Source organism: Marinobacter sp. DUT-1, from assembly GCF_050379415.1.
GTDB lineage: Bacteria > Pseudomonadota > Gammaproteobacteria > Pseudomonadales > Oleiphilaceae > Marinobacter.
On record NZ_JBNRLS010000005.1, the window covers coordinates 1 to 57,187 of the forward strand.

Sequence of the window (57,187 nt, forward strand, 5' to 3'; positions counted from 1 at the left end):
GAAGAAATCTTGAAACCATTTTCTTCAAAACTTTCAAGCAGTTACTCCCTCGGGCCGCCGCTGCGTCAGTGGCTTGTCCCTCAGAAGTGGTGCGCATTCTACAGCCCTCAGGAAAACTGTCAACGACCAATTTCGGTTTATTTTCCGGTGCTTCGGTTTCCACCTATTCCGCTGTTCAAATATCACCCAAAACGGCCAACCAATCACCTGTTTCAGCTTCTTCTGGGTGCCCTCAGCGGAATCAGGGAATACCATCCGAACCAGTACCCTCTTATACCGAGCAAAAAGACCACCACCAATCCATAAATCACCATCTCGGCAATATCGCTCCGTGCCTGGAACATGAAATGCAGCCACGCCAGGGCGACAGCCGGATAAATCAGACGGTGCAGCGGCTTCCATCGCCGCCCCACCCTGCGCATCATCGATTTGGTGGACGTGACTGCCAGCGGAATCAGCAACAGGAACGCAATACTTCCGAAAATAATATAGGGGCGTTTGGTAAAAGTCGCCCACAAATCGGTCCACCCAAGGATGAACTGAAGGAAAGCCATCAGGTGAAGCGTCGCATAGAAGAATGCAAACAGACCGACCATCCTTCGGACTTTTATCCAGCCGGTCCATTGGGTCCAGCGCGCCAGGGGCGTCATCAAAAGCGTCACAATCAGCAATTGGAGTGCCGACAGGCCGAGCGTCTCGGTTACCGTTTGCCCCGGGTCGGGCCCAAGGGAACCGGTGACAATATTGAAGACCAGTAACGCAAACGGCACACAGGACAGCAGAAAGACCAGTATTCTGAACGGCAACATCGGGATGGTCATGATTGGTCCTGATTTCCGTTCAATAATTCTTGGTCAGGTCCATACCCTTGTACAAGTGGGCAACCTGTTCACCATAACCATTGAACTTCCGGGTTTCCATCCAGTTCGGGCTCAAAAGTCCTGACGGCAGCCGGCGCTCTCGCTTCTGGCTCCAGCGCGGATGGTCCACCTCGGGATTCACGTTGGCGTAGAAGCCGTATTCCTGAGGCGCAATCATTTCCCAGGTGGTTTTCGGCCGCTCCTCCTGGAAACGGATCTTCACGATGGACTTGATACTCTTGAATCCGTATTTCCAGGGCAAAACCAGACGCAAAGGCGCGCCGTTCTGTTTCGGGAGGGTTTTTCCGTAGAGGCCGACGGCCATGAAGCTCAGCTCATTCATGGCCTCATCCATCCTGAGGCCTTCCTGATACGGCCAATCGATGGTACTGAACAACGAGCGTTGCGCGCGCATCTGATCCGGATCGTGGAGGGTTTCAAAATAAACGTACTTAGCCCGGGAGTTCGGTTCGAAACGCTTGAGCATCTCCGCCAGCGGAATCCCGATCCAGGGAATCACCATGGACCAGGCTTCAACACAGCGTAGCCGGTAGATTCGTTCCTGGTAGTCATGGGGGCGGACCAGATCCTCCAGGCCATAAGTTCCTGGCTTGTCGCATTCCCCCTCGACGACCACCGACCAGGGGTCTACAGACATTTCATCTGCGTACTTGGCGGGGTCCCCCTTACCGGTCCCGAACTCGTAGAAGTTGTTGTAACGGGTTACATCTTCATACGGGGTTTTCTCTTCATCGGTGGAGAATCCCGGCATCGCTGTAAATTTGAGGGATTCGCCCTGCACCGGTATGGCTGCGGCGTCCACAAGGCGAGGGACTCCGGCACCGGCCAGCGCGGCAGCAACCATACCACCCATGAAACGGCGACGATCAAGGTAAACCGATTCTGGCGTGATGTCAGATTGGGAAAGGGCCCAGGACGGGCGTTTCTTGATAAGCATCGGGAATCTCCGTTAACCAGAAGCCTGATTGGTTGACCGGAGTATCCCTCGAGAATTCCCCGGGCGCCGGGCCCGGGGAAACGACTGCAGGAGTACTACGCCTTACTGACGGCGCGGTTTGCCGCGAAACAGGGCGCGGGCAGGTCCGGACAACGCATAGAGCAGGAACACGGTAAACAATACGGTTGCCGGATCCAGGGCGATCACCACGAGGATCAGCACCACCAACAATATAGCGGCAAACGGAACCCGGCCGCGCAGGTCAAGATCCTTGAAGCTGCGATAGAAAATATTGCTCACCATGAGCACGCCGGTACCGCCAACCACTACAACAGTCAGCATCGTCAGCCAGGTGGATGGCTCAAACTGGTGGAAACACCAGACCAGGCCGGCAACACAGGCGGCGGCGGACGGACTGGCCAGCCCGACAAAGAACTTCTTGTCCACCGAACCGATCTGGGTATTGAAGCGAGCCAGGCGCAAGGCGGCGCCGGCAACAAAGATGAACGTGATCGCCCAGCCAAACTTGCCAAGACCGTTCAGGGACCAGAAAAAGGCCACCAGCCCCGGCGCCACACCGAAGGCCACCATGTCCGCGAGACTGTCGTACTCCTCGCCGAACTTGCTCTGGGTGTTGGTCATCCGGGCCACTCGGCCATCCAGTCCGTCGAGGATCATCGAGACAAAGATCGCGATCGCGGCATTATCAAAGACACCGTTGGCGGCCGAGACGATGGCATAGAACCCCGAAAACAGGGAGGCCGTCGTCAGCGCGTTGGGAAGCAGGTAAATCCCTTTCCGCCGGACAGGCGCCCCTTCGACCAGCTCTTCTTCCACAACCTCACCGGAATCGATCTCCGGATCCGGGGTCTCTTGCTGCTCATTCTTGAAGGTGGCTTCTTCTGCGTCGACAGATTTTTTCTCGTCAGTCATTCCTGGAACTCCGGAAAGCATTTGGGCGGAGTATATACGAAAAACGCGGCCACCCGGGCCGCGTTTTCAAAACTGTGCCGGGAATCCGGATCAGTTCTTGTCCTTGTCCACGATCTTGTTGGCAGTGATCCACGGCATCATGGAACGCAGCTTCTCACCAACGACTTCGATCTGGTGGGCGGCATTGTCACGACGGCGCGCGGTCATGGACGGGTAGTTCAGGCTGCCTTCGGAGATGAACATCTTGGCGTACTCGCCGCTCTGGATGCGCTTGAGAGCATTGCGCATGGCTTCGCGGGACTGCTCGTTGATGATCTCCGGACCAGTCACGTACTCACCATACTCCGCGTTGTTGGAGATGGAGTAGTTCATGTTGGCGATACCGCCTTCGTACATCAGATCCACGATCAGCTTCAGCTCGTGCAGACACTCGAAGTAGGCCATCTCCGGCGCATAACCGGCTTCAACCAGAGTTTCGAAACCGGCCTTGACCAGCTCAACGGTACCGCCACACAGAACGGCCTGCTCGCCGAACAGGTCGGTTTCAGTTTCGTCCTTGAAGCTGGTTTCGATGATACCGGTACGGCCGCCACCAATGCCGCTCGCGTAGGACAGGGCCAGGTTCTTGGCGTTGCCAGAGGCGTCCTGGAAGATGGCAATCAGGTCAGGAATGCCACCACCGTTGGCGAATTCGGTGCGAACGGTATGGCCCGGAGCCTTCGGAGCCACCATGATCACGTCCAGGTCCTTACGCGGAACGATCTGGTTGTAATGGATGGCGAAACCGTGGGCGAACGCCAAAGTTGCACCTTCTTTCAGGTTCGGCTCGATTTCGGCCTTGTACAACTGGGCCTGGTACTCGTCGGGAGTCAGGACCATGACCACGTCAGCGGCGGCAACGGCAGACGGCACGTCGCTGGTCTTCAGGCCATAGGCTTCGGCCTTGGCGATGGAAGAAGAGCCCGGGCGCAGACCCACGGTCACGTCAACACCGGATTCTTTCAGGTTGCACGCGTGGGCGTGGCCCTGGGAGCCGAAACCGATGATGGCAACTTTCTTGCCCTGGATGATGGAAAGATCACAATCCTTATCGTAGTAAACCTGCATGAGAAACCTCTGTTATTTGTGATGGCCCCGCAGGGCCATGATGTTCGAACTTATTAATTCTGGCCGTTACAGGCTCAGCACCTTTTCGCCGCGGGCAATTCCAGACACCCCGGTACGGACCACTTCCAGCACCCCGGAAGTACCGACTGCCTGGATAAAACCGTCCAGCTTGTCGCTGTCGCCTGCCAGCTGAACCGTGTAGACCGAGCTGGTGACGTCCACGATCTGGCCCCGGAAGATATCCACCGTGCGCTTGATCTCGGCACGCTGGGACCCGGTGGCTTTCAGCTTCACCAGCATCAGTTCGCGCTCGATGTGGGCACCTTCGGTCAAATCCACCAGCTTCACCACTTCAATAAGCTTGTTCAGCTGCTTGGTGATCTGTTCGATGACCTTGTCAGATCCGGTAGTGGTGACCGTCAGACGGGACAAGGTCTCGTCCTCGGTCGGCGCCACGGTCAGTGTTTCAATGTTGTAGTTGCGCTGGGAGAACAGCCCAACAACCCGTGACAGTGCACCCGGCTCGTTTTCCAGCAAAACAGAAATGATTCGACGCATGATCACACCCTCTCCGTCTTGCTGAGCCACATGTCTTTCATGGAACCGCGGGCCACCTGCATCGGGTAGACATGCTCGAAGCGGTCTACATAGATGTCGACAAAAACGAGCTTGTCTTTCATCGCCAGGACTTCCTTGAGCTTGGACTCAAGGTCTTCCTTTCTCTCGATGCGTACACCTACGTGGCCATAGGCTTCCGCCAGCTTGATGAAGTCCGGCAGAGACTCCATGTAGGACTGGGAGTGACGGGACTCGTAGTTCATGTCCTGCCACTGCTTCACCATGCCCAGGGCCTGGTTGTTCAGGTTGATGATCTTCACCGGCAGGTTGTACTGCTTGCAGGTGGACAGCTCCTGGATGTTCATCTGGATACTGCCCTCACCGGTGATGCACAGCACCTCGTCGTCCGGATGGGTGAGCTTGACCCCCATCGCCGCCGGCAGGCCGAAGCCCATGGTGCCCAGACCACCGGAGTTGATCCAGCGATTGGGCTTGTCGAACTTGTAGTACTGGGCAGCAAACATCTGGTGCTGACCCACGTCGGAGGTGACGAACGCCTCGCCGTTAGTCAGCTTGCACAGCAATTCGATCACTTCCTGCGGCTTGATGACATCCGGGTTGGATTCGTAACGCATACCGTGGAACGCACGCCACTCGTCGATCTGCTTCCACCAGGAAGCCAGCGCGTCGGCATCCGGCTTGTCCTTGCTTTCTTTCACCAGGGCAAGCATCTCCTTGAGCACCGCATCCACAGGGCCGACGATGGGCACATCCGCTTCCACGGTCTTGGAGATGGAGGCCGGATCGATGTCGATGTGGATGATGCGTGCACCCGGACAGAACTTCTCGGTGGCGTTGGTTACCCGGTCGTCAAAACGGGCGCCCACACAGAGAATCAGATCCGAATGGTGCATGGCCATGTTGGCTTCGTAGGTGCCATGCATGCCCAGCCAGCCCAGGTGCTGCTTGTCGGAAGCCGGATAGCAGCCGATACCCATGAGGGTGTTGGTGAGCGGGTACCCCAGCATACGCGTAAGCTCGGTCAGCTGGTTCGAAGCCTTACCCAGAATTACGCCGCCGCCGGCATAAATAATCGGGCGCTTGGCCGCCAGCATCATATCAACTGCTTTCTTGATCTGGCCGGCGTGGCCACGAATGGCCGGGTTATAGGAACGCAGCTTGACCTTCTTCGGATAGGAATACTCATAGCGCTCGTTCGGCGTGGTCATATCCTTGGGGATATCCACCACCACCGGGCCGGGACGACCGGTCGCAGCAATGTAGTAGGCCTTGCGAATGATTTCGGGGATTTCCTCGGGGTGCCGCACACTCAGGTTGTGCTTCACCACGGGACGGGACACACCGATCATATCGGTTTCCTGGAAGGCATCCTCACCAATGAGGTGGGAAGCAACCTGACCGCACAGAACCACCATGGGGATGGAATCCATGAAAGCGGTGGCAATGCCGGTAATGGTGTTGGTGGCTCCAGGACCCGAGGTCACCAGTACGGTACCTGGTTTTCCGGTCGCGCGGGCATAACCGTCGGCCATATGGACCGCCGCCTGCTCATGCCGAACCAGAATGTGCTTGACTTTGTCCTGCCTGAACAGCGCGTCATAAATATGAAGGGCTGCACCACCCGGATAGCCGTATATGTACTCGATACCTTCATCCTGAAGGGACCGGATCAGCATATCGGCGCCAGACAATAACTCCACGATTTTCTACCCTCTTCTACGAGTGAATGAGCCGGGTTTCGCCCCGGTTGCCTGGATTCACGGTCTCCCTGCTTCTTGTGAAAGCGGAACCGGCTTGCTCCTCCACACCTGCAAAATAAGAGGTTGTCTCCTGGCCAGCCGCCCTCCTGAGGGTTGCGGAGAACGACCAATCAACGGGTTGCACGTAAGCAACAACCAGCGCACATCGGGACCCGACGTGTTCAGTGTGGTGATTAACGGGGGATACTCGCTCGGGATTGCCTGCCGAATTAACCCCAGTTTCAGGCAATCGCCAATTCTGACAGGGCGAAACTCCCTGTCAATAGGCGCCGACAGTTAATCGCCCCAATATCGCCGAACGTCTGCCATACTTGGTAAATCCGGACCCAGAGATTTGAACCAGACGAAAGAAAATCGGCGTTACGGATGGCATGATAGACTTCACCAATAATTCCAACCGGCAGCGGAATCTGACCGGCAGCAAACCACGGCGAGTAGATCCATGAACAGAAAAATTCTGATGTTGACCCTGTTAGTGGCTTTGGTACCGGGCATTGCCCACAGCGGTTCCGTCTACAAATGGACGGACGAAAATGGCGTCACCCACTTTGGCGACCGCCAGCCCACGGGCAGCAAGGCCGAACAGGTCAGTGTCCGTTCTGGCAAGGGTTCGGCAAACGCATCCAGCAGCACCAGCCCCCAGGAGAAGGTGCAGAACATGGAACAGGAAGCGGAAAAACGCGAACTCACCGAGCGTGAACGGGCCGAGATGGAAGCGATCCGCAAGCAACGCGAGGCCAACTGTGCCACCGCCGAGGCCAACCTGAAGATCATTGACAGCAATGCGCGGATTCAGGTGGAGGAAGACGGCGAGCGGCGGTATTTGTCTCCGGAGGAGATTGCCGAGCAGAGAATGAGGTTTGAGAAGATTGCCGAAGAGAACTGTGGGGCAATGGAAGAGTAAAAGGTGAAGGTGGGGTCAGATGAAAGCGTTCATCTGACCCCGGGTTAATGGCTCGAGCTGTGTTTGAAAATGGGGTCAGATGAAGGCTTTAATCTGACCCCGACCGACTTCACCGATCAGGCTTTCTGAAACACCAGCTGGTGATCCTTCACCGTGCCGAGGATGGTATCCCCCGACACAAACTCTCCCTGCAACAACTTCTGCGCCAGCGGGTTTTCGATGTTGCGCTGAATGGCCCGCTTCAGCGGCCGGGCACCGTAGACAGGGTCGTAGCCGACCTCCGCCAGCAGATCCATAGCCCCATCATCCAGTTCCAGCTTCATGTCCTGTTCCTTGAGGCGCTTGCTCAGACCAGCAATCTGGATCTTCGCAATGCCACGGATCTGGTCCTCCGCCAGCGGATGGAACACCACCACTTCGTCCACGCGGTTGATGAATTCGGGCCGGAAATGGGTGCCGACCACTTCCATCACCGCGCTCTTCATGGCCTCGTAGTTCTCCTCACCCGCTTTCTGCTGGATGATGTCGGAGCCCAGGTTCGAGGTCATCACGATAACGGTGTTGCGGAAGTCCACCGTGCGGCCCTGACCATCGGTGAGGCGACCATCCTCAAGCACCTGCAGGAGAATGTTGAACACATCCGGGTGCGCCTTCTCCACCTCGTCCAGCAACAGCACCGAATAGGGGCGGCGACGCACTGCTTCGGTCAGGTAGCCACCCTCTTCATAGCCGACATAGCCGGGAGGCGCGCCGATCAGGCGGGCCACGGAGTGCTTCTCCATGAACTCGGACATGTCGATGCGCACCATGGCTTCCTCGGTATCAAACAGGAAAGATGCCAGGGACTTGCACAGCTCGGTCTTGCCCACCCCGGTCGGACCAAGGAACAGGAACGAGCCGTTGGGCCGGTTCGGGTCCGACAGCCCCGCGCGGGAACGACGAACCGCATTGGAAACCGCTTCCACCGCCTCATCCTGACCGATCACCCGGTCATGCAGGGCTTCTTCCATGCGCATGAGCTTGTCACGCTCGCCTTCGAGCATCTTCGATACCGGGATGCCGGTCCACTTGGAGACCACTTCGGCGATTTCCTCGTCGGTGACGCGGTTACGCAGTAGCTCCATCTTTTTCATCTCGGCCTGGCCAGCCATTTCCAGCTGGCGTTCCAGCTCGGGAATCTTGCCGTACTGCAGCTCGGACATCCGGCCAAGGTCACCGGCACGGCGGGCGTTTTCCAGATCAATCCGCGCCTGCTCCAGGTCGCTCTTGATCTTCTGGGAGCCGTGCAGCGCAGCCTTCTCGGAATTCCAGATTTCCTCCAGATCGGCGTACTCGCGTTCGACACCGGAAATTACATCCGAGAGTTCCGCAAGCCGCTTCTTGGACGCCTGGTCCTTCTCTTTTTTCAAGGCCTCGCGCTCGATCTTCAGCTGGATCAGCCGGCGCTCGAGACGGTCCAGCGCCTCAGGCTTGGAATCCATCTCCATGCGGATCTGACTGGCGGCTTCGTCCACCAGGTCGATCGCCTTGTCCGGCAGTTGCCGGTCGGTGATGTACCGGTGGGATAGCTTGGCGGCAGCGATGATGGCACCGTCAGTGACTTCAACACCGTGGTGAACCTCGTAACGCTCTTTCAGGCCACGCAGGATGGCGATGGTGTCTTCCTCACTCGGCTCGCTGACCAGGACCTTCTGGAACCGGCGCTCGAGGGCGGCATCTTTCTCGATGTTCTCGCGGTACTCGTCCAGGGTGGTGGCACCCACGCAGTGAAGTTCACCCCGGGCCAGGGCCGGCTTGAGCATGTTGCCGGCGTCCATGGACCCTTCGGCCTTGCCCGCGCCCACCATGGTGTGGATCTCGTCGATGAACAGGATGATCTGCCCTTCCTGCTTGGACAGTTCGTTCAGCAGCGCCTTCAGGCGCTCCTCGAACTCGCCGCGGAATTTGGCGCCAGCGATCAGTGAGCCCATGTCCAGGGACAGCACTTTCTTGTCCTTCAGGCCATCGGGCACTTCGCCGTTGACGATGCGCTGGGCGAGACCTTCCACAATGGCAGTCTTGCCCACACCGGGTTCGCCGATCAGTACCGGGTTGTTCTTACGGCGGCGTTGCAGCACCTGGATGGTGCGTCGGATCTCGTCATCACGGCCGATGACCGGGTCGAGCTTGCCTTCGGAGGCGCGCTCGGTCAGGTCGATGGTGTACTTGGACAGGGCCTGGCGGTTTTCCTCGGCGCCGGGATCGGTAACGGCCTCTCCACCACGAACCTCGTCGATGGCCTTTTCCAGAGCCCCCTTATCGACGCCCTGCTCACGCAACACCCGGCCGAGGGTGCCCCGGTCTTCCAGGGCAGCCAGCAGCATCAGTTCACTGGAAATAAACTGGTCTTTGCGCTTTTGGGACAGTTTGTCAGCCATGTTGAGCAGGCGGCCCATGTCGTTGGACATGGAAACATCGCCGGCAGAGCCTTTCACTTCCGGGAGGTTCTCGATTTCCTGGGCGATGGCCTGGCGAATGCGTGCCGGGTCCGCGCCGGCCTGTTTCAGCAGCGGTTTGATGGAGCTGCCTTCCTGATCCAGCAGAGACTGCATCAGATGCAGCGGCTCAATGAAGTTGTGGTCCTTGCCAACCGCGAGTGACTGCGCGTCCGCCAGCGCGGTCTGCAGTTTGCTGGTGAGCTTGTCGATTCTCATGTTTCCGTTTCCCCAATTCAGTTAGCGGATATCTGGCGAACCCTTTGGCGGTTCGGTTATATCCAAATTGCTTTGCATTTAAATGTAGGGGCGGGTGGTGGGACTTCAAGCTGGGGTGGTTTTATTTTGGCGCTAAATTGACGGTGGTCAGTTAGTTCTTCGGAGGAAGCGAGGAGGTGGTCTACCCCTCCAGAACACGCCGTGAATACATCCCTGTAGGCTTGACTGCAGCATCCATGCTGCAGACAGTTCTGGAGGGGTAGACCACCACCTCGCCCATACTTTCGAGATAGGCCAGACCCGTTATTCCATCCAGATCAGGGTCGCCATCCGTCCAGTCTGACCATCACGCCGATAGGAGAAAAACCAGTCCCGGTCGCGAACGGTGCAGAGGCTGCCGCCGGAAACAGAGCGAACGCCGGCACTGGCCAGGCGTTGTCGGGCCAGTTGGTAGATGTCGGCAAGGTAGTGACCGGGGCGAGCGCCCTCTTGCTTGAATGCGCTGGCGGCACCTGGATCGTGTGAGAGGAACGCATCACGAACCTCGGGGCCGACTTCGAATTGTTTCGGGCCGATGGCGGGCCCCAGCCAGGCGATCAGTTCGTCGCCAGGCACCGCCATGGCCCTGATCAGGTTTTCCAGTACGCCACCGCACAGGCTTCGCCAGCCGGCGTGGGCGGCACCGACCACGCTGCCTGTTCGATCACACAACACCACCGGCAGGCAGTCAGCGGTCAGGATGGCGCAGGCAATTCCCGGTTCCCGCGTGAAGCTGGCATCGGCTTCCGGGACCGTGGCGACGTTGTCGGCGGTGATTTCCACCACCGTGGTTCCGTGAACCTGATTCAGCCAGGCGATGCGGGCGGCGTCCAGGCCGGTGAATTCGGCCAGGCGCTGTCGATTGGCCTGGACATGGTCGGGGTTGTCCCCGACATGACTACCCAGGTTGAGGGTGTCCCACGGCGACTCACTGACACCGCCCTGGCGGGTAGTGCACAACGCCTTGATGTTTCTGGGCACCGACCAGTCGGGGCGTAGGACGGCCTGTTCAGAAATCATGGTTCTCCAGCTCCCGGACGTGTTTACGAAGAACTTCGATCAGATGAACCATATCCTCCGGAAGCGGCACGTCCCAGCTGAGGATTTCACCGGTTTCCGGGTGTTCGAGGGTCAGTTGTCGGGCGTGCAGCGCCTGGCGGTTGAAGCCTGACAGCACTTCCCGCAGCTCCTCGGTGGAGCCTTTGGGCAGGCGCATACGGCCACCGTAGAGCTGATCACCCACCAGGGGGTGTTTCACATGGGCCATGTGCACCCGGATCTGGTGGGTACGGCCGCTTTCCAGCTTGCAGCGGACGTGGGTGTGGGCGGCGAACCGCTCCACCAGCCGGTAGTGGGTGACGGCCGGTTTGCCGCTGGATACCACTGCCATTTTCTTACGCTCGCGAGGGTGTCGGCCAATTGGGGCATCAACTGTGCCGCCGCCTGTGAGGGTGCCGACGACGACGGCGTCGTACTCGCGGCCCATCGTGCGGGTCTGAAGCTGGTCGACCAGTGAAGTGTGGGCAATCAGGCTGCGGGCCACCACCATGATGCCGGAGGTGTCCTTGTCGAGCCGGTGCACGATGCCCGCGCGGGGAAGGTTTTCCACTTCCGGGGCGTAACTCAGGACTGCGTTGACCAGGGTGCCCGCCGCGTGGCCTGCCGCCGGATGCACCACCAGGCCCGCCGGTTTGTTGATCACCAGCAGGTGTTCGTCCTCATAGACGATGTCCAGCTCGATGTCTTCCGCTTCCCAGCTGACCTGTACTTCGGGCTCTGCATCCAGTTCGATGATGTCATCGAGCATGACCTTGTCCCGGGGTTTCCGGGCCTCGCCATTCACGGTCAGGGTGCCGTCCTTGATCCAGCCTTGCAGACGGGAACGGGAATGCTCGGGCATGAGCGCGGCTGCAGCCTGGTCGAGCCTGCGGTCGCTCAGGTCAGGTGGAACGACAAATTGTGCGGTAATTCGGTTTTCAGATGACATCAAGCCCCCGGGGCCGGTGTGTTACGTTTTGATCAGATTCTGGCAATCGGACGAGGGAACCTCTGCACATGGGCCGACTTCCCCGCTACAATGGCCGCTGCTCAAAAACTTTTCGACATTATACGGGATTCCGGCATGAGATCAGTTGTTCGTTTGCTGTTGCTGTCCACCCTGGTGGTGATGATCAGCGCCTGCGCCAGTAACAAGCAGGAGGAAGTCCTGCCGGAACAGACCTATTACGATAATGCCCGCCAGGCGATGGACTCCGGCAACTTCAACGAAGCCGAGGAGAACCTGGATGCCCTGGAGACTTATTACCCGTTCGGCCGCTATGCCGAACAGGCCCAGCTGGACCTGATCTACGCCCGCTACCAGAACCTGGATCTGGAGGGCGCCCGGGCGGCGGCAGACCGCTTCCTGCGACTGAACCCGCAGAGCGAGCATGCGGACTATGCCCTATATATGCGCGGACTGGCGTCCTACAACCTGGATATCGGCCTGGCGGCCCGCTACTTTCCCATCGACGTAGCCGCCCGCAACCCCGGTGAACAGACCCAGGCATTCCGGGATTTCTCGCAACTGCTGAATCGTTACCCGGACAGTCCCTATGCCAGCGACGCCCGCCAGCGGATGATTGCCATCCGTAACCGGATGGCCGAGCTGGAACTGCATGCGGCCCGCTATTACATCAAACGCCAGGCCTACCTGGCTGCCAACACCCGGGCGCGCTATGTGGCGGAAAACTACCCGTCCGCCCCTGCGGTGGAAGAGGCCCTCATCATCATGGCCGAGACCTACCAGTTCCTGGACCTGAAAAAAGGCGCGCGGGACAGCATTGCCCTGCTTAGGGAGAACTTTCCGGACAGTGAGGCGTTCAACGAGGACGGGGAGTTTGTGGCGGACCGGTTGAAGGGGGAGAACCGGTCGTTGATGAATGTGGTGACATTCGGGTTGATTGGCGACGAGTGAAAGTAAAGATGGGGTCAGATGAAGGTTTTCATCAGACCCCGGGGTTGATGGCCGACACAGAGGCGTGCCCTGAAGTTGGGGTCAGATGAAAGCTTTCATCTGACCCCGTTTTCAATCCCGCTACTTCCCACTCTTCCAACCATTGGTAATCGGATACCGCCGGTCCTTCCCGAACCCCCGCTCGGTAATCCGCACGCCAATCGGCGCCTGCCGGCGCTTGTACTCGTTGATATCCACCAACCGAATCACCCTCGCCACATCGGTGGCATCAAAGCCCTCCGCCACAATAGCTTCAGCGCTGAAATCCCGCTCGACATAAAGATTAAGGATCTGGTCCAGCACATCGTACCCGGGCAGGCTGTCCTCATCTTTCTGGTCCGGTGCCAGCTCGGCCGAGGGCGGACGAGTGATGACCCGCTCCGGGATCACCGGGGACACGGTGTTACGATAGCGTGCCAGGCGGAACACCAGAGTCTTGGGCACATCCTTCAGCACATCAAAGCCGCCAGCCATATCACCATAGAGCGTGGAATAGCCCACGGCCATCTCGCTCTTGTTGCCGGTGGTCAGCACCAGAGAACCAAACTTGTTGGACAGGGACATCAGCAATACACCGCGCAGTCGCGCCTGGAGGTTTTCCTCGGTGGTGTCCGGCTTTGTACCCTCGAACGGCTTCGCGAGGGTGGCCATGAAGGCGTCGTACATGGGCTCGATAGAGAACACGTCGTACTGCACGCCCAAAGCATTGGCCTCGGCTTCAGCATCCTCCAGGCTCATGCTGGAGGTGTAGCGGAACGGCATCATCACGGCGCGCACCCGATCCTTGCCGAGGGCATCCACCGCGACGGCCAGGGTGACAGCGGAATCGATACCACCGGACAGGCCCAGCACCACGGACTTGAAGCCGTTCTTGTTCACGTAGTCCCGGACCCCGGTGACCAGCGCGCTGTAGACGTTGGCTTCCAGGGAAGGCTCCTCGGGCAACGGCTGGGACACCGGCTGGCAATGGTGATCGCAGATAAAGTCGACCGGGTACAGGCCTTCACTGAACTGGGACGCTTCCGCCATGAGCCCACCAGAGTGATCGTAGACCATGGAGCCGCCGTCGAACACCAGTTCATCCTGTCCGCCGATCAGGTTCACGTAAACAATGCTGACTGCATTCTCCTGCGCCTTGCGTTCCAGAAGAGCCTTGCGACGCGCCTGCTTGTCGATGTCATAAGGTGACGCATTCAGATTCAGGATCAGCCGGGCTCCGGATGCGGCGCAATCCTCCACCGGCCCGTCCTTCCAGATGTCTTCGCAGACGGTGATACCTACCGGAACGCCCCGGATATCCAGGGTGAGCACATCTCTGCCCTCGGCAAAGTAGCGCTTTTCATCAAACACCTGGTAGTTGGGCGGAAAGCGCTTGAAATAGCGGCCGGTGATCTCCCCATTCTCGATCACCACGGCACCGTTGTAGAGCAGCCCGTGTTGGCGCAGGGGCGCACCGATGACAATCGCTGGCTCAAGTTCTGCGGCCTTGATTTCCTCCAGCGCCTCATCCACGCGCAGGTCCAGGCTCGGGCGCAGCAGCAAATCCTCGGGCGGATACCCGGTCAGGCAGAGTTCCGGAAACACTACGATGTCCGCCTGATGCTCGCTGGCCGCCTTGCGGGTAGCGTCAATCACCAGACGGGCATTGCCGGGAATATCCCCGACCAGAAAATCCAGCTGGGCCATGACCACCCGCAACTTTCGGGCAGGCGATTGGGAGGACGGGGCGTTCCCGGACACGGACATAAATCGGCTCCTGTAACTCATTGCCATGAAAAGGCTATTATAACCCCGCGAGGGCGAGAATTTCTTCCGACCAACAAAGACAAAAGGCAACCATGGCAGGCAGTACGTCACCGACCGGCAGCGCACAGTCACTGCACCCGCCGGGCAACTGGCAGCAAGTGAAGCTGTTCCGGATCTACAACCATTACCGGCTGGTGGTCAGCCTGATGCTGGTGGGGTTGCTGTTTATTGACCCGGTCGCCATGGAGCCCCGTTTCCGCTGGCAGGATTACTACCAGGCCGGCGTGGTGTCCTACCTGGCCCTGAACGCCTTCATCGGCATGACATTGTTCGCAGGCTTCCAGCCCAGCCAGCGGCACATCACCTTGTCCATCCTGCTGGACATCCTGATTATGCACGGCCTGCTGATCAGCAGTACCGGCATTACCAACGGCCTGGCCAATCTGGTCATCATATCCGTCGCCGCGGGCAACATCCTGACCCCCAGCCGCATGGGTACCTTCTATGCCGCCCTCGCCGCTCTTTGCTCCCTCGGCATTTCCAGCTGGGCCGTCCTGGTACTGGATGAAAGCGGCGATGACATCGTACGGGCCGGCTCCCTCGGCATTCTCTATTTTGCCGCGGCATTTATCCTGCAGAACATTTCAAGGCGAATGATGCGCAGCGAAGCCCTGGCCTCGAGCCGCGCCCGTAGCATCGCGGAACTCGAGCAGATCAACCAGCAAATCATCCAGCGCATGCGCACCGGCATCCTGGTACTGGATCGCTCCGGCCAGATCCGCCTGGCGAACGCCGCTGCCGAGGAGCTGCTGTTTGGCACGCCAGGCACCGAGGATTCAGCGCAAGAGCAAAACAGGGTACTGCCCCAGCCCCTGAAGCTGGGCCTGGAAGACTGGCTCCGGGATCCCCGCAAACGCGTTGCTCCGTTCCAGTCCGCACCCACCTCCCCCCTGTTACAGGCCAATTTCACGCAGCTGGACCAGCAACAGGGCGACCAGATCCTGGTGTTCATTGACGATATGAGCAAGGTGACCCAGCAGGCCCAGCAGATGAAACTGGCCTCGCTCGGGCGCCTGACTGCCGGCATCGCCCATGAGATCCGTAATCCCCTGGGCGCTATCAGCCATGCGGCACAACTGATGGAAGAATCCCCGTCACTCGACGAGGGGGACAAGCGCATGCTGGACATCATTCGCCGCCATTCCCGGCGGGTTAATGGCATTATCGAAAATGTCCTGGAATTGTCCCGACGCAAGGCAGCGAATGCCGAATTGGTGGATATTCCCGTGTGGCTCCAGGAGTTCCGGCGAGACTTCCTGCAAACCCAGGATGACCAGTGCAGCCCGTCCCGGATCGATCTCGTTATTGACCCGGACGTACCGGCGGCGCGGTTCGACAAAAGCCAGATCGAACAGGTTCTGGTCAACCTGTGTGACAACGGCCTTCGCTACAGCCAGCAGCAATGCGGCGAGAAACATATAAAGCTGAGCGCAGGCGCCACCGAGGATGGGGAGCGGGCTTATCTGGATGTTCGGGATTACGGCCCCGGCATCTCAAAAGAGCACCGGAGTTCCGTGTTTGAGCCATTCTTCACAACGGACAAAAGTGGCACCGGACTGGGACTTTATCTGGCCAGAGAACTGTGCGAGTCTAACCAGGCGCACCTGTCTCTGGTGGAGGATGACCAGCCAGGGTGCTGTTTCCGCATTACCTTTGCCCCACCCGGGCGCATGATCTGATCAAGTCCTTTTCTGACCCCGGGGTCCGCACAACGAGATGGAATCAACACGAGATAATGACCACGCATACTGCACTGATCGTTGATGACGAACCGGATATCCGGGACCTGCTGGAAATCACCCTCACCCGGATGGGCATTGAAACCCTCACCGCGCCGGACCTGACCACCGCCAGGCAACTACTGGAAAAACACCACCCCCAACTGTGCCTGACCGACATGAATCTGCCGGACGGCAACGGCATTGAACTGGTGCACTGGATCCAGCAGCACGCCCCAGCCACGCCGGTGGCGGTGATTACCGCCTATGGCAATATGGATACCGCTATCGAATCCCTGAAAGCGGGCGCGTTCGATTTTGTCTCCAAGCCAGTGGAACTGCCGAGACTGCGGGAGCTGGTCAGCAGCGCCCTGAAACTGTCCGACGCCAAACCGGACGACGAAGCGGAAACCGATGAGCCGGGCCTTCTGCTGGGCAACTCGCCGCAGATCCGTAAGCTCCGCAACCAGACCCGCAAGCTCGCCCGCAGCCAGGCACCGGTGTTCATAAGTGGCGAATCCGGCAGCGGGAAAGAGCTGGTGGCCCGAATGATCCACCTTCAGGGCCCCCGGCGAGATGGGCCGTTCGTGGCCGTCAACTGCGGCGCTATCCCCTCCGAGCTGATGGAAAGCGAATTTTTCGGCCACAAGAAAGGCAGTTTCACCGGCGCCGTGGAAAACAAGGAAGGCCTGTTCCGCTCCGCCAACGGCGGCACCCTGTTCCTGGACGAAGTGGCCGACCTGCCCCTGGCCATGCAGGTGAAACTGCTGCGGGCCATTCAGGAAAAGGCCGTACGGCCGGTGGGCGATACCAAGGAGGTGCCGGTAGACATCCGGGTACTCAGCGCCACCCACAAGAACTTGCCGGAGCTGGTACAGGAAGGCAACTTCCGTCAGGACCTGTTCTATCGAATCAACGTGATCGAACTGGCAGTACCACCACTGCGGGAGCGGCCCGATGACATTTCCCTGCTCGCCAGTCATATCCTCGGGCGCATTGCCCGGGAATACGAATGTGATCCGGCCACCCTTACCCCGGATGCGATCGAACGGCTCAAGGCCTACGACTTCCCCGGCAACGTGCGGGAGCTGGAGAATATTCTGGAGCGGGCCTTTACCCTGTGCGATGAGGACCGGATCAGTGCCGTCGACCTGCACCTGGGCAACGGCGTGCAGCCTGCCGGGGCAGCTTCCGGTTCGGCGGACCCCGGCACCGATGCGCCTAGCGTGCCGGAGGGGGAAATTGACCTCGAAGGGTTCCTGGAGAACATTGAGCGGCAGGCCATTGAGAAGGCACTTGAGGCCACTCGCTGGAACAAGACGGCAGCGGCCAAAAGGCTGGGGATCAGTTTTCGGGCACTGCGCTATCGTCTGAAGAAGTTGGGGATGGAATGAGCGGCCGGTAAGGACCGCCCCTACCGGCTGATCAGCTCCCGCCAGCCCAACCTTCCACGCAGTGTCTGATCACCGAAATCGACAACATTCTCGTTGGTGAAGTCGTCCAGCTGGCCGGTTCCACCCGCGGTGTTGTCGAACATCACGTTGCCCAGTATCCGGGACATGGACAGTATCCCCCCGGTGTAATAGAAGCCGGACGCCAGCTGGTCCTGATTATTCACGACACCGTCGCCATTGGTGTCGAATACCTGCCGATCCGGATCGGTGCCGTCCAGGTCCACCAGCATGCGGAAGCTCGCGCCATTCGAGGCGCAATCGTTGGTGGGCGGTATGGTGGTGTTGAACAGAATGGTTGAGCCGCGGACCTGGGGCGTCATCACGACGCGTTCACCGGAGCGAATGTCGAAGTCGATATACCAGCCAAGGTGCTCGTTTTTCTTGTCATTCCAGACAATTACGTCATCACTGAGATTGCGAACAATGCCGTCTTCAGTCGAAGTTTCGGTTATTTCCCGCTCCAACAACGCTCCCTTCCAGTTCACTTGCGCAACACCGGAATCCCAGATGGCGTAAAACGATTGGGTAGCCTGCTCGCTGGTGATGTCACTCTGGGTCAGGTAACGGCCCGTTCCGAACAGAACCAACAGATTCGGATAGTTTTGCATGGAAGTGCCAACGTCCGCATTCCTGACAACCATCGGCGCCGAGGTGACTGGCTGACCTGCCGGCGTGGCAAACAAGGGTTCCGGCCCGCCGTTCCCGCCGTAGGCGCTGTTCCACTCGTCATTGCTTGCGTCATAGGCAAGTGCCCAGATCCGGCCGTCCCGATCGCTGCCATAAATACGATCGACCAGATTATCCGCATCCAGATCAATCAGGCGCACATCGGCGTTCATGCCGCCGGACGGACCGGGATCCATTTCCAGGAACCAGTAATCCGAGTTCTCTGTCCAGGTACCATCGAGCCCGCCTTCAAGGCGCAGGATAAACAGACCGGTCCTGCCGCTCGGAGCATCCAGGCCATTGCCGAAAACAGCGACCCACTCGTCGCCGGTCCCCATGTCGGTGAGCATGATATTGACCGGTTCGGTGATATAACCCAGGTCCTCATCCACGAACTCCCACAGGGCGAGTTCTTCCGCAGTGGACTCTGAAACGCCGTCGGGGTCGGTGATATCCAGAGCAAACAGCCCCCGACCGCCGGCCCGCAAACCACCAATCAGAAGCGTCCGCCAGGAATCCCCGGTTCCATCGCCGACATCGATATGGGCGTCCGCCACGGTGGGTGTCAGGTCAACATAGTATCGGTGCAGATATCCCGGTTCCGTCAGATAGTGCAACCCCTCGCCGGGAGAGCTACTGAAAACAAGGTTCGGAACGTAGGCGAACAACTCCTTGCCGCCGGTGGATTCGCGCGTACCCTCAAAGGCATGCAACATGCCATCGTTGGCGCCGACATACACCACCGGTGTGCGGTTGCTGACGGCACTGGAGTTGCGAAAGTCCGAGTAGCGGTCCCCTTCCAGACCGTAGGGAGCCCGATCTGGCCAGCCCATGGACGGGCGATCGACGAAAACCGGAGCACTGTGGACGATATCTCCAAGGCGGCTGTCACGGGGCCGAAAGTCTCCAGAGGGCACCTCCCGGCTCCGATCGCCCCGCAGATACGCCAACCGCTGCTTGGCCATTGTCTCTGCTGCGCTAGTCTCCATCGCTTCCGTTCCAGCCAACAGATCCGCACGTTGATCGGAGGTCAGGTTAGCCCAGGTGAAACCCTCACCCCGCGAATTTACCGGGTCATAGGTGATGATTTGGCGAGGGCTCAGATCCAGGCTTCGATTATCCAGTTCGGCACCGGCCTCCCAGACCACATCACCAATGTAGGAGCCGCTCTCCTGCACCAATCGTCCGTTGCTGCTGTTCAGGCTCCGGGCCGCAAGCTGACCACTCCAGCGGCGGCTGTTGAAAATCGCACTGAAAATCAGCGAGTCTGACTCAACCGTTGCACTGCTAAAAGTCACCGCTGCGGCCGCGCCGGACTGATCGTCGATATCTTCCAGGGCCTTGTTCAAACCATCGGTGATTTCACCCGGGATCCGGGCGTTGTAGATTTCGCCCTTGCCTTCCACCGTGGCCCGGTACGCGTCGTCCAACTGATAACTGAAAATATTCGGATCGGTGCTGTCGTTGGCATCGGGCCATGTGGGCGGCGACTGATAGGCATCCGCAACCGAGTCATAGAGCGTACCATCGACCTCACGACCATAAATTGATCCCTTGGCCCCGAGCAGGACGCCAAAGGTATTCATGTGGAGGTTCGAGTTGCAGTCGAGGGATGAATCTTCGCCGCCATCAATACAGGCACCGGGAACGTTCACCCGGCCCGCAGTCATGTCCGGCCTGAGGTTGCCGGTGTAATAGGTAGATGCGATCTCCCCAAGCGTTTCCTGTCCGGCGCCGTAATCCGAAGCGAAACCGTCGGTATACATCAGCGCGTAGTTGCGCTGGCATTCGTACTGGATCGGGGCGCCGGTATTCTGGCGCTGGTACTGGGTGCCCACATAATCCAGCGCACCTCTCAGGGGCGACTCGTTGGTTGCAGGAACGTCGTCATAGGCGTGGAAGACTTTCTCCAGCAGAGTTTCAAAATCACCGCCGGCACTACGATCATCGGTATCCAGCATGGCAACGGGGGTTGCCTGGTCATTTACGACGGTCAGATCGGCACGAACACCACTGATAGACTGCAGCGACTCAGCCAGGGCGAAGCGTGCAGACTGGTGCCTGCGGCGATGGTACTGGAACCAGTTGGAGAAGTTCTGCATCTCTTCGGCGAAACTTCTCTCGTAGTCGGTTCCCGGGTTATAGGTTTTCTCCTCGTTGACGGTTACTTTTCTGAGGCAGCGGCCGTCAGGAGCAAGGGCCCCGTCGAACGCGTTTCCATTTGCGTCCTTGAACACGAGGTAGTTCTCGACCGACCATTGCTGTACAAGCGCTGCAAAGTCATTGGGGTCCGGTGCAGCGCAGTTGCCATCAACAAACAGGGTCAGCGCGTCCCCTCGCAAGCCGAACGTGCCCTGCTCGACAGGGACGTAGTACGTTGCCGGTGTATAGGCCACGCACTGATAGAACACATCCTGGTTCAGATCACCCAACAGGTCCTGCAGATTACTCGAGATCTGTTCCGCAACGCAGCCGATGCCCTCGCCGGTCAGGTCTATGAGACTCTCGTCGCCGCTGATCGTCTCATCAAGGACCGTGCTTACATTGTTCAATCCCTCATTGGCGATTTTCAGCTGCTCTCCCAGAGAACCGGAGAAGGCAAATGGCAGTAATTTTGTCTCTGCCAGGGGATAGGTCTCATCGCAGTAATCAGGCTGCTCCCAAGGCCATAGCCAATCGCTTATCGTACACAGGCTGTTTTCAATAAAGCTTGTGAAACCATCGAGTAGTTGCTCACCCGCGGTCGTGGATGCCTCGTCATAGGTCAGGCCGTAGTTAGGATCAAGCAAAGGGTTGCCAATATCCGCATCGGCGTAGCTACTCCCTGACCAGGGTTCATAATCCACTGAAGGATCATAGTATTGCGGGTTGTAGGCGCTGGATCTCATGAATCCGTAGGCGCTAATCGGAGGAACAACCAGGTAATCCGCATTCAACCGCTGACCATTGTACTCTCGGGTCCCACCTGACTCCGGAGCCAAAAAGGTTTCGAACAGGTAGCCATAATTGGCATTCCCGATAAGGTTGCTGGTTACGGTTGTCTTCAGGCTCTCAAGGTCTTCATTCCCGAAGGTCGGTACGGTCTCCCTGACGAGGTTGCCAATCCAGGTGGTCAGCGTTTCATCATCCGCTCTCCCATAAGCGGCACCACCAAACAACACCTCCAAGTCCATGTACCGTGAATCGTCCATCACGAACACGACGTTGTGTTTTACGCCCTGGCTGATGAACAAGGGGGTCTGGGACGGATTCAGGTCAGCACTGTAACCGGCGGCCGGCAATACCAGACCAAATGCGACCAGCAGATTGCGGATGGTCCTTGCGTATCGCGTGCTCATAGCTCACCTGCGTAATAGACTTCAACTATCCGGCGGGCGTTACCGCTGAATCCCCGGGACATGGCGACGATCCGGAATCCGAGGGGGCGCGCGGCTCCCGTCACCATATCCTGCCTGCCAGCCATCACGACATCCGTCACCTGGCTCACGCCTGCCACATCACCCACAAGCTCAATAAAATACCGGGGAACCGGCATACTCCGGCCCTCAAACGATTCAAGCCAGTCGTTGTAGGTGGCCGTGGCGGCAAAACTGTTGTTCTCTCCCCAGGCATCCGGATCATCAAAATCCGGCGCCGCGCCTGGTTCATACAGTGGGCCGTTGGTATCAAAATCGGATAACACCACCAGACCGTCATCAATCCGTCGTTCGGCTTCGCGGATAACCTCCTCGGTAAGCTCAAGACTCACATCGCCTTCCCGCTGGGCGTTTACCATAAGCTCCTGCATGGTGACCCGATCCAGATTGCTGGAAGCCAGGAGGGTCAGCACCAGCAGGATCAGAAGGGTCATAACCAGGGCGACGCCCCGTTCCTTCGAATGATGGCCCATCAATTACCCCCGAAAATCCGGTTGCGAATACTGGCGGTGAAGGAGTACTCGCGATACAGGGCACTGTCCACCGGAGTCTGGAGACCCGTCGAAGCGCTGGTGCAAGCCAGCCAGCCCGGGAAACAGACGTCGACCGGATCATCGCTCACGCTGTCGTCCCTGGAGCGGACCAAAAGACTGACTCGAACAGCGAGCGTTTGTGCCAGCACATCCTCCGCATCGGCATCGCTGGGAGCGGGCGGATCACGCCATTCGTCGACAGCCAGATCGTTGTTGGTGTCCACACCGATGAGCGTTCTCATATCGCGGATCTCGGCGACCAGTTCTACGGGATTGGCGTAGCCGGCAGCGTTGCCGGTGTTATTCGCCACCAATCCTCTCTCAACCACCAGTGAACGACGCCCCTGATCGTCTGCCTGAACCGAATAACGCGTCACAGAGGGGCGGTAAATCTTTGCATTTTCCGTGTATTTTTTCGGCATGGTTTTGATGGCATTACCAGGAGAAACTTTGTTTCCCTCGTTATGGTTAATCAGGTCATTCCCTTTGGCATTGACCGTCGTAGCCTGAAAGATATTTGCGTTTTCGCAATCGGTAACCAGCAGGATATCGCCTTCCGTAAAGGAGGAGGCATCGGTCACATGAAGCGATGCAGCGTCCGGTGCCGGAACCTTGTCTACACCAACCTCAGGCGCACCCGAAATACCTCGCAGCAGAATCACATGGGAGCCATCCACAATGGCATTGTTGGTCTCCGTGTCAGGGTAGATTTCCAGCCCGCGGCTGAAATCCAGCAGGTCACCTGCCGAGGCTGAGTTGAGGTTGTTCTGGACTGACGTGGCTGCCGAAATACATCCCCAGTAATCTGCATTGCGAATCTCCCGCCCAAGAATCATCGCTCCCTCACGACCGGACTCCTGAACATTGGCAACTGCACCACTCAGGGTGAATGACTGCTTATTGGTAACGAAGATCTGGACGATGCCGGCCATGAGGATGAGCCCAAGGGTCATGGAGATCATCAGCTCAACGAGCGACAAGCCTCGCTGGGTAACGGGCATGGGTAATAGTACGTCAGACATTGGTAAGCCTCGCTCGCAGAACGAATTCGTGCTCAGCCAACTCGCTCCCTGTCCCACTGCCATTGGCGTCAGTTATCTCACGCCCCTCACGCTCCTGCCAATTCAGGGTTATGGTGACAACACCATTGGTCATCGCGATGGTGCCTTCGCCTTCAGGGAGTTCCCGTTCCAGCTTCTGGCACCAAAGACTGCGATCCAATGCTGCAATATCCGTAGAACTGGGAGAATCCGAAACAGCGCTACTGCATTCAGCTGCAGTCATGGGGTACTCATCCCACTGACCTGGATTGGCTCGCATCCGCTCTACCATATCCGTCGCCAACAGGTTTGCCCGGGTACGGATATCCGCATTGGTATTCATCTTTAACGCGAAAATCTGCATGCCCCCCACGCCAAGCAGGCCGATCGCAAAGATCAATACCGCGACCAGGATCTCGATCATCCCGACACCACGTTGTTGTCTGATCATCCGCCATCTCCGCAGGCAACGCTTTCGGTCCGGATCTGGCCGCCACCGTTGACCTCGAGGATCTTTCCTTCAGGAAGACTGTCACTGCAAAAGGTCAGGCTGTAGGCCTGCTCTTCAATTGCGAAACCACCGCCGTCAAAACCGAAGGGCGCAGTCGCAAGGGTGGTAGAGGTGCCGGCTATCGATATGGAGTTTCCGGGCCCCTGAACCAGCCGAATGACTTCCGACTCCGCTCGAGCTCCGTCGTCGTTTTCATCACGCCAGATAACCGCACCGGACGACCAGGTAGATCCATCCAGGGGAGATACCCAGACCCGGTCTGAACGGCGCAATGCCTCACCTCGGGCCTGGCTGACGACCCCAAGCATCTTATTGGTCGTAGCCGTCAGTCGGTTTTGCTGGATCAGGGTCAGGAACGAGGGAATGGCCCAGGTGACCACGATGGCGAGGACTGCCAGGGTGATTATCAATTCAACAAGAGTGAAACCTTTCGCACCTCTAGCGACCATGCCCAATCCTTTTGAGGCTTTTCTATTGCAGCAGTCAGACCTAATTCAAACTCGTAGTTATCGTAGTTTGCTAGGTTACCTCGAAGGATTGAAGCCTCATTCAGGCCATTTTTTAAACATTTTGCATTGTAGTAACACTGGGGGTGCTCGAAAGCGGCAGGAAACAATAATCTCTTCACAATTAGACTCAGAGAAGCAAATCGGCAGAGGACCAAGGATCTATCAGGCTATTTGAGTGTAGAATATCGGCCCCTCCCACAGGACGTGAGGGGGCTTTATGGAAGAGAACACAACAAGGAGCGTTTACTTTATGCAGGTCAATCAACGGCCAGCTGGTTTTACACTGCCCGAGCTGGTCATCACCATCGCCATTCTCGCCATTGTTTCAAGCCTCGCTGTCCAAGGCTGGAATACTGTTGTAGAACGTAGCAGACATCGAACCATCATCGATACCTACCATAGCGTGTTCGCCTTTGCCCGCTGGGCTGCAGCCAGCAAGCATTCCCTGGTCACGCTTTGCCCTCTCTCCGAGAAGAACGAATGCGTGGATGACTGGCAACGGCCAATATCAGTATTCTTGGATGCAAATAACGATAAACAGCCTGACAACGGCGAAATTCTACGAGTACAGGAACCGGTCAGCCGCCCCTTCTCTATGTACTCAAGAACTGCCGGGAGGGGGTACTTTCAGTTCAATGATAAAGGCTTCGCTTACGGCTCCCTCGGAAGCCTTGTACTGTGCCCGGCAGAACCAGAAACCGGTACGATGACCTATATGGCGGTTAACATGGTGGGCCGATTTCGCGTTCGGTCTGATAATGACGGGGACGGAATTATCAAGCTACGCTGGGGAGCAGAAATAACCTGCTGACAATATGAAAAGCCGGTCATTTGACCGGCTTTTCATTAGATCATTTGCTCCAGGTGTTCTCACCAGTATCGAAAGATGTACTGGCATCGCTATCCCATCTTCGGGCACCGGTGGAATCCAACTCCAGCATCCCGTCACCAGCCTGAGCGCCCTTGGGAGAAGCACGCAAAGTGAACGATGTGGCATCAGCAGCCTGGATAGTCAGGTCATAATACTTGGTATTGCCATCGAGTGGCGCCTCATCCGGGTAGATGGCAGGAGCCCCGGTATCGGCACCGCCACTTGCGGCACCCTCATAGCTATTATTGGTCGCATAATGGCGCTCCATCGCCGCTGCCAATCCCATGAGAGCCCCCTGAGCATCGGAACGCCGGGTCTTTTCGACGTGGTCCGTGTAACTGGGGTAAGCAATCGCGGCAATAATGCCTATGATCGCCACCACAATCATCAGCTCGATAAGGGTAAAGCCTCTCTGCTCCTTACCTGGTTTCATTTACATCAATCCTCATACCAGTAGGTTTCGACGACGCCTTTCACCGTCTCGATGGTTTTGCATTCCGTACCAATACAGACGACATCAGTATCGTCAACCCGCATTCTCTGCGGAGTCGGCGGTAGGCCGGCTGTGCTGAGTTCTACGTAACGGTCTTCCTTGGTCAGCTCATTGTCACTGCCTACCCCATCGTAATTGCGCACTGCCGTACCATTGAACGCGGACAAGTGGTACAACCGGGACGTTCCCGTTGGCGGGAAGCATGGGTTATCACTGGCTTTGGGCTCATAGGTCGTAATGTAAATTTCATTGTTGACCGTAGTGCTCGCTGATAGCACTTTTTCACCAGCATTGGTGAGGCGGATATACCATCCCTTTGCGCCCGCAAGTGCAGTAGCAGCCTCAGTTCGGGCAGTCTCGGTGCCACCTTCCTGAATGGTGTTGTCTGTGGCATCGTAAAGCTGATCCTCAGTCAAGGTCTCATAAAGGACCCTTTCTTCCTTCGGATCGGAAGGATCTATCGGCGCGGAACTTACAGCCTCGATCAACATCATGTAGATTCGATCTTCCACCGTCGTATCCAATGGATGCGCTTGATAACCTGAGCCAATAACGAGACCCAGATATCTTTTGCCCCCGATCTTCAGCCCAAACAAATCCGGAGTGTGGTAGAAGCGACGATTGCTGGCCTCCGTGTCCCCTGCCAGGTTCGCGACCCGTCCGCCTGTCACATGCAAGCTATCGTTGTTACCGGTAACGCCAACATCGAACCGGAAGATCTGCCCTCCCATATCACCGACATAGATCTGATCAGCAGTGCCGTCACCATTCACGTCGAGCACTTTCGGTGAAGCTGGAATGCTGTACTGCATTTCAGGAAGCTCTATATCGGCTCCACTTCCAGTTCCTCCAGCCCACCAGATCACAGAACCATCAGTTGCATCGACGACATAAAGGGCACGCCCCTCATCATCCGGCGTACGAACCGAGGCATCATCCTGATCGACATCGTAACCGCCACCGAAAATCAGAACGTCATTATAGGAGTTGCCATCGCGAATCCTGGTTTTGACCGGCGTTGACCAGGTCTGCCCCATTTCCTGAAGTTCCGTAGAAGTGGCGCTATCTCCACCGGTAATCGACCACAACAGATCCGGAGAAGTGGGGTTGGTTACATCGAGAGCGTAATAACTTTTTCCACCGCGGCGCATGCCTGAAAAGATATGCACGAAGTCGTCGTCAGAGCTGTTTATCGCACCATCCAGGTTCTCATCATGGACCCACTTAACCACGGAGCCATCCATGCCATAAACCTTGCTGGAAGTTTCGGTGCTGTTCATCATGGCCGGCTGGTTCTTCAACAGCTCCCTGGGAATAAAGGAAAATTGGCTGTTGCCGGACCGGCCATCAACCGCGTGGATGAAACCCTGATTGTCCCCGTAATAAATGGTTGTCGCCTGGGGCGTTGCCGTCGCATCGTAGATCACAAGTTGTGGGACAGAGTGCAGAGGGTCCGCCAGAAGCTTTCTCGCATCAGTCGTATCTGAATCACCATCCTCATCGTTCACATCGACGCCACGAGTCCAGTTAATGACCTTTCCAAACTCCACATCAGTCATGGCATCGTTGCCGAAATCGGTCTTCGTAAGGTTATTGTTCCCGACGACAACATGATTCCCTGTGGCAGTTAAATCAGTGTTATTGGAAGCCAGGTTTGAGTACACCTTTCGATCTTCAGTGATTTCGGGCAATTGAGAGGCCGCCCCGCCAAGACTGACGTCAGGCCCATCAGCAACCGGACTCCACCAACTTCTTGCTGTTTCCTTGAAGAAACCGGTGGTGTTGTCAATCGCCTCATTGCCATTGGCGTCAACGATCACCGCAACATTATTGCCCGCCGAGTCCTCGCGGATCTCAAGCTTGTAACGCTTGAGGTTTCCGTCCCAAATTGCCCCTTTGTCCGACTGGAAAAGGGCATAATACAACGTATTCAGATGGTTAAGTCGGTCAAAGGTATTGATGGCAACACCTGGTGATACGTAGGTCGTGCCTTGGGCGCGGACAGCCTGATAGATCTTATCAAATGCTGCTTCCAAACTTTCCTGCTCATCCGCGCGGTAATAATTTCCATTACCCGCCTCAGCAGCATCTGACAAAAGCTCTTGCGCCGTGGCAAAGCCAACCGTATGAGTGATGAGATACTGATCACCGTCTAATGAACTTCTCAGATCCCCATTTGCCAAAAAGCTTGCCACTTCGTCCAGACAACTTCCATTTGCATCGTCGGAATTCGCACTACCGCACTCCTCTCCGATGTAATTTCCGATGGCTGTGTCAGTGTCATCTGCAGTAGGAGCTCCGTCCGTCAGGAAAACCGCATAATTTCTTTGACACTGATAAGTAATCGGTGAAGTGTATGGCCCATCCTCGGAAGAAACTACTGATGAAATCGGATTATCATCATAGTATGGAGAGTCGCCCCGGAAATAGCGGGCGGCTTCGGCCAAGGTTTCTGAGAGAGGAGTGTTTCCCACCGGATAAAGACCATCAATTAACGTCTTGAGGGTCTCCGCATTAGAAACCACATCTACCGGCGCTGACAGAATGTGACCGCCGCTTTCAGTGTATTCTGCGCCACAATTACCCGGCTCTGCGCAGTCTTTCTGGATATTGAACTTCATCACACCGACATTAACATCCTGCATCTTATCGATGAGGTTCTTGGTAACCGTCTGAACGACATCCATACGGGTAGTGCCGTCATTGCTCACGGAGCTGCCCATACTGCCGGAATTATCGATGATAAACATGATGTTCGGCTTTACGATCTGGGAGGTGCCCGGCGGGGTAAAGAAGATTTCGGTATCATCCGCATGAAGAGGACTGGTCACCGTAGCGGCAAAAGCAGCTGCCGCAACGGCTACAATCAGGCGAAAATTCAACGGTGCTTTCATTGCTCACCACCTCCAGAGAAAACAGCGCCAGGGAAGGACACCCGATAGGCCATACCGGTAGGTCTGTAAATGTGAATCACACCCGGCATACCGCTGAGGCTTTCTACTTTGGCGCCGTTGATCTGACGCCTGCCGGCTTCCACTACCAGATCACCCGAGGGCAAAATGGAAGAGGATGGGCAGCCGGGACAGCCTTCAGCCCGGATGCCCACCACATCACCGCTGGCATTCAGAACGAGTTCAATTGCTCTTGCTTCAAAAGCTTCATACTGGCTGTCAATCAGCTGACCAGTGGGCTCTTCAGCCCCAGCAGGCGACGCAACAATCACTAAGACCATTGCCAGCACTGCTGAAAGCGCTGTCGAGCAATAGGAACAGACTCTACTCATTTCTGCCTCCGGGGACTTAGCCCCTTTATCAAGATCAGTAATACTCAATTCCTTTGAAAACCCGAGCCGAAGCGCCTGTATTTGCCACACTCGCCTCACCTTCGAGTTCGTACCGGAACCCCTTCAACTGGTTGGAACTCTCATTAGCATCCATGGAACTCCCGCTCGTGATAATCACCTCACCCAGATAACGGGCCTGATAGGTCCCGCTCACTCCGTTATCAGAATCCATAGTCACATCGACTCTGGAGCTGAGGCCCGAAGCGTTCTGCATTGATTCACGTAATAGATCCAGATTATTTGCGTAAACTTCATCCATCAGCGATCTAACGGTACTTTCTGCCGCCTGGAAGGCCCGATTGGAATTTTGGGAATTTACAGCCATGCGCTCTTGCATGACCGATGTATTCATGCCGGCAACGCCAATTAACGTCAGCACCAACAATACGATCAAGGATACGATGAGCGTTGCCCCGCGCTCTTTCCTGAATGAAACCACTTTGCTGTATTTGTTCATCATTCGATCACCAATAGCCGGTCAGTCAGTCACGATTACGAAGCATGACTGTCGTAACAAAGGTCCTTCGCAGTCGCTGATCTTCGGGATGAGTAACGGCTCCCCCGCCACTCGCTTCAGTTATGGTTTCTCCGGGAAGGGCATAATCTGAGGTATCGTTATCATCCCGAACAGGGTCTGCATTGCTGATCAGCATACCTATACGCAGGGCAACAACACTTGCCATATTCCCGACTTCATCCGCAGGCCGGTACCGGACGTTATTGGTTCCCAGCAGTTCACCATATTCAATCTGAAGGTTTTCAATGCCTTCTACAATCTCTTGGGGAGTTTGTGCGCTGCCGTCCAGATTGTTGATCTGTCTGTACAGCGCAAGGATGTCGTTGCCCCGAGTATCGTCCCTACCGGTGTCTGCCACATAATAAACAGAGGAGGAGAAACGCATGATACGCGCTGAATCTGTGTAAGCTTGGCTCAACCGGTTTGTGCTATTGACGTTGTTGGCATGGGCCCAGGTATCCGAGGAAGGCTGACTGGAGATCCTGAACAAGTCTGCAGCCTCACAATCCGAAATCATGACAATATCGTTCTGCGCAAAACGAACGACATCATCACCTTGCACCTGAATATTTGCGTTATCTGCGCTCATATTGCCTGTCAGCTCAATTTCCATGGTCTCACCACGTTGAACTGAAATGACATCGCTGCCGACAACCGCATTGGACTCGATATCGGTACCGTCAAATTCGGTGCCGTCTGCCCAAGCGCCATCAGTCACTTCCCAGCCGCGCAGAGTCGTCTCGAAAAAATCAGCTGTGGGGGGATCATCTGCAATGATGTTCAAAGTCACGTCATCGGGGTCGGCACAGCCCTGAAATCCAACCATGCGCATGTCGCGGGCCATGATGTCGGTAGCTATACGAGCTGCTTCCTGAGTCCTGGCAAGTGCTGTGCTCATACGCGAGGTACGACTGGAATCCAGGTACACCGTAAAAATGCCAAAAATCAACGTGGCACTGAGTGCCAGAGCTATCATTAGTTCAACCAATGACAGACCGCTTTGGCTCTTCCTCAATCTGGCAAGTAGCCTTACATCAGGAGCTCCGTTCATTTTGTACCTCACAATGAAAACTGCACGGAGTAGGAACTATCACCCGCAATCGACTCTCCCGCGTCTCCTTCACGGGTGATCTCATCCCAGGTGACGGTAATGGTATACCTGGAAGTTGCAGCATCGTGCTGTATTGTGCCCACGCCACCGGGCAACAATGCCATATCACTTCCCACGCCCTGGATCTGACGTGTCCATTCGACTAGATCCACCTGCGCCTGCCCAGCAGGGGTGCAACCAGTATCTTCAGATGCGCAGCCAGGGAGAGTCGTTGTCGCTCCATCCGTACTGAAGTCCGCATAATCTGACGCCCTCTCCTTGTTGGCGCGCATCCGATCAGCCATATCGTAGGCAAGAATGCTCGCTTGTGTCCGGAGATAGGCTCCCTGATTGTTCCGCATGCCTTCGAGAATCAGTCCCGCGAGACCGAGCAAACCGATTGCAAGAATAAACACGGTTACCAGAATCTCGATCAGCGTAAATCCGCGCTGATTGCTAGCGCGGTTTCCTATGCGAAAAACCGGGTGTTTGTAAATGTGCACTTTACTCATGTGTTGGCTCACCATCAGGGACAGGCAATGTCATTGCCTTCGTGATCGTTCAGAATGCCATTGGCATCAGTATCCCGTGCCAAATGGGTCTGCCCCGAAAAATTGACGGAGACCGCACGGGCTTCAGAAGCTCCGCGATCATCACAAATGATAAAAGTCCCTGCGACGTCATCAGTAGCGGAGGCTCTGGGAAACCCTCTGCTATCAAATTGCACATGGCCACCCCCGTCACTGGTCATATCCCGAATTCTCAGGGTATTGCCGCCGGCAAGAGGACCGCTGACCTTAAGTAATTGATCTGTTCCACCGAACGCCGCATTCATATCGTCATCACGAAATACGATCAATCCAGTCTCCCAGGCGGAGTTCCCGCTACATGTGGCACTATCAGTGGAAGCACAAATAGTGACAACTCCCTCACGGAGCTTGGAAGCCTCACTTCGGGCATAGTTAACTAGACTGGTCATTTCATTTGTTTGCGCAGTGAGACGGTTATTCAGGACCATCTCACGAAACGAGGGAATCGCGTACGTCGCGATGATCGCGAGAATCGTGATAGTGATCAGGAGTTCTAGGAGGGTAAAACCTGTATTGCGCCGGATTCCAGACATAAACTATCCCTACTGCTACGTAGGGACAGATTATTTGGTAACTGGACAGCAAGCCAGTGTGATTCGATGAGCGGCAGCGGTCAGAGGATAAACGGCAGAAACAATAAATTAGATGTGACGATCATCACATCAGCAAGTCGAGGTCACTCGACCTCGACCGCATCAATCCGAAGCTCTCTGGGCATGGAGAAAACAATATTCTCCTCCCGCCCGGCAACTTCCTGAGGCTCTGCCCCACCCAGTTCCTTCAGGCGGGCAATTACCTCGTTCACCAGCACTTCCGGGGCGGAGGCTCCGGCGGTCACACCAATATCGGTCTTGCCTTCCAGCCATTTCGGGTCGATCTGGGAGGCTTCGTCGATCAGGTACGCCGGGGTACCCATACGCTCGGCCAGCTCGCGCAGGCGGTTGGAATTGGAGCTGTTGGGGGAGCCCACCACCAGCATCAGGTCGCAGTCGCCGGCCAGCTGTTTGACGGCGTCCTGACGGTTCTGGGTGGCGTAGCAGATGTCGTCCTTGCGGGGGCCCTGGATCTCGGGGAATTGCGCGCGCAGGGCGTCGATCACCCGGGCGGTGTCGTCCATGGAGAGGGTGGTCTGGGTGACATAAGAGAGGCGGGACGGGTCTTTCACCTCCAGCTTCGCCACGTCTTCCTCGTTTTCCACCAGGTAGATCTCACCGCCGTTGCTGTGATCATACTGGCCCATGGTGCCTTCCACTTCCGGATGGCCGTGGTGGCCGATCAGGATGCACTCGCGGCCATCACGGCTATAGCGCATGACTTCCAGGTGCACCTTGGTGACCAGCGGGCAGGTGGCGTCGAATACCTTGAGGCCGCGGCGGGCGGCTTCGTTCTGAACGGCCTGGGAGACGCCGTGGGCGCTGAAGATCACCAGGGTGTCGTCGGGCACCTCGTCCAACTCGTCCACGAAAACCGCGCCGCGGTTGCGGAGATTGTCCACCACGAACTTGTTGTGGACCACTTCGTGGCGAACGTAGATCGGCGCGCCGAACACATCCAGCGCCCGGTTGACGATTTCGATGGCGCGGTCGACGCCGGCGCAGAAGCCACGGGGGTTAGCGAGTCGGATGTGCATAATCAGTGCGTCTGTCCAGCCGGTTCCACATCGAGGATTTCAACTTCGAATTCCAGTGTACGCCCTGCCAGCGGATGGTTGAAGTCCACTTCCACTTCATCCCCTTCCACCCGGCTGATGACACCCGGCAGCTCCTGCTGGCGCGCATCGGCGAAGGACACTACCACTCCCGGCTCCAGCACCATGTCGGCACTGAATTCGTGGCGCTTGAAGGTCTGCAGGTTGTTGGGGTTGTGCTGGCCGAAGCCCTTTTCCGGGGAGACCTCGAAGGTCTGGCGATCACCGGCTTTCATGCCCATCATCAGCGCCTCGAAGTTCTCCGGCAGGTTCTCGTCACCGATCTCGAGTGTCGCGGGCTCTTTCTCAAAAGTGGAATCCACCACATCGCCGTCCTTGATCTTGAGGGCGAAGTGAAGTTTTACACGGGTTCCCTTGTCTACGGGCAAATCTTTCATGAGTGTCGTTCACTCCTTTTCGGCATCCCCGCCGTCGGCGGGTTTGCGGAATATGTCGAGGATCATCATGCCGGCGCCGATGGTGATGGCAGTGTCGGCCAGGTTGAATGCGGGGAAGTGCCAGTCCTGCCAGTAGAAGTGCAGGAAGTCCACCACATAGCCGTGCACCACCCGGTCATAGACATTACCGAGGGCGCCACCGAGGATGAGTACGATGGCGATCGCGGTCCAGGTTTCATGGGCCTGCAATTTACGCAGCCAGCTCACCAGCACCACACTGACCACCAGGGCCAGGGCCACGAAGAACCAGCGCTGCCAACCATCAGCCTGGGCCAGGAAGCTGAACGCTGCGCCAGTATTGTGCAGCAGCGTCAGGTTGAACATGGGCATCACCGGCACCGGGTCACCGTAGGTGAGCATGGCGCTGGCCATGGCCTTGGTGCCCAGGTCAATGACAATGACCAGTGCCGCCAGCCACAGCCATTTCAGTTTCGAGCCCATGGCCTTATCCGTCATGGCAGCTTCCATCAGGCGAAGGATCGGCTTTCGCCGGGGCCTTCCACGTTGCTGACGCAGCGGCCGCACAGGTCGTCGTACTTGGCGTTACGGCCCACGTCTTCGCGGTGGTGCCAGCAGCGCTCGCACTTGGCATGGGTCGCCGGCGTGACTTTCACCAGCAGGCCCTCATGGCCGGTCTGCTCCGCACTTTCGGCCTCAGCCACCGGCTTGACCGTCGCCTCAGAGGTGATGAGTACAAAGCGCAGCTCCTCTCCCAGGTGCTTCAGGTGCTCGGCCAGTTCACCTTCACAGTACAGGGTTACTTCGGCACTCAGGGAGCCCTTGATCTCGCCGCGGCCACGGGCCTCTTCCAGGCACTTGTTGACCGCCTCTTTCACGCTGTAGATCTCGCGCCAGTAGTCGCGGCCCAGCTCGAAGTCTTCCGGGAGCTCGGCCAGGCCTTCGTACCAGGTTTCGTAGAATACGGTGTCGCCCCGCTCGCCCGGCAGGTGCTGCCAGATCTCGTCGGCGGTGAAGCTCAGGATCGGCGCGATCCAGCGCACCAGGGCCTCGGCCACGTGGTAGAGTGCGGTCTGACAGGAGCGCCGTGCCAGGCTGTCGGCCTGGGTGGTGTACTGGCGGTCCTTGATAATGTCCAGGTAGAAGCCGCCCAGGGTCGCCTCGCAGAAGTTGTAAACCTTCTGGTAGATGCGCAGGAAGGCGTAGTTGCCGTAGTCCTCGTCCAGCTCCTTCTGCAACTGCAGGGCCTTGTCCACCATCCAGCGATCCAGGGCGATCATGTCCTCCGGCGCCACCATGTGCTGAGCCGGATCGAAGCCGTTCAAGTTACTCAGCAGGAAGCGCGCGGTGTTGCGGATACGGCGGTAGCCATCGGCAGTCTGGCGCAGGATGTCCTTGGAGACAGTCATCTCGCCACTGTAATCGGTGGCAGCCACCCACAGGCGCAGGATATCCGCACCCAGCTCGTTCATGACCTCCTGGGGAGCAATCACGTTGCCCAGAGACTTTGACATCTTGCGGCCCTTGCCATCGACCGTGAAGCCGTGGGTGAGTACCTGCTTATAGGGCGCCACGCCGTTCATGGCGATGGAAGTTTTCAAAGATGACTGGAACCAGCCACGGTGCTGGTCGGAGCCTTCCAGGTACATGTCCGCCGGGAACTGACCCAGCTCCTCGCGCACGCGCAGTACCGAGTCGTGGGTCACGCCGGAATCGAACCAGACATCCAGGGTATCGAGCACCTTCTCATACTGGTCGGCGTCGCTACCCAGCAGCTCGTTCTGGTCGAGCTCGTACCAGGCATCGATGCCACCGGTCTCAACGGCCTGGGCGACCTTCTCGATCAGGCTCTGGGTATCCGGATGCAGTTCCTGGGTCTCCTTGTGGATGAACAGGGTGATCGGCACACCCCAGGTGCGCTGACGGGAAATACACCAGTCCGGGCTCTGCTCGAACATCGCCTCAATGCGGTTCTGGCCCCAGGCCGGCACCCAGCGCACGCCCTTGATCGCTTCCAGGGCGTCGGCACGCAGGTTGTGCTTGTCCATGCTGATGAACCACTGGGGCGTGGCCCGGTAAATCAGCGGGGTCTTGGTCCGCCAGCAGTGCGGGTAGCTGTGGCTGAACTTCTCGGAACGGACCAGCTTGCCTTCCCGCTCCAGGGCAGCGCAGACGGGATCGTCTGCCTTGTAGACGTGCACACCGGCAAATTCACCAGCGGCTTCGGTGTAGGTGCCATCGGCCTTCACCAGATTCAGGGTGCCAATGCCGTATTCCTTGCCCACCTCGAAGTCTTCCATACCGTGATCCGGGGCGGTATGTACCGCACCGGTACCGGCATCGGTGGAGACGTGATCGCCCAGGATCACCGGCACCTGCTTGTCGTAGATCGGGTGGTGCAGCTCCAGCTTTTCCAGGGCGGAACCGGCAACGGTCGCCAGCACCTGGTAATCTTCCACACCCCACCGGGCCATGATGCCTTCGACCATCTCGGTAGCCAGGATCAGCCGCTCCGGCCCCTGGCCAACATCCACCTGCACCAGGGCATACTCGAGGTCCGCACCCAGGGAGACCGCCTGGTTGGCCGGAATGGTCCAAGGGGTGGTGGTCCAGATCACCACGGAAACGTCACCCTCACCCTTGTCGGTGCCGAACAGGTCCAGCGCCCGGGCGGGATCCACCGCAGTGAAACGCACATCAATCTGCGTCGAGGTCTTGTCCTGGTACTCAACCTCCGCCTCTGCCAGTGCGGACTGACCGACCACACTCCAGTAGACGGGTTTGTAACCACGCACCAGGTGACCCTTGGCCACGATCTTGCCCAAGGCACGGACAATGCCGGCTTCCACCTTGGGATCCATGGTCAGGTAGGGTTTGTCCCACTCCCCCATCACGCCCAGGCGGATGAAGTCGGCCTTCTGGCCCTCGATCTGCTTGGTGGCGTAATCCCGGCATGCCTGACGGAAGGTCTTGTAATCCACCTTGACGCCGGCCTTGCCGATTTCCTGCTCCACCTTGTGCTCGATGGGCAGACCGTGGCAGTCCCAGCCCGGCACGTAAGGCGCGTCATAGCCCTTGAAGCTGTGAGACTTGACGATCATGTCCTTGAGAATCTTGTTGACCGCATGACCGATGTGAATGCTGCCGTTGGCGTAGGGAGGGCCGTCGTGCAGGATGAACTTGTCCCGGCCTTCACGATGCTTGCGCAGGTTGCCGTAGACATCGAGATCCTGCCAGCGCTTGAGCATGTCCGGCTCGCGCTTGGCCAGGTTACCGCGCATGGGGAAGGCGGTTTCCGGCAGATTCAGGGTATGCTTGTAGTCGCTCATGGTCTCTGTGCGTACTCTTCTGGTCAGTGTTGGTCAGTAAACTTTTGGGGTTCGCGCCCGTGCTTTCAATGCGTGCTGCGAGCCGAACCGTGGGCCCGGAGCCAGGCCCGGGCGTTGTCCATGTCCCGCGCAATCTGGTCTTTCAGGGCCTCGACGGAATCAAACTTTTCTTCGTCCCGCAGGCCATGGCGGAAAACGACTTCCAGATGCTGGCCATAAAGTGTGCCAGCAAAGTCAAACAGGTGCACTTCCAGTGATGGCCGTTTGCCGTCGACCGTTGGCCGGACGCCGATGTTGGCCACGCCATCGTAAACGCTGCCATCGTCGAGCCTCCCGCTGACGACGTACACACCGCGCAAGGCGGGCATTCTATGCAGGAGGATGTTGGCAGTGGGCGCACCGATCTGCCGACCCAGTTGGCGCCCGTAGACCACCCGGCCCCGGATGCGATAGGGGTGCCCCAGCAGCACTTCCGCCTTCTCCAGACCGTTGAAGGTGAGCTGATCCCGGACACCTGTGCTGCTTACCCGTTCTCCCTGCAGGGTCACCGTGCGGGTGTTCTCGACGGTGAATCCCGCGTCCTGCCCGACTTTCTTCAACAACTCGAAGTCGCCGGCGCGATCGCAGCCAAAACGGAAGTCGTCTCCGACCACCAGGTGGCGAACCCCGAGGCCTTCGATCAGAACATCCTCGATGAAGCCCATGGCCGAATAACTGCGAAAGGCCTGGTTGAACCGCAGGCACAGGACGATATCGATACCTTCGGCCAACAAGGCTTCGAACTTCTGGCGAAACCCCATCAAACGCGGAGGTGCCTCATCGCCCTGGAAAAACTCCCGGGGCTGAGGCTCGAACACCATCACCAATGAAGGCACACCCAGCTCCCGGGCCTTGCTCCGGACCTGATCGATAATGGTCTTGTGGCCGAGGTGAACACCGTCAAAGTTACCAATGGTTGCCACGCACCCCTGCGCCAGTGGCGAATCCGCCCGGCGCGAGAGCAGCTTCAGGTTGGTCAGGCCTCGAATCAGACGCATGCAATGCGAACCTTCAGTTGCCAGCTGGCTTTCAATGCCCCCGCGACGCAGGAGCACTGGTGAGAAAACGCGCGATTATACCTTACCTCTGGCGGAAATGTCTTACCCGGACACCCGCCACCGCCAGCGCGACGAAATACACCCCGACGCCGGAACCCACAAGAATGGCCATGTCCCGCGCCCGAACCAGGCCTCCGGCAGCGAGCCAGTCTGCCACCGGCGCCTTGAGCCAGAGGATGACAGCCGCCAGCGCGGCGTTGGCGAACAGCAGACGCGCCAGGAACACCGGCCAGCCCGGCTGGCTCTGCCAGGCCCCTTCCTTGCGCAGGCCACGCCAGAGCAGGAATCCGTTGAGCCAGGCGGACAACGAGGTCGCCAAGGCGAGCCCGGCGTGGGCCAGGGGCACGATCAGCGCCAGGTTGAAGACCATGTTGGCCACCATGGCGATCACCCCGATCTTCACCGGTGTGGCGGTGTCTTCCCGGGCGAAGAACCCGGGCGCCAGCACTTTGATCAGCATGAACGCCAGCAGGCCCGCTGAATAGGCCCGCAGGCTCTGGGCCGACATGGTGACATCCCGGTCGGTCACTTCGCCGTAATGGAACAGGGTGGCGATCAGGGGTTCGGCCAGAAGCGCCAGCGCCAACGCTGCGGGTAAACCGATCAGAAGGACTGCCCGTACTGCCCAATCCAGGGTAGCTGCAAACTGGTCCGCGGAGGCGGCGGCGTGCTTGCGCGACAGACTCGGCAGGATGACGGTAGCAATGGCGATACCGAAAACTCCAAGGGGCAGCTCGGACAACCGATCCGAGTAATAAAGCCAGGAGACGCTGCCGGTCTGCAGGAAAGAAGCCAGCACGGTATCGAGCAACAGATTGATCTGGCTGACGGAGACACCGAACAGAGCCGGAGCCATCAGTTTGAGAATGCGGCGTACCCCCTCGTGCCGGTAATCCACTTTCGGGCGAGGCATCAACCCTAGCTGCATCAGGAACGGCAACTGGAAGAACAGCTGCAGGGCACCGGCGATGAATACGCCCCAGGCCAGCGCCATGACCGGCTCGGACATCACCGGCGACAGCCAGATTGCCGCGCCGATCATCGCCAGGTTCAGGAGAACGGGCGTGAAGGCTGGCACCGCGAAGCGGTCGTAGCTGTTGAGGATGCCCCCCGCAAAGGCCGTCAACGAAATAAGCAGCAGATAAGGGAAGGTGATGCGAAGCATGTCGCTGGTCAGCGCAAACTTCACATCGTCGTCAAAGAAGCCGGGAGCAAATATCGCCGTCAGCACCGGCGAACCGAGCATGGCCACCAGAGTGACGCCCAGCAGCACCAGACCCAGGGAGCCGGCCACGGCATTCACCAGCCGTTTGACTTCGGATATATCCTGATTCTCCCGGTACGATGAAAGCACCGGCACAAATGCCTGGGAGAAAGCCCCTTCAGCAAAGAGACGCCGCAGGAAATTGGGAATCTTGAACGCAACGAAAAAGGCATCCGCGCCGGCGCCCGCACCGAAGTAACGGGCAATCACCATATCCCGGACCAGGCCCAGCACCCGGGACAGCATGGTCATCACCCCGACCACACCGGAGGAACGGAGCAACCCGGGGGCGGTGGACTCAGGAGTTTTGGGGGCAGAGGAATCCGGTTCCGACGACATTCTGGCTCTGATCAGCTAAAGGGCCCATTTATACCGGAAACTACGCACACAGGCGGAACGCCTGTACAGCTCCGGGCAGCGAGCGGCGAGTTTAGCACAGGGCCGCGGGAACAGCGCATGAAATGGGTTTTAGTCTTGACATTCGCGGCGTTCAGCGGCATAGTTCCGCGTCATTTATTTCGACGCGCTGGTTGTTGGCGCGCCTGCGATGTACGAATTCATCATGAATTCACTCGAGTTCATTCAGTAACGAATTTCAGATTTTCAGGAGTTTTACGGTGGCAAATTCCCCGCAAGCCAAAAAGCGCGCTCGTCAGAACGAGAAGAACCGCAAGCACAACGCCAGCCTGCGTTCCATGGCGCGTACCTACATGAAGAAGGTCCAGTCCAAGATCGAAGCCGGCAACTATGAAGAAGCCCAGGCCGCTTTCCAGCAGGCACAGCCTGTTATGGACAGCATGGTCAACAAAGGCATCTTCGCCAAGAGCAAGGTAGCCCGTCATAAGGCCCGCCTGAACGCCAAGATCAAGGCCCTGAAGAGCGCGTAAGCGTTTTCCGGAGCTGAAAAAACCGGCTTTCGAGCCGGTTTTTTTGTGCCTGAATCAAAGCCAACAATTGCGAAAATCAGATAACGACCAGGTTATCCCGGTGGATCATCTCCTCATCGGAGATGTAGCCAAGCACTTCGGTGATCCGCTGACTGGGGCGGCCGGCAATGGCGCGCGCCTCGTCGGCATCGTAATTCACCAGCCCCCGGGCAATTTCCCGCCCGCTTTCATCGACGCAAGACACCATCTCGCCGCGCCGGAACTGGCCACTCACACTCTTCACACCGACCGGCAGAAGGCTGCGCCCCCCCAGGCACAGCACCCGCACGGCACCCTCATCCAGGGTCAGCTTGCCGCGGGTCTGAAGGTGCCCGGCAATCCACTGCTTGCGCGCGGCCACCCTGCCCTGCTCCGGTAACAGCAAGGTACCAATCACATCACCCTGACGCAGACGGGTCATCACGCCTTCGATCCGACCGCCCACAATGACAGTGAAAGCTCCGGAACGGGCCGCCAGCCGCGCCGCCCGGAGCTTGGTCTGCATGCCACCACGGCCGAGAGCACCAGCACCACCACCGGCCATGGCATCCAGCTCGTGATCACTGGCCTTGCGCTCGGCAACCAGGCTGGCGTCCGCGTGTTTGCGGGGGTCCTTGTCAAACAGACCGAGCTGGTCGGTGAGAATGATCAGCCCATCCGCCTCAATCAGGTTTGCCACCAGGGCACCGAGAGTGTCGTTGTCGCCAAAACGGATTTCGTCAGTCACCACGGTGTCGTTCTCGTTGACGATGGGAATGACACCGACATCCAGCAGTGCCCGGAGCGTGCTGCGGCCGTTCAGGTAACGTTTGCGGTCAGAGAGATCGTCGTGGGTCAGCAATATTTGCGCGGTATGGATATCATGCCGTTTGAACTGGGCTTCCCAGGACTGCACCAGTCCCATTTGCCCCACCGCGGCGGCAGCCTGCAGTTCGTGCAGCTGGTCCGGGCGTTTTACCCAGCCCAGCCGACTCATGCCTACCGCCACCGCACCGGAAGAGACAATGACCACCTCCACGCCGTCGGCAATCAGACCGGCAATCTGGTCCACCCAGAGCTCCAGGGCCACCTCATCGAGCCCCTTGCCGTCATTGGTCAGCAGGGCACTTCCGATCTTGATGACCAGGCGGCGGGCCTGGCGCAACTGGGCACGTTCACTCATGATGCGTAGATCAGTCTCTTGATGGTGTTGTCGGTTTATTCCGGTGCATACACGATTTCAACGTCGTAATCGTCGTCGTCAAAATCGTCATCATCATCTTCATCCTGCCTGGCGGCACGCCGCGCGTTGCGATCTGCCTCGATCTTGGCCCGAGCCTCCTCATCCATCCGCTGACGGCGAGCAGCCTCTTCTTCGGCGAACTCCGGGTTCTCGGCCTCTTCCTGGGCCTGATCCTCGATCCAGCGCATTACCGCCTGAACCAGGGGCTTGGTGCCCTCACCAGTGATCGCTGAGATCCGGAAAACGGGACCATTCCAGCCAAGCTCGTCAATGATGGCCTGGCAATGGGTGTCACGATCCTCTTCCGCGATCATGTCCACCTTGTTCAGCACCAGCCAGCGCGGGCGATTGGCCAGGGTTTCACTGAACTTTTCCAATTCGTGGGCGATGGCCCGGACCGCATCGGCTGGCGATGAACCGTCATACGGGGCCACATCCACCAGGTGCAGCAACAGGCGGGTTCGCACGAGGTGCTTCAGGAAGCGGATGCCCAACCCGGCACCTTCTGCCGCCCCTTCGATCAGTCCCGGAATATCCGCGATGACGAAGCTCTGATGGGCTTGAACACTGACCACGCCCAGATTCGGCACCAGCGTGGTAAACGGATAATCCGCCACCTTGGGCCTGGCCGCCGAGACCGAGCGGATGAACGTGGACTTGCCGGCATTGGGCATACCGAGCAACCCGACATCGGCCAGCACCTTGAGCTCCAGGCGCAGGTTACGAGCCTCACCTTCCGAACCCTTGGTGGTCTGACGCGGAGCGCGGTTGACCGAGGACTTGAACCGGGTATTGCCGAGGCCGTGAAAGCCGCCCTGGGCCACTTTCAGTCGCTGACCTTCACAGGTCAGGTCACCCAGAACTTCATGGGTATCCATGTCCACAACCGTGGTGCCTACCGGCACCGGCAGCACCATATCCTCACCCTTGGTGCCGGTGCAGTTGCGACCAGCCCCTGGCTCGCCGTTCTGGGCCTTGTATTTACGCTGGAAACGGTAATCGATCAGAGTGTTCAGTGATCCGTCCGCCTCCAGATAGACGGAGCCACCGTCCCCGCCGTCACCGCCGTCGGGGCCACCCTTGGGAACGTATTTCTCGCGCCGGAAACTCAGGCAACCGTGCCCGCCCTTGCCGGCCTCCACAATGATGGTGGCTTCATCTACAAATTTCATGATCAACCCTTTGCGCGTTGCGCATAAACTAAAAAGCCCCGCAGCCTCAAGGAAGCTTTGCGGGGCTCCGGATGGCTCTGACTTCTGACTATATCAGGAAATCAGGACCACCCAAGGTTCTGCAGAACCGGATCGCCGCTGCTTACGCAGCCGGAACGATGCTCACGAACTTACGACTCTGCGGGCCTTTGGTTTCGAACTTCACCTGGCCGTCTGCTTTCGCAAACAGGGTGTGGTCCTTGCCAATGCCTACGTTGGAACCAGCGTGGAAACGGGTGCCACGCTGACGAACGATGATGCTGCCTGCAGATACGGTCTGACCGCCGAAGCGCTTCACACCAAGTCGTTTCGACTCGGAATCGCGACCGTTACGGGTACTACCTGCTGCCTTTTTATGAGCCATTACCAGCCTCCTTCTCTAGGGGGTAATTCGAGGGCTTAGCCCTGGATACCCGTGATCTTGACTTCAGTAAACCACTGACGGTGGCCCTGACGCTTCATGTGATGCTTACGACGACGGAACTTGATGATCTGAACCTTGTCGTGACGGCCGTGGCTGACCACTTCAGCGGTAACCTTGGCGCCGTCTACTACCGGAGCGCCAACTTTCACGTTGTCGCCGTCGGCTACCAGCAGAACACGATCGAAATCGACGGTGCCACCGGTTTCAACTTCCAGCTTTTCCAGCTTCAGGGTTTCGCCTTCCTTTACACGGTGCTGCTTACCACCGCTAACAATAACTGCGTACATTCACTAGTCTCCGCGATTGACCCATCCCTGCTCTTATCCACCTGGTTCTAAGGGAAGCGCTCTGGCAACCCTATAGCAGGGAGCGCAGGTTGGGATGAGTTGGGCGCGTGATTGTACGGGAAGATATGAACGGAGGCAAGTTGAACATGGGGTCAGATGAAGGCTTTCATCAGACCCCTGAGTCTGGCGCAGGGTTGGGTTGAAAGTGGGGGTCAGAAGAAAGCTTTCTTCTGACCCCGTCTTAACGTTGACACCATACCCGCCAATACCTAGCATTGCGGCGACCTGCCCGAAATATCAACAGAAACACCAGCAAGGGACCCTCAAGCCCCATGACAGCCCAGCGTATCTACGACACCGTGGCGGATGACTTCAGCCGCGTCAATGACCTGATCATCCAGCGGCTTGCCTCGGACGTCCCACTGGTGGAGAAAATCGCCCAATACATCATAGAAAGCGGCGGCAAACGGCTCAGACCCCTGCTGGTGCTGCTTTCCAGCCGCGCCCTGGGCTATGGGGAGGATGATCACCTCAAGCTCGCCGCCGTGATCGAATTCCTGCACACCGCCACCCTGCTCCACGATGACGTGGTGGACACCTCCGACCTGCGCCGGGGCCGCAGCACTGCTAACGCCAAGTGGGGCAATGCACCAAGCGTGCTGGTCGGCGATTTCCTCTATGCCCGCGCGTTCGAGATGATGGTGGAGCTGAAAAGCCTGGCGATCATGGATGTACTGTCCCACGCCACAGCAGTGATTGCCGAGGGCGAGGTGATGCAGCTGATGAATGTGAAGAATCCGGATCTTACCGAAGACCAGTACATGAAGGTCATTCACAACAAGACCGCCATGCTGTTCGAGGCTGCCTCCCACACCGGCGCATTGCTGGCTGGCGCGGAAGAACCCCGGGAGAAGGCGCTCCGGGATTACGGCAAACACCTGGGTCTGGCCTTCCAGCTGGTGGACGATGTGCTCGATTATCAAGGCGATGCGGAAGCCATGGGCAAGAACGTAGGCGACGACCTCGCAGAGGGCAAGACCACCCTGCCGCTGATTTATGCCATGGCCAATGGCAGTGATGAGGAGCGGCAGCTGATTCGTCAGGCGATCCGTAAGGGTGGGCTGGACGATCTGCCCGCCATCCTTCAGATCGTCCGGGATTCCGGTGCAATTGAGTACACGATGGCGAAAGCGCGGGAGCAGGCGGAGTTGGCCAGGGCTTGTCTGGATGGCCTGGAGGAGACCGGGCACCGGGAGGCGCTGGAGCTGCTTACCGAGGTTGCTGTTGCTCGGGTGAATTGATCTGAAAAAGGGGTTGGTGAACATGGGGTCAGATGAAAGCTTTCATCTGGCCCCGTCTTAGGCCTCACTCTCCGAACTTATCTCGCCCGTGAGGCGCGTCAAAGTCCAGCTCCGGCCCCACCGGAACGATCTGTGTCGGATTGATGGTCCGCTGACTCACGTAGTAGTGGCGCTTGATCTGTCCGATATCCACCGTCTCCGCCACGCCCGGAACCTGGTACAGGTCCCTGAGGTAGCCGGACAGGTTCGGAAATTCCCGGATCTGCTGGCGATTGCACTTGAAGTGGCTGTAGTACACCGCATCGAACCGGATCAGGGTGGTGAACAGGCGCCAGTCGGCTTCGGTCAACTGCCCCCCGACCAGATAACGCTGCCGCGACAATCGCTCCTCCAACCAATCGAGGGACTCGAACAAGGCGCGGTAAGCCTGTTCATATTTATCCTGAGCGGTGGCGAAACCGGCCTTGTATACGCCATTGTTGACGGTGTGATAAACCCGCTCGTTCACTTCATGAATTTCCGGGCGCAGCGCCTCCGGGTAGAAGTCCAGGTCGGCATTCACCCCTTCCAGGTCGTTGAAGGCCGAGTTGAACATCCGGATGATTTCGGCGGACTCGTTGCTGGCGATGGTTTCCCGCTCTTTGTCCCATAACGTGGGCACGGTCACCCGGCCTGTATAATCCGGCGCGGCCCTGGTATAGACCTCATGCATGAACCGGAAATTATGCAGGTGATCCTGGTGCTGTTTATCGCCGGGCCGGAACTCCCAGCCATTCTCCACCATATCCGGGTGGACCACCGAAACCGAGACATGCTTTTCCAGCCCCTTGAGCTTGCGGAAGATCAGCGTCCGATGCGCCCAGGGGCAGGCCATGGACACGTACAGATGGTACCGGCCACTCTCGGCCTTGAAACCACCCTCGCCACTCGGACCGGGCGATCCGTCTGCCGTCACCCAGTTCCGGAACCGGGCCGCCTCACGCTCGAATTTTCCCCCGGTCTTGTCGGTGTCGTACCACTTGTCCTGCCATTTGCCGTCAACCAGAAGACCCATCGTCAACTCCTTCACAATAATTTGTAAGGAAGAATAAAGCCCCGCCTGCTACCCTCTCAAACAAGCATTTCTGGCCAACAACCTCAGATATTTCGAACATGCATACAGCCATCACCATAGACGCCCTGAAAGTCCTTGATGCCATTGACCGCAAGGGCAGTTTTGCCGGTGCCGCGGCGGAACTGTTCCGGGTACCGTCGGCGATCAGCTATACGGTCCAGAAACTGGAAGAGGACCTGGACGTCGATATCTACGACCGCAGCGGTCACCGGGCCATTCTGACCCCGGCCGGTCGTTACCTGCTCGAGGAAGGCCGTTCCCTGCTGGAAGCGGCCGAGAACCTCGCCCACACCACCAAGCAGGTTGCCCAGGGCTGGGAAACCCGGCTGAAGATCGGCTTCAATTCGTTGCTGCCCGCGCAGTGCCTGTTTTCGGCTATCCGGGACTTCCATGCCCTGAACGTTCCCGTTGACGTCCAGGTGGTCGAGGAGGTCTTTGCCGGTGCCTGGGACGCACTGCAGAGCCGCCGGGTGGACCTGGTGGTAGGCGCCGATCACTTCAGCAAACCGTCAGGCAACTTCACCACCACGAATCTTGGCGCGATGGAGTTTGTGTTTGCCGTGGCTGCCACCCACCCTTTGGCAGGTGCCACAGAACCACTGTCGGAGGAGGATATCTCCGACTACCCCGCCGCTGTTGCTGCCGATACGTCCAGATCCTTGCCTCCCGGCCATGCCGGTATATTCCACCGCCAACGCACGCTGACGGTGGCCAACATCGACCAGAAGATCGCCATTCAGGAATCGGGGCTCGGGGTCGGTTGGCTGCCCAAGGCCCGTATCCGCAGCCAGCTTGAGACCGGCACGCTGGTCGAAAAGGCGGTTCACGAACCGCGCCAGCCGATCATGCTGCACCTTGCCCGCCATGCCGAGGATCAAGGCAAGGCGCTGATGTGGTTTTGGGACCGACTGCAGGATGACGCCGACATTCAATCCTGGCTCAGGGACTGAGACGGATCATTACAACTGCCTGTCGGGCTGCGGGGGTGGGAGTCTAAGAAGGGGTCAGAAGAAGGTTTTCTTCAGACCCCGGGGATGGCCGCGAGGATGGGAGTGAACATGGGTCAGAAGAAGGCTTTCTTCAGACCCCGGAAGTGGCAGCGAAAAGGGGAACGACGGACACCTCAGTCAACCGGATTGATCAGCCATTCGTTTATACTGGGGGAAAACACGCCGAAGGGAGTCCCATGATGCGGCAGCTGTCGGAACTTGATGCCTCGTTCCTTTACCTCGAATCGGAAACTGCACCCATGCACATTGGCGGGATTTACCTGTTCGATGCCAGTAACCGGAACGAGCCGCTCCCGTACAGCACCTTTGTTGCCTATCTGCGCAGCCGCCTGCATGTGGTTCCTGTCTTCCGCCAGCGCCTGAAAGAGATTCCGCTTCGGCTCGGTCGCCCCTACTGGATTGACGATCCCGACTTCAGCATCGAGCGCCACCTGGCCTATGTGAACCTGGCGGAGCATAGTCATCAGTCTGATTTGATGGCGCTGGCTTCGAAGATATTGGAGGAGCCGCTGAAGCGGGATCGGCCGCTTTGGCATATTACTTTTGTGGATGGTTTTACCCTTGGTGATGAAAGAGGGGGCAGGGATGAAAATGGGGTCAGAAGAACAAGTTCTTCAGACCCCGACTTGGGGGGCGAGCAGCAAGGCTCGGGCGGAAACAGGGGTTTTGCCCTGATCGTCAAATTGCACCACGCCGCCATTGACGCCTTCAGCGGCGAGGAGATCATCGGCAAGCTGCTGGAATACACGCCGGAACCCCGGCCGATCACACCGCCGCGGCCGTGGCAGCCGTGCCCGGAGCCCTCGGAGGAGCGGGTCATGCTTCAGGCCGGGGCAAACCTGCTACGCACACCGCTGCAGGTTACCTCCCTGGCAATGACCGCCGCCGAAGCCACCGCCCGCGGTGTCATCCACAAGCAGTTACGCAAGCTGCCTTTACCCCTGCCCCTGTTTTCGGCACCCCACAGCCCTTTCAATCGCCAGATCACCGCCAACCGGCAGATTGTGGCCACCACGGTTGAGCTCTCCAGACTGAAGGCCGTCAAGGCGACCCTCGGGGACGTCACTCTCAATGATGTGGTGCTGGGACTGTGCGCCGAGACGCTGCGCCGGTACCTGGTCACCCAGAAGGCCGATACCGATCGTTCACTGGTGGCCATGACGCCGATTTCGGTTCGCTCCAGCAGTCTGCGCCGGGCCACGGGCAACCAGATGTCCGCCATGCTATTGGATCTGGCGACCAACGAGCCGGATCCCGCCAAACGCATCCGCCAGATCCACTGGAACGCGGTCGCCTCCGAGCCCTACCGGGAGGCAATCGCAGCCGACCGGCTCACGGAGCTGCTCCCTTCGACCATGCTTGCCCTGTCGGCCCGGCTATACTCGGAATTGCAGATTGCCCAGCGCTATCAACCGGTCTTCAACCTGCCGATCACCAATGTGCCCGGGCCCCAGGTGCCGCTTTACCTGCAGGGGGCACGGCTGGTACGCCAGTACAACACGGCGCCGCTGTTCGACAGTATGGGGCTGGTCATCGTGGCGGTGAGTTACCAGGGCAAGCTGACCCTCAACTTCACCCTCTGCCCGGACGTGGTGGCAGACGGGATGTCACTGCCGGACCTGGTCGAGGAGAGCCTCGCGAGTATCGAGTCAAATGCCCCGAATGTGGAGCCGGCGGAAAGCGGGGATGCGCCCCGGGAGGTGGCAGGTCAGAGCCTGACGGATGAAGCTCTGACCATTCTGGAGGGCGCGTTACGCAAGACCCTGAAGCGATTCCGGGCCTGACAGAATCCTGCGCGTGGGCTGCTTACTCGAACGCCCAGCGCAGGAAAGCGCGCTTCTCTTCCTCACTGGCAGTGGCCCAGACCGACTTGAGCTGCTCCAGGGCTGTTCCGGTGGCAGCAGCGCCGGCACCCTCGGGGCCTGAGGCCGGAATTGGCGTGCGGGCCGCCACACTCTGCCGGGGATCCCAGTCACTGGAGGAGGCTACTTCCTGACCAGTCTCGCTCAAAATCACAGCCGAGAAAGTCTCGATCATCTGCTCCGCCTCGGCACGGCTCGAGGGCTTTTCAAACTCAAAACGATAGACCGCGCCTGGATTAGCATCAAAACGGACAACCTGCGGCTCGCTTTCGATGACGTGGACCTTTGATTCACCGTTCTCGACCACGCCGGATTTTGCCCAGATGGTCTTATAAGTAAAGACAACCTCGTTCTGGCCCGGCAGCAGCGCAAAATCCAGAGCCAGGTCATCCATCATGAAGTTGGTGACCGACCGGCCATTCACTCTGCTGACCTGGATTTCCCCCGGAGCCTTGAGGGTGGCGGCATCAGAGGCGTTCGCGGGCTCCCCTTCCCAGGTTTCCACTCGACTGATGCTAGAGGCACATCCGGCCAGAGCAAGCACAAGCATGCCGGCCAGCAAAGTCTTGCACACGGCAGTTACACGGCTGATTATCATGAAATCTCCTTGATATCACTGGAAAAGGAAGGGGGTTGAGGTCCGCACTCGATGCCCTGCATTCTGCCCCTCCACCATTGCAAGCGCAAGACAACTGCAAGGGTCGTGACCGGGGCGTCGAAATCCACTTTTGGGACCGGCACCGTAAAAATGTAAAAAAATGTTGAATTTGATCCGGATTGGATTAATTTTAAACCATCGGCTGAATCCATACGGCGCCCGAAAAAATAGAACCAGAAACGGGCTCAGGAGACATCAATGGACACTCAATGCAGGTCCGGAGAAGAAGGGCCCGTGCCCTTTCGCAGCAGTCGTTTCTTCTGCGTCGGGAGCAAGTGGTACTTCACCACCCGGGAAGGATTTGACAGCGGCCCCTTCAGTTCGCGAGAGAGAGCTGAAATCGGTCTGAAGCGTTTTCTGCACGTCGTCCGGATGCTTCCGGAAGAGCAGAGGCTGCACTGACCCGCGTCCGGCTTTTGTCCGTCAGATAATGATCGGCATCAGCCAGCGGTCAATGGCATAGAGGCAGCCGAGGGCCATAAAGCCGGCGACCACATCATCCACCATGATGCCCAGACCACCTGGCAGTCGTTCGTCCAGCCAGCCAATGGGCCACGGCTTGACGACGTCGAACAGGCGGAACAGGGCGAAGGCCATGAGTACGCCGTAGATCTGGTCCGGAAACAGGCCCAGGGCGATCCACATGCCGACAAACTCATCCCAGACAATGCCGCCATGGTCGTGGACCTTCAGGTCCTGGGCGGTTTTTCCGCACAGCCATATTCCCACCAGGAACGCCAGCGCAACCAGGGCCCAGTAGGCACCCGCGGGAAGCCAGGCAAAACCGTACCAGAACGGGATGGCAGCCAGGCTGCCCCAGGTTCCGGGAGCCCGGGCCGCAGCGCCGCTGCCGAACCCGAACGCCAGCAGATGCACCGGATTCTTGAGGAAGCCCGGCGGCAGGAGCGCCTGCGTCAGTTCCGGTTCTCCGAGATCCTGCTCACGAGTCATGAAATACTCCCGAAATGATCGAAGCCCTGCGGGCCCGGATTCGCAAGTGCACCACCTTCAAAGCGGATTCCCTCTTCGCCGTCGATACGCCCGATCACCGTCAAATGGTTCTTTATTTCCGCGGACAACCTGTCCCAGAGCACTTCGCTGATGGTAATACACAGTTCGTAATCATCGCCGGAGGACAGTGCCAGATGTGGAGCGCGGTCACCGGCACAACGCTGCAATGGCATGGATAACGGCAGCAGTTCCGGGTTGAGGGTGGCGCCCACACCAGAGCGCTCAAGGATGTGGCCGAGATCGGCGATGAGGCCATCGGAGATATCAATGCAGGCGGATGCGAACCCCCGCAGGGCCTGCCCCAACTCTAACCTGGGCAGGGGGTGGTGATAACGATCCAGCAACGCACGCTCATCGTTGCCCGGTTCCTGCACGTCAAGGTAATCCAGGGCTGCGCCAGCGTCGCCCAGGGTTCCTGAAACCGCCACCAGGTCGCTGACCTTTGCGCCGGAACGCATCAGTCCCTGTCCTTTCGGAACCGTGCCGTGAACCTGTATGGAGATGGTCAGCGGGCCGCGGGTGGTGTCGCCACCAGCCAGGGCCAGCCCGAACCGGGAGGCCGCCTGCGCCAGGCCTCTGCCGAAACCTTCAAGCCAGTTTTCATCGGCCTCAGGCAGGGTCAGGGCCAGGGTGAAACAGACCGGGGTCGCGCCCATGGCTGCCAGATCGCTGGCGGCCGTGGCCAGCGCCCGCCAGGCAGTGTACTCCGGCCGGTATTGTCGCGGGAAGTGAACCCCTTCCACCTGGGTGTCCACCGAGAACACCAGGTCCTGATCCGTCGGAATGCGCTGGATTGCGCAGTCGTCTCCCAGAGCCAGCAACAGATCCGGATGGCCCTGCTGCTCAGCCACTGGCAGAAAATAACGACGGATCAGGTCAAATTCACCCATTGCTCAGCGGGGACGCGTCTCGGCCAGGCGGAGACGACGGCTGAGCTTGTCGAGGATGCTGTTGACGAACTTGTGGCCTTCGGTACCACCGAAGCGCTTGGCCAGCTCGATGCCCTCGTTGATCACAACCCGGTAGGGGACGTCCAACCGGTTCTTGAGCTCGTAGGCGCCCAGACGGACGATGGCCAATTCGATGGGATCTACCTCGTCCAGCGGGCGGTCCAGGAACGGTTCCAGCAAGCCGTCGAGCTCGCCCTGCTCCCGGTGTACGCCGCGTAGCAGGTCCCGGAAGTACAGCAGGTCCACCTTGCTCATGTCGTTGTCGACCATGAACTCGGCCTCGATGTCGGAGATCGAACTCTTGCTGAAGTGGCGCTGATACAGACCCTGCATTGCCAGCACCCGGGCACGGCGGCGATCGCCGGCCTTGGGCTGCCCGGAGGCGGGCTGCTGAGGGGTGGTGCCGTCAATTTCGCTCATTACTCACCCAGCTTTTTGAACAGGCTGACCATTTCCAGCGCGGTGATCGCCGCTTCAGCGCCCTTGTTGCCGGCCTTGGTGCCGGAGCGCTCGATGGCCTGCTCGATGGAATCCACGGTCAGAACACCGAAGGTCACCGGCACGTCCGTATCCAGGCTCACAGCGCCCAGACCGCTGGCAGCCTCACCGGCGACATACTCGAAATGCGGGGTACCACCGCGAATGACGGCGCCCAGGGCGATGATAGCATCATACTCGCTGGTCTCGGCCACGCGCTTGACCGCCAGCGGCATTTCATAGGCGCCCGGCACCCGGATAATGGCGATGTCGTCGTCGGAAATACCGTGCCGGCGCAGGGTATCTACCGCGCCCTCAACCAGACTCTCCACAACAAAACCGTTAAAACGACCCACGACCAGGGCGTAACGGCCGCTGCACTGGGTAAAATCACCTTCAATTACCTTGATATCTGCCATCGATGGCTCCTTCACTGGCCGTCCAGTCTGCTGGACGGCCGGGTTTCTCATTCGGGGGTGTAGGGAACGTACTCCACCACTTCCAGATCAAAGCCGGAAATGGCGGAAAACTTGATGGGCGGACTCAGCAGGCGCATTTTGCCAACCCCGATGTCACGCAGGATCTGCGACCCGGTTCCCACGGTGAAATAGACACCAGAACTGCCCTTGCCGGCAGATTTCTGGCCTTCGTCGAAGAACTCGTGAATCCGGTCCTCGAGGTTGTAGCTGTCTTCCGCGCTGTTGAGCAACACCACAACGCCACGGCCCTCACTGGCGACCTTTTCCAGGGCGTGGTGCAACGGCCAGCTCCGGGAGTCCTTGCGCCGGGCGCCCAGCAGGTCACGCAGGGTATCCGTAATATGGACCCGCACAAACGCCGGCTCTTCCGGGGTGATGTCCCCCATGACCATGGCCAGGTGAGTGGCACCCTGGATGTTGTCCCGGTAGGTGCGCAGGTTGAACACACCGTATTCGGTGTCGAGCTCGTTTTCCTCAACGCACTCGATCGTCCGCTCGTTCATGGTGCGGTAGTGGATCAGGTCGGCAATGGTGCCGATCTTGAGATCGTGTTCCTCGGCGAAACGCTCGAGGTCTTCCCGGCGGGCCATGGAGCCGTCGTCGTTCATGACCTCGCAGATCACACCGGCGGGCTCGCAACCGGCCAGCGCGGCCAGGTCACAGGAGGCTTCGGTGTGGCCGGCACGGCTGAGCACACCGCCGGGATCGGACATCAGCGGGAAAATATGGCCCGGCTGGACCAGGTCCGACGCCTTGGCATTCCGCGCCACCGCAGCCTGTACGGTGCGGGCGCGATCGGCGGCGGAAATGCCGGTAGTCACACCTTCCCGGGCTTCAATGGACAGGGTGAACTTGGTCCCGAACCCGGAGGCATTCTGCTGCACCATGAGCGGCAGGCCCAGCTGCTCGCAACGATCGCGGGTCATGGGCATGCAGATCAGGCCGCGGCCGAACCGGGCCATGAAGTTGATGGCTTCCGGCGTACAATGCTCAGCCGCCATCACCAGATCGCCCTCGTTCTCCCGGTCCTCATCATCCATCAGGATGACCATCTTGCCCTGACGGATATCTTCGATGATTTCTTCAATGCTGTTCAGTGCCATACGGTGTCGCACCCTTGTGGCTTCCCGGCAGACATCCACCCTGCCCGGGCCATGAATTTAGTGTATTAGCGTGGAGCCAGGATCAGGCGTTGATCTTCTCCAACCTGGCGTCTGTCCAGTACGTTCCATTGTACCTTGTCCGCCATGGTTTCCAGTGGCAGGTTTGCCGTAGGTCGCCCGGTACTGCCGAGAAATACCGGTGCCTGGTAAAGCCAGAGTTCATCCACCAGATTCTCGCTGATGAATGTGCCGGCCAAGGTCGGCCCGGCCTCCACCAGCAACTCGTTGATGCCGAGCTCGCCCAGGGAGTCCAGCAGTTCGGCCACGTCCACCCCATTGTCCTTCCAGGCCACGCCGGTAAGACTGATCCCCAGCGCCGCCAGATCCTGGGCCGGCGCCGACGGCAGGGCCGAGGACGCACAGAACAGCTGGACATTGCCGCCCTGAAGAATGGTGGCCGAGGAAGGTGTACGCGCATCCCGATCGGCGATTACGCGAAGCGGCTGGCGGGAGGGCTCGGTGGCATCCCCGATGTCGCCTAATTCCTCCCGGCGCACCGTCATGGACGGATCATCCGCAAGCACGGTACCGACACCGGTCAGGATGGCGTCACTCATCGCCCTGAGGCGCTGGACATCACGCCGGGCTTCCGGGCCGGTGATCCATTGGCTTTCGCCGGAAGCCATCGCGGTCCGGCCGTCCAGGCTGGCAGCCATTTTCAGGCGCACCCAGGGGCGCCCGGTGTTCATGCGCTTCATGAAACCCGGATTCAAACGGACGGCTTCATCCGCCAGCAAACCTTCCATGACCTTGATGCCGGCATCGCGAAGCATATCCAGGCCGCGGCCGGAAACCGAGGGGTTGGGATCTTTGGTCGCCGCGAAGACCCGGGTCACCCCCGCTTCAATCAGCGCACGGGCGCAGGGCGGCGTCCGGCCGAAATGACTGCAGGGCTCCAGAGTCACGTAAGCGGTTGCATCACGTGCCTCGGCACCAGCCTGACTCAGTGCCCGTATCTCGGCATGGGCCTCTCCGGCACGCTCATGCCAGCCCTCGCCCACGATACGGTTGCCCCGGGCTATGACACAGCCAACACGCGGATTCGGATGCGTGGAGTAGCGCCCCCGCCAGGCCAGCTGGATGGCGCGGGCCATCATCGCCCTGTCACGGACGTCGGTCATGACTTGCCTTTCCGGGAATGGTTATCCGCCAGCGCTTTGGCAACATCCACGGCGTTCTCGCCGTTGTTGGCAGACAGCCGTTCGATCTCTTCCTTGAACTCGTTGATGTCCTGGAAACTGCGATACACCGAGGCAAAGCGGACATAGGCCACCTTGTCCAGCTGACGCAGTTCGGTCATCACCTCTTCACCCAGCTGCATGGACTTCACTTCCCGCTCTCCGGTGGCCCGCAGGCGGTACTTGATCCGGTTCAGGGCGGCGTCGATCTCCTCGATGCTCACCGGGCGCTTCTCCAGCGCCTTCATGAGACCGGCTCGCAACTTGTCCTCGTCAAAAGGCTGGCGGGTGCCATCCTGTTTGACCACGCGGGGCATGACCAGCTCGGCGGTTTCAAAGGTTGTGAAGCGCTCGTGGCAGGACAGGCACTCCCTGCGGCGGCGCACCTGATCCCCCTCAGCCACCAGCCGAGAGTCAATCACCTTGGTATCTGCTTCACCACAGAAAGGACAATGCATAATCGGGAACTCCGGAGAGGAGCCGGACCGGCAGTCAATCTACCAGCCCGGCAGGGTCTTGCCTGAAGTTTAGCCGTAGACCGGGAAGCGGGCGCACAGGGCTTCTACCTGCTCTCGCACCCGGGCATTGACGGCGTCGTCTTCGAGGTTGTCGAGGATGTCGCACATCCAGCCGGCCAGATCACGGCACTCGGACTCACCGAAACCACGGGTGGTGACGGCCGGGGTGCCGATCCGCAGACCGGAAGTGACGAACGGGGAACGCGGGTCGTTCGGGACCGCGTTCTTGTTGACGGTGATGTGGGCACGGCCCAACGCCGCATCCGCATCCTTACCGGTGATGTCCTGCTTGATCAGGCTGACCAGGAACAAATGGTTCCTGGTGCCGCCGGAAACCACGTCGTAGCCGCGCTCGATGAACACATCTGCCATGGCAGCGGCGTTCTTGACGACCTGCTGCTGATAGGCCTTGAACTCGTCGCTCATGGCTTCCTTGAAGCAGACCGCCTTGGCGGCGATCACGTGCATCAGCGGGCCGCCCTGGCCACCCGGGAAGACGGCGGAGTTCAGTTTCTTCTGCAGGTCTGCATCGTCACAGGCCAGGATCAGGCCGCCACGGGGACCACGAAGGGTCTTGTGGGTAGTGGTTGCCACCACGTGGGCATGGGGAACCGGATCCGGGTAGACGCCAGCGGCGACCAGGCCGGCCACGTGGGCCATGTCCACGAACAGGTAAGCCCCAACCTTGTCCGCAATTTCACGGAAACGGGCAAAGTCCAGCTCCTGGGAGTAGGCGGAGAAGCCGGCAATGATCATCTTCGGCTTGTGCTCCACCGCCAGTTTCTCGACTTCATCGTAGTCGATCAGGCCGGTTTCGTTGTTGATGCCATACTGCACGGCGTTGTAGATCTTGCCGGAGAAGTTGACGCTGGCACCGTGGGTCAGGTGGCCACCGTGGGCCAGGCTCATGCCCAGCACGGTGTCGCCCGGCTTGAGCAGGGCCATGAACACCGCGGAGTTGGCCTGCGAACCGGAGTGCGGCTGCACATTGGCGTAGGCGGCACCGAACAGCTCTTTTGCACGCTCAATGGCCAGCACCTCGGCCTTGTCGACAAACTCGCAACCACCGTAGTAGCGCTTGCCGGGGTAGCCTTCGGCGTATTTGTTGGTCAGCACACTGCCCTGGGCTTCCATCACCCGCGGGCTGGTATAGTTCTCGGATGCGATCAGCTCGATGTGCGCTTCCTGACGCTTGCGCTCCTCTTCCATCGCGGTCCAGAGTTCGTCGTCGTAGCCGGCGATTTTCATATCACGATTAAACATGGATGTGCTGCCTCTGTGTGCTTTGCTGGCCCGGCGCCCTGCCCGCGAGGACAAAATGCCGGTGGCCCGGAAAAATTGGGCCGCTATTCTATCTTGAAATCGGGTGAAAAATCATCCTTTAAACCGTCCGCAGATACCGTCACATCGCAATCTTCGGTTTTTCGTCAATTGCCATAGCGAGCCTGTTTCGCTACCTTACGTGGCTAATCTGCACGTTGCTTTTTATTACCTCCGAATTTAACAGAGGACACAGCCAGTTATGGCCCAGTACGTATACACCATGAACCGCGTGGGCAAGGTGGTTCCGCCCAAGCGCGAAATTCTCAAGGACATTTCCCTGAGCTTCTTCCCGGGCGCCAAGATCGGCGTACTGGGTCTGAACGGTGCCGGTAAATCCACCCTGCTGCGTATTATGGCCGGCGTGGACCAGGATTACATCGGCGAAGCCCGCCCCCAGCCTGGCATCAACGTCGGTTACCTGCCCCAGGAACCGGAGCTGGACGAAGACAAGACCGTCAAGGAAATCGTCGATGAAGCGGTTGCCGGCGTCCATGACGCCCTGGCAGAACTGGATCAGGTCTACGCGGCCTACGCCGAACCAGATGCCGACTTCGACGCCCTGGCCAAGAAGCAGGGCGAACTGGAAGCTTACATCCAGGCCACCGATGGCCACGACATCGAACGCAAGATGGAAGTCGCCGCCGATGCGCTGCGCCTGCCGCCCTGGGATCAGAAAGTGAGCGTACTTTCCGGTGGCGAACGCCGCCGCGTGGCATTGTGCCGCCTGCTGCTGTCCGGCCCGGACATGCTGCTGCTCGACGAGCCTACCAACCACCTGGATGCCGAATCCGTGGCCTGGCTGGAGCGTTTCCTGCACGATTACGAAGGCACCGTGGTTGCCATCACCCACGACCGCTATTTCCTGGACAACGTGGCCGGCTGGATCCTGGAACTG

53 protein-coding genes (1 of these 53 cut by a window edge) are annotated in these 57,187 nt (G+C 58.6%); 11 read left to right on the forward strand and 42 right to left on the reverse strand.

The window, feature by feature from the left end:
* Positions 1–212 precede the first annotated feature (212 nt).
* The 6 genes from ACQUTG_RS15950 to ACQUTG_RS15975 form a co-directional block, all read right to left on the reverse strand.
* Positions 213–821, reverse strand: coding sequence for a sulfite oxidase heme-binding subunit YedZ (locus ACQUTG_RS15950; RefSeq protein WP_428920357.1), 609 nt, complete (start codon positions 819–821; stop codon positions 213–215).
* A 19-nt stretch (positions 822–840) separates the two neighbouring features.
* Positions 841–1,818 (reverse strand): protein-methionine-sulfoxide reductase catalytic subunit MsrP, encoded by a 978-nt coding sequence (gene msrP / locus ACQUTG_RS15955; protein WP_428920358.1) that lies wholly within the window; start codon positions 1,816–1,818, stop codon positions 841–843.
* A gap of 102 nt (positions 1,819–1,920) precedes the next feature.
* A complete protein-coding gene (gene pssA / locus ACQUTG_RS15960) occupies positions 1,921–2,751 on the reverse strand; it encodes a CDP-diacylglycerol--serine O-phosphatidyltransferase (RefSeq protein ID WP_428920359.1) in 831 nt (276 codons plus the stop codon).
* Positions 2,752–2,841: 90 nt separating this feature from the next.
* Positions 2,842–3,858, reverse strand: coding sequence for a ketol-acid reductoisomerase (gene ilvC / locus ACQUTG_RS15965; RefSeq protein ID WP_113862850.1), 1,017 nt, complete (start codon positions 3,856–3,858; stop codon positions 2,842–2,844).
* Between the two features lie 66 nt (positions 3,859–3,924).
* Complete coding sequence (gene ilvN, locus ACQUTG_RS15970; protein ID WP_092005803.1) at positions 3,925–4,416, reverse strand: acetolactate synthase small subunit; 492 nt, start codon at positions 4,414–4,416, stop codon at positions 3,925–3,927.
* A gap of 2 nt (positions 4,417–4,418) precedes the next feature.
* The gene (locus ACQUTG_RS15975) at positions 4,419–6,137 is read right to left on the reverse strand and encodes an acetolactate synthase 3 large subunit (RefSeq protein WP_428920360.1); all 1,719 of its coding nucleotides are present in this window, start codon (positions 6,135–6,137) and stop codon (positions 4,419–4,421) included.
* A 502-nt stretch (positions 6,138–6,639) separates the two neighbouring features.
* Between ACQUTG_RS15975 and ACQUTG_RS15980 the strand changes: the two genes are divergently transcribed.
* A complete protein-coding gene (locus tag ACQUTG_RS15980) occupies positions 6,640–7,101 on the forward strand; it encodes a DUF4124 domain-containing protein (protein WP_428920361.1) in 462 nt (153 codons plus the stop codon).
* A 116-nt stretch (positions 7,102–7,217) separates the two neighbouring features.
* Here the strand turns inward: ACQUTG_RS15980 and clpB are convergent, their stop codons facing one another.
* The 3 genes from clpB to rluD form a co-directional block, all read right to left on the reverse strand.
* Positions 7,218–9,794 carry an ATP-dependent chaperone ClpB gene (clpB, locus tag ACQUTG_RS15985; protein ID WP_428920362.1) on the reverse strand — a complete coding sequence of 859 codons (2,577 nt, stop codon included), beginning with the start codon at positions 9,792–9,794 and terminating at the stop codon, positions 7,218–7,220.
* A gap of 303 nt (positions 9,795–10,097) precedes the next feature.
* Positions 10,098–10,853, reverse strand: a complete 756-nt coding sequence (gene pgeF, locus ACQUTG_RS15990) for a peptidoglycan editing factor PgeF (protein WP_428920363.1) — start codon at positions 10,851–10,853, stop codon at positions 10,098–10,100.
* Positions 10,843–11,820, reverse strand: coding sequence for a 23S rRNA pseudouridine(1911/1915/1917) synthase RluD (gene rluD / locus ACQUTG_RS15995; RefSeq protein WP_428920364.1), 978 nt, complete (start codon positions 11,818–11,820; stop codon positions 10,843–10,845). Before rluD ends, pgeF begins: the two co-directional genes overlap by 11 nt.
* 135 nt (positions 11,821–11,955) lie before the next feature.
* Here rluD and ACQUTG_RS16000 point away from each other — a divergent pair, with 135 nt between their 5' ends.
* Positions 11,956–12,789, forward strand: coding sequence for an outer membrane protein assembly factor BamD (locus tag ACQUTG_RS16000; protein ID WP_428920365.1), 834 nt, complete (start codon positions 11,956–11,958; stop codon positions 12,787–12,789).
* Between the two features lie 120 nt (positions 12,790–12,909).
* On the opposite strand, the gene ACQUTG_RS16005 is transcribed toward ACQUTG_RS16000, so the two are convergent.
* Positions 12,910–14,574, reverse strand: coding sequence for an NAD+ synthase (locus ACQUTG_RS16005; RefSeq protein ID WP_428920366.1), 1,665 nt, complete (start codon positions 14,572–14,574; stop codon positions 12,910–12,912).
* A gap of 92 nt (positions 14,575–14,666) precedes the next feature.
* Here ACQUTG_RS16005 and ACQUTG_RS16010 point away from each other — a divergent pair, with 92 nt between their 5' ends.
* Together ACQUTG_RS16010 and ACQUTG_RS16015 are read left to right on the forward strand one after the other, a co-directional pair.
* Entirely contained in the window at positions 14,667–16,313 is a 1,647-nt protein-coding gene (locus ACQUTG_RS16010) for a sensor histidine kinase (protein WP_428920367.1), read from the forward strand.
* 56 nt (positions 16,314–16,369) lie between these two features.
* Positions 16,370–17,746, forward strand: a complete 1,377-nt coding sequence (locus ACQUTG_RS16015) for a sigma-54-dependent transcriptional regulator (RefSeq protein ID WP_428920368.1) — start codon at positions 16,370–16,372, stop codon at positions 17,744–17,746.
* A 20-nt stretch (positions 17,747–17,766) separates the two neighbouring features.
* Here ACQUTG_RS16015 and ACQUTG_RS16020 read toward each other — a convergent pair whose 3' ends face one another.
* From ACQUTG_RS16020 to ACQUTG_RS16040, 5 genes are read right to left on the reverse strand one after another with little or no spacing between them, the layout of a single operon-like run.
* Positions 17,767–21,810, reverse strand: coding sequence for a pilus assembly protein (locus ACQUTG_RS16020; RefSeq protein WP_428920369.1), 4,044 nt, complete (start codon positions 21,808–21,810; stop codon positions 17,767–17,769).
* Positions 21,807–22,361, reverse strand: a complete 555-nt coding sequence (locus ACQUTG_RS16025; protein ID WP_428920370.1) for a pilus assembly PilX family protein — start codon at positions 22,359–22,361, stop codon at positions 21,807–21,809. Before ACQUTG_RS16025 ends, ACQUTG_RS16020 begins: the two co-directional genes overlap by 4 nt.
* Positions 22,361–23,443 carry a PilW family protein gene (locus ACQUTG_RS16030; RefSeq protein ID WP_428920371.1) on the reverse strand — a complete coding sequence of 361 codons (1,083 nt, stop codon included), beginning with the start codon at positions 23,441–23,443 and terminating at the stop codon, positions 22,361–22,363. Before ACQUTG_RS16030 ends, ACQUTG_RS16025 begins: the two co-directional genes overlap by 1 nt.
* Positions 23,436–23,912, reverse strand: coding sequence for a type IV pilus modification protein PilV (gene pilV, locus ACQUTG_RS16035; RefSeq protein ID WP_428920372.1), 477 nt, complete (start codon positions 23,910–23,912; stop codon positions 23,436–23,438). The genes ACQUTG_RS16030 and pilV (ACQUTG_RS16035) overlap by 8 nt, the downstream gene beginning before the upstream one ends.
* On the reverse strand, positions 23,909–24,421 hold the full coding sequence (locus ACQUTG_RS16040; RefSeq protein WP_428920373.1) for a GspH/FimT family pseudopilin: 513 nt from the start codon (positions 24,419–24,421) through the stop codon (positions 23,909–23,911). The genes pilV (ACQUTG_RS16035) and ACQUTG_RS16040 overlap by 4 nt, the downstream gene beginning before the upstream one ends.
* Before the next feature lie 277 nt (positions 24,422–24,698).
* Here ACQUTG_RS16040 and ACQUTG_RS16045 point away from each other — a divergent pair, with 277 nt between their 5' ends.
* The gene (locus ACQUTG_RS16045) at positions 24,699–25,292 is read left to right on the forward strand and encodes a pilus assembly FimT family protein (protein ID WP_428920374.1); all 594 of its coding nucleotides are present in this window, start codon (positions 24,699–24,701) and stop codon (positions 25,290–25,292) included.
* A 40-nt stretch (positions 25,293–25,332) separates the two neighbouring features.
* Here ACQUTG_RS16045 and ACQUTG_RS16050 read toward each other — a convergent pair whose 3' ends face one another.
* From ACQUTG_RS16050 to murJ, 13 genes are all read right to left on the reverse strand, one after another.
* A complete protein-coding gene (locus ACQUTG_RS16050; RefSeq protein WP_428920375.1) occupies positions 25,333–25,785 on the reverse strand; it encodes a type IV pilin protein in 453 nt (150 codons plus the stop codon).
* A 5-nt stretch (positions 25,786–25,790) separates the two neighbouring features.
* Positions 25,791–28,739, reverse strand: coding sequence for a PilC/PilY family type IV pilus protein (locus tag ACQUTG_RS16055; RefSeq protein ID WP_428920376.1), 2,949 nt, complete (start codon positions 28,737–28,739; stop codon positions 25,791–25,793).
* Positions 28,736–29,128 (reverse strand): hypothetical protein, encoded by a 393-nt coding sequence (locus tag ACQUTG_RS16060; RefSeq protein WP_428920377.1) that lies wholly within the window; start codon positions 29,126–29,128, stop codon positions 28,736–28,738. Before ACQUTG_RS16060 ends, ACQUTG_RS16055 begins: the two co-directional genes overlap by 4 nt.
* Positions 29,129–29,162: 34 nt before the next feature.
* On the reverse strand, positions 29,163–29,648 hold the full coding sequence (locus tag ACQUTG_RS16065) for a pilus assembly PilX family protein (RefSeq protein WP_428920378.1): 486 nt from the start codon (positions 29,646–29,648) through the stop codon (positions 29,163–29,165).
* Positions 29,649–29,670: 22 nt separating this feature from the next.
* Positions 29,671–30,756 carry a PilW family protein gene (locus tag ACQUTG_RS16070; RefSeq protein ID WP_428920379.1) on the reverse strand — a complete coding sequence of 362 codons (1,086 nt, stop codon included), beginning with the start codon at positions 30,754–30,756 and terminating at the stop codon, positions 29,671–29,673.
* A gap of 8 nt (positions 30,757–30,764) precedes the next feature.
* Positions 30,765–31,307, reverse strand: coding sequence for a type IV pilus modification protein PilV (pilV, locus tag ACQUTG_RS16075; RefSeq protein WP_428920380.1), 543 nt, complete (start codon positions 31,305–31,307; stop codon positions 30,765–30,767).
* A 14-nt stretch (positions 31,308–31,321) separates the two neighbouring features.
* A complete protein-coding gene (locus ACQUTG_RS16080) occupies positions 31,322–31,918 on the reverse strand; it encodes a GspH/FimT family pseudopilin (RefSeq protein WP_428920381.1) in 597 nt (198 codons plus the stop codon).
* A 143-nt stretch (positions 31,919–32,061) separates the two neighbouring features.
* Positions 32,062–33,015: a 4-hydroxy-3-methylbut-2-enyl diphosphate reductase gene (ispH, locus tag ACQUTG_RS16085; RefSeq protein ID WP_428920382.1), complete on the reverse strand. Its 954-nt coding sequence runs from the start codon at positions 33,013–33,015 to the stop codon at positions 32,062–32,064.
* Between the two features lie 2 nt (positions 33,016–33,017).
* Positions 33,018–33,470, reverse strand: coding sequence for an FKBP-type peptidyl-prolyl cis-trans isomerase (gene fkpB, locus ACQUTG_RS16090; RefSeq protein WP_428920383.1), 453 nt, complete (start codon positions 33,468–33,470; stop codon positions 33,018–33,020).
* A 9-nt stretch (positions 33,471–33,479) separates the two neighbouring features.
* Positions 33,480–33,998, reverse strand: a complete 519-nt coding sequence (gene lspA, locus ACQUTG_RS16095) for a signal peptidase II (RefSeq protein WP_428920384.1) — start codon at positions 33,996–33,998, stop codon at positions 33,480–33,482.
* A complete protein-coding gene (gene ileS / locus ACQUTG_RS16100) occupies positions 33,998–36,817 on the reverse strand; it encodes an isoleucine--tRNA ligase (protein WP_428920385.1) in 2,820 nt (939 codons plus the stop codon). Before ileS ends, lspA begins: the two co-directional genes overlap by 1 nt.
* A 65-nt stretch (positions 36,818–36,882) precedes the next feature.
* The gene (ribF, locus tag ACQUTG_RS16105; protein WP_428920386.1) at positions 36,883–37,854 is read right to left on the reverse strand and encodes a bifunctional riboflavin kinase/FAD synthetase; all 972 of its coding nucleotides are present in this window, start codon (positions 37,852–37,854) and stop codon (positions 36,883–36,885) included.
* Positions 37,855–37,936: 82 nt separating this feature from the next.
* The gene (gene murJ / locus ACQUTG_RS16110; protein WP_428920387.1) at positions 37,937–39,517 is read right to left on the reverse strand and encodes a murein biosynthesis integral membrane protein MurJ; all 1,581 of its coding nucleotides are present in this window, start codon (positions 39,515–39,517) and stop codon (positions 37,937–37,939) included.
* A gap of 278 nt (positions 39,518–39,795) precedes the next feature.
* Here murJ and rpsT point away from each other — a divergent pair, with 278 nt between their 5' ends.
* A complete protein-coding gene (gene rpsT / locus ACQUTG_RS16115; protein ID WP_239038873.1) occupies positions 39,796–40,065 on the forward strand; it encodes a 30S ribosomal protein S20 in 270 nt (89 codons plus the stop codon).
* Between the two features lie 76 nt (positions 40,066–40,141).
* Here the strand turns inward: rpsT and proB are convergent, their stop codons facing one another.
* From proB to rplU, 4 genes are all read right to left on the reverse strand, one after another.
* A complete protein-coding gene (gene proB, locus ACQUTG_RS16120) occupies positions 40,142–41,266 on the reverse strand; it encodes a glutamate 5-kinase (RefSeq protein ID WP_428920388.1) in 1,125 nt (374 codons plus the stop codon).
* A 35-nt stretch (positions 41,267–41,301) separates the two neighbouring features.
* Positions 41,302–42,498, reverse strand: a complete 1,197-nt coding sequence (cgtA, locus tag ACQUTG_RS16125) for an Obg family GTPase CgtA (RefSeq protein ID WP_428920389.1) — start codon at positions 42,496–42,498, stop codon at positions 41,302–41,304.
* 142 nt (positions 42,499–42,640) lie between these two features.
* Positions 42,641–42,901, reverse strand: coding sequence for a 50S ribosomal protein L27 (rpmA, locus tag ACQUTG_RS16130; RefSeq protein WP_239038876.1), 261 nt, complete (start codon positions 42,899–42,901; stop codon positions 42,641–42,643).
* 35 nt (positions 42,902–42,936) lie between these two features.
* Positions 42,937–43,248 (reverse strand): 50S ribosomal protein L21, encoded by a 312-nt coding sequence (rplU, locus tag ACQUTG_RS16135; RefSeq protein ID WP_092005730.1) that lies wholly within the window; start codon positions 43,246–43,248, stop codon positions 42,937–42,939.
* A gap of 332 nt (positions 43,249–43,580) precedes the next feature.
* Between rplU and ispB the strand changes: the two genes are divergently transcribed.
* Positions 43,581–44,549, forward strand: coding sequence for an octaprenyl diphosphate synthase (gene ispB / locus ACQUTG_RS16140; protein WP_428920390.1), 969 nt, complete (start codon positions 43,581–43,583; stop codon positions 44,547–44,549).
* Positions 44,550–44,613: 64 nt separating this feature from the next.
* Here ispB and ACQUTG_RS16145 read toward each other — a convergent pair whose 3' ends face one another.
* Positions 44,614–45,603 (reverse strand): glutathione S-transferase family protein, encoded by a 990-nt coding sequence (locus tag ACQUTG_RS16145; RefSeq protein WP_428920391.1) that lies wholly within the window; start codon positions 45,601–45,603, stop codon positions 44,614–44,616.
* 98 nt (positions 45,604–45,701) lie between these two features.
* Here ACQUTG_RS16145 and ACQUTG_RS16150 point away from each other — a divergent pair, with 98 nt between their 5' ends.
* Entirely contained in the window at positions 45,702–46,613 is a 912-nt protein-coding gene (locus tag ACQUTG_RS16150; RefSeq protein WP_428920392.1) for a LysR substrate-binding domain-containing protein, read from the forward strand.
* A 239-nt stretch (positions 46,614–46,852) separates the two neighbouring features.
* The gene (locus ACQUTG_RS16155; RefSeq protein WP_428920393.1) at positions 46,853–48,457 is read left to right on the forward strand and encodes a wax ester/triacylglycerol synthase family O-acyltransferase; all 1,605 of its coding nucleotides are present in this window, start codon (positions 46,853–46,855) and stop codon (positions 48,455–48,457) included.
* A gap of 22 nt (positions 48,458–48,479) precedes the next feature.
* Here the strand turns inward: ACQUTG_RS16155 and ACQUTG_RS16160 are convergent, their stop codons facing one another.
* Positions 48,480–49,133, reverse strand: coding sequence for a DUF2057 family protein (locus ACQUTG_RS16160; RefSeq protein ID WP_428920394.1), 654 nt, complete (start codon positions 49,131–49,133; stop codon positions 48,480–48,482).
* A 258-nt stretch (positions 49,134–49,391) separates the two neighbouring features.
* Here ACQUTG_RS16160 and ACQUTG_RS16165 point away from each other — a divergent pair, with 258 nt between their 5' ends.
* The gene (locus tag ACQUTG_RS16165) at positions 49,392–49,595 is read left to right on the forward strand and encodes a DUF6316 family protein (RefSeq protein ID WP_428920395.1); all 204 of its coding nucleotides are present in this window, start codon (positions 49,392–49,394) and stop codon (positions 49,593–49,595) included.
* A 21-nt stretch (positions 49,596–49,616) separates the two neighbouring features.
* Here the strand turns inward: ACQUTG_RS16165 and ACQUTG_RS16170 are convergent, their stop codons facing one another.
* The 8 genes from ACQUTG_RS16170 to glyA all read right to left on the reverse strand — a co-directional run bounded on the left by ACQUTG_RS16170 (position 49,617) and on the right by glyA (position 56,232).
* A complete protein-coding gene (locus ACQUTG_RS16170) occupies positions 49,617–50,144 on the reverse strand; it encodes a phosphatidylglycerophosphatase A family protein (protein WP_428920396.1) in 528 nt (175 codons plus the stop codon).
* Positions 50,141–51,094, reverse strand: coding sequence for a thiamine-phosphate kinase (thiL, locus tag ACQUTG_RS16175; RefSeq protein ID WP_428920397.1), 954 nt, complete (start codon positions 51,092–51,094; stop codon positions 50,141–50,143). Before thiL ends, ACQUTG_RS16170 begins: the two co-directional genes overlap by 4 nt.
* 3 nt (positions 51,095–51,097) lie before the next feature.
* Positions 51,098–51,574, reverse strand: coding sequence for a transcription antitermination factor NusB (nusB, locus tag ACQUTG_RS16180; protein WP_428920398.1), 477 nt, complete (start codon positions 51,572–51,574; stop codon positions 51,098–51,100).
* A complete protein-coding gene (ribH, locus tag ACQUTG_RS16185) occupies positions 51,574–52,050 on the reverse strand; it encodes a 6,7-dimethyl-8-ribityllumazine synthase (protein ID WP_428920399.1) in 477 nt (158 codons plus the stop codon). The genes nusB and ribH overlap by 1 nt, the downstream gene beginning before the upstream one ends.
* Positions 52,051–52,097: 47 nt before the next feature.
* Positions 52,098–53,213: a bifunctional 3,4-dihydroxy-2-butanone-4-phosphate synthase/GTP cyclohydrolase II gene (gene ribBA / locus ACQUTG_RS16190; RefSeq protein WP_428920400.1), complete on the reverse strand. Its 1,116-nt coding sequence runs from the start codon at positions 53,211–53,213 to the stop codon at positions 52,098–52,100.
* Positions 53,214–53,278: 65 nt separating this feature from the next.
* A complete protein-coding gene (ribD, locus tag ACQUTG_RS16195; RefSeq protein ID WP_428920401.1) occupies positions 53,279–54,394 on the reverse strand; it encodes a bifunctional diaminohydroxyphosphoribosylaminopyrimidine deaminase/5-amino-6-(5-phosphoribosylamino)uracil reductase RibD in 1,116 nt (371 codons plus the stop codon).
* On the reverse strand, positions 54,391–54,909 hold the full coding sequence (gene nrdR, locus ACQUTG_RS16200; protein WP_092005696.1) for a transcriptional regulator NrdR: 519 nt from the start codon (positions 54,907–54,909) through the stop codon (positions 54,391–54,393). The genes ribD and nrdR overlap by 4 nt, the downstream gene beginning before the upstream one ends.
* A 69-nt stretch (positions 54,910–54,978) precedes the next feature.
* The gene (glyA, locus tag ACQUTG_RS16205) at positions 54,979–56,232 is read right to left on the reverse strand and encodes a serine hydroxymethyltransferase (RefSeq protein ID WP_428920402.1); all 1,254 of its coding nucleotides are present in this window, start codon (positions 56,230–56,232) and stop codon (positions 54,979–54,981) included.
* A 259-nt stretch (positions 56,233–56,491) separates the two neighbouring features.
* Between glyA and ettA the strand changes: the two genes are divergently transcribed.
* A protein-coding gene (gene ettA / locus ACQUTG_RS16210; protein ID WP_428920403.1) for an energy-dependent translational throttle protein EttA crosses the window boundary here: on the forward strand, positions 56,492–57,187 show its 5' end (the start). 966 nt of this gene lie beyond the right edge of the window; only the first 696 of its 1,662 coding nucleotides appear in the window; the start codon lies at positions 56,492–56,494; its stop codon lies off the right edge, out of view.

Coding starts and splice junctions, on each gene's coding strand:
- ACQUTG_RS15950 (WP_428920357.1), bottom strand. CDS start 821: ATGACCATCCCGATGTTGCCGTTCAGAATACTGGTCTTTCTGCTGTCC.
- msrP (WP_428920358.1), bottom strand. CDS start 1,818: ATGCTTATCAAGAAACGCCCGTCCTGGGCCCTTTCCCAATCTGACATC.
- pssA (WP_428920359.1), bottom strand. CDS start 2,751: ATGACTGACGAGAAAAAATCTGTCGACGCAGAAGAAGCCACCTTCAAG.
- ilvC (WP_113862850.1), bottom strand. CDS start 3,858: ATGCAGGTTTACTACGATAAGGATTGTGATCTTTCCATCATCCAGGGC.
- ilvN (WP_092005803.1), bottom strand. CDS start 4,416: ATGCGTCGAATCATTTCTGTTTTGCTGGAAAACGAGCCGGGTGCACTG.
- ACQUTG_RS15980 (WP_428920361.1), top strand. CDS start 6,640: ATGAACAGAAAAATTCTGATGTTGACCCTGTTAGTGGCTTTGGTACCG.
- clpB (WP_428920362.1), bottom strand. CDS start 9,794: ATGAGAATCGACAAGCTCACCAGCAAACTGCAGACCGCGCTGGCGGAC.
- pgeF (WP_428920363.1), bottom strand. CDS start 10,853: ATGATTTCTGAACAGGCCGTCCTACGCCCCGACTGGTCGGTGCCCAGA.
- rluD (WP_428920364.1), bottom strand. CDS start 11,820: ATGTCATCTGAAAACCGAATTACCGCACAATTTGTCGTTCCACCTGAC.
- ACQUTG_RS16000 (WP_428920365.1), top strand. CDS start 11,956: ATGAGATCAGTTGTTCGTTTGCTGTTGCTGTCCACCCTGGTGGTGATG.
- ACQUTG_RS16005 (WP_428920366.1), bottom strand. CDS start 14,574: ATGTCCGTGTCCGGGAACGCCCCGTCCTCCCAATCGCCTGCCCGAAAG.
- ACQUTG_RS16010 (WP_428920367.1), top strand. CDS start 14,667: ATGGCAGGCAGTACGTCACCGACCGGCAGCGCACAGTCACTGCACCCG.
- ACQUTG_RS16015 (WP_428920368.1), top strand. CDS start 16,370: ATGACCACGCATACTGCACTGATCGTTGATGACGAACCGGATATCCGG.
- ACQUTG_RS16020 (WP_428920369.1), bottom strand. CDS start 21,810: ATGAGCACGCGATACGCAAGGACCATCCGCAATCTGCTGGTCGCATTT.
- ACQUTG_RS16025 (WP_428920370.1), bottom strand. CDS start 22,361: ATGGGCCATCATTCGAAGGAACGGGGCGTCGCCCTGGTTATGACCCTT.
- ACQUTG_RS16030 (WP_428920371.1), bottom strand. CDS start 23,443: ATGTCTGACGTACTATTACCCATGCCCGTTACCCAGCGAGGCTTGTCG.
- pilV (WP_428920372.1), bottom strand. CDS start 23,912: ATGATCAGACAACAACGTGGTGTCGGGATGATCGAGATCCTGGTCGCG.
- ACQUTG_RS16040 (WP_428920373.1), bottom strand. CDS start 24,421: ATGGTCGCTAGAGGTGCGAAAGGTTTCACTCTTGTTGAATTGATAATC.
- ACQUTG_RS16045 (WP_428920374.1), top strand. CDS start 24,699: ATGGAAGAGAACACAACAAGGAGCGTTTACTTTATGCAGGTCAATCAA.
- ACQUTG_RS16050 (WP_428920375.1), bottom strand. CDS start 25,785: ATGAAACCAGGTAAGGAGCAGAGAGGCTTTACCCTTATCGAGCTGATG.
- ACQUTG_RS16055 (WP_428920376.1), bottom strand. CDS start 28,739: ATGAAAGCACCGTTGAATTTTCGCCTGATTGTAGCCGTTGCGGCAGCT.
- ACQUTG_RS16060 (WP_428920377.1), bottom strand. CDS start 29,128: ATGAGTAGAGTCTGTTCCTATTGCTCGACAGCGCTTTCAGCAGTGCTG.
- ACQUTG_RS16065 (WP_428920378.1), bottom strand. CDS start 29,648: ATGATGAACAAATACAGCAAAGTGGTTTCATTCAGGAAAGAGCGCGGG.
- ACQUTG_RS16070 (WP_428920379.1), bottom strand. CDS start 30,756: ATGAACGGAGCTCCTGATGTAAGGCTACTTGCCAGATTGAGGAAGAGC.
- pilV (WP_428920380.1), bottom strand. CDS start 31,307: ATGAGTAAAGTGCACATTTACAAACACCCGGTTTTTCGCATAGGAAAC.
- ACQUTG_RS16080 (WP_428920381.1), bottom strand. CDS start 31,918: ATGTCTGGAATCCGGCGCAATACAGGTTTTACCCTCCTAGAACTCCTG.
- ispH (WP_428920382.1), bottom strand. CDS start 33,015: ATGCACATCCGACTCGCTAACCCCCGTGGCTTCTGCGCCGGCGTCGAC.
- fkpB (WP_428920383.1), bottom strand. CDS start 33,470: ATGAAAGATTTGCCCGTAGACAAGGGAACCCGTGTAAAACTTCACTTC.
- lspA (WP_428920384.1), bottom strand. CDS start 33,998: ATGGAAGCTGCCATGACGGATAAGGCCATGGGCTCGAAACTGAAATGG.
- ileS (WP_428920385.1), bottom strand. CDS start 36,817: ATGAGCGACTACAAGCATACCCTGAATCTGCCGGAAACCGCCTTCCCC.
- ribF (WP_428920386.1), bottom strand. CDS start 37,854: ATGCGTCTGATTCGAGGCCTGACCAACCTGAAGCTGCTCTCGCGCCGG.
- murJ (WP_428920387.1), bottom strand. CDS start 39,517: ATGTCGTCGGAACCGGATTCCTCTGCCCCCAAAACTCCTGAGTCCACC.
- proB (WP_428920388.1), bottom strand. CDS start 41,266: ATGAGTGAACGTGCCCAGTTGCGCCAGGCCCGCCGCCTGGTCATCAAG.
- cgtA (WP_428920389.1), bottom strand. CDS start 42,498: ATGAAATTTGTAGATGAAGCCACCATCATTGTGGAGGCCGGCAAGGGC.
- rpmA (WP_239038876.1), bottom strand. CDS start 42,901: ATGGCTCATAAAAAGGCAGCAGGTAGTACCCGTAACGGTCGCGATTCC.
- rplU (WP_092005730.1), bottom strand. CDS start 43,248: ATGTACGCAGTTATTGTTAGCGGTGGTAAGCAGCACCGTGTAAAGGAA.
- ispB (WP_428920390.1), top strand. CDS start 43,581: ATGACAGCCCAGCGTATCTACGACACCGTGGCGGATGACTTCAGCCGC.
- ACQUTG_RS16145 (WP_428920391.1), bottom strand. CDS start 45,603: ATGGGTCTTCTGGTTGACGGCAAATGGCAGGACAAGTGGTACGACACC.
- ACQUTG_RS16150 (WP_428920392.1), top strand. CDS start 45,702: ATGCATACAGCCATCACCATAGACGCCCTGAAAGTCCTTGATGCCATT.
- ACQUTG_RS16155 (WP_428920393.1), top strand. CDS start 46,853: ATGCGGCAGCTGTCGGAACTTGATGCCTCGTTCCTTTACCTCGAATCG.
- ACQUTG_RS16160 (WP_428920394.1), bottom strand. CDS start 49,133: ATGATAATCAGCCGTGTAACTGCCGTGTGCAAGACTTTGCTGGCCGGC.
- ACQUTG_RS16165 (WP_428920395.1), top strand. CDS start 49,392: ATGGACACTCAATGCAGGTCCGGAGAAGAAGGGCCCGTGCCCTTTCGC.
- ACQUTG_RS16170 (WP_428920396.1), bottom strand. CDS start 50,144: ATGACTCGTGAGCAGGATCTCGGAGAACCGGAACTGACGCAGGCGCTC.
- thiL (WP_428920397.1), bottom strand. CDS start 51,094: ATGGGTGAATTTGACCTGATCCGTCGTTATTTTCTGCCAGTGGCTGAG.
- nusB (WP_428920398.1), bottom strand. CDS start 51,574: ATGAGCGAAATTGACGGCACCACCCCTCAGCAGCCCGCCTCCGGGCAG.
- ribH (WP_428920399.1), bottom strand. CDS start 52,050: ATGGCAGATATCAAGGTAATTGAAGGTGATTTTACCCAGTGCAGCGGC.
- ribBA (WP_428920400.1), bottom strand. CDS start 53,213: ATGGCACTGAACAGCATTGAAGAAATCATCGAAGATATCCGTCAGGGC.
- ribD (WP_428920401.1), bottom strand. CDS start 54,394: ATGACCGACGTCCGTGACAGGGCGATGATGGCCCGCGCCATCCAGCTG.
- nrdR (WP_092005696.1), bottom strand. CDS start 54,909: ATGCATTGTCCTTTCTGTGGTGAAGCAGATACCAAGGTGATTGACTCT.
- glyA (WP_428920402.1), bottom strand. CDS start 56,232: ATGTTTAATCGTGATATGAAAATCGCCGGCTACGACGACGAACTCTGG.